This window comes from Marinobacter sp. MBR-105 (assembly GCF_053628895.1).
This window is the reverse complement of record NZ_JBRJHG010000019.1, coordinates 1-55530: the sequence shown is the minus strand read 5'-3', so window position 1 is coordinate 55530 and position 55530 is coordinate 1. Positions and strand designations below refer to the sequence as shown.

General features: G+C 54.7%; 59 protein-coding genes, 1 tRNA gene and 1 pseudogene (1 of these 61 only partly in view). 36 read left to right on the top strand and 25 right to left on the bottom strand.

Going from position 1 to position 55530, the window contains the following annotated elements:
• The 5 genes in view from dapD to map are tightly spaced (at most 40 nt apart) and all read right to left on the bottom strand, a layout consistent with a single transcriptional unit that may run on beyond the window.
• Positions 1-65, bottom strand: partial view of a 2,3,4,5-tetrahydropyridine-2,6-dicarboxylate N-succinyltransferase gene (gene dapD, locus ACSSVV_RS18340; protein WP_014422003.1) — the 5' end (the start) only. Its footprint begins 964 nt before the window's first position; only the first 65 of its 1029 coding nucleotides appear in the window; it begins with the start codon at positions 63-65; the stop codon falls past the left edge of the window.
• Positions 66-105: 40 nt separating this feature from the next.
• Complete coding sequence (locus ACSSVV_RS18335) at positions 106-447, bottom strand: ArsC family reductase (protein WP_011786011.1); 342 nt, start codon at positions 445-447, stop codon at positions 106-108.
• Positions 444-1646: a succinyldiaminopimelate transaminase gene (dapC, locus tag ACSSVV_RS18330; RefSeq protein WP_023010998.1), complete on the bottom strand. Its 1203-nt coding sequence runs from the start codon at positions 1644-1646 to the stop codon at positions 444-446. Before dapC ends, ACSSVV_RS18335 begins: the two co-directional genes overlap by 4 nt.
• Complete coding sequence (locus ACSSVV_RS18325) at positions 1643-4288, bottom strand: [protein-PII] uridylyltransferase (RefSeq protein ID WP_023010999.1); 2646 nt, start codon at positions 4286-4288, stop codon at positions 1643-1645. The genes dapC and ACSSVV_RS18325 overlap by 4 nt, the downstream gene beginning before the upstream one ends.
• The gene (gene map / locus ACSSVV_RS18320) at positions 4289-5059 is read right to left on the bottom strand and encodes a type I methionyl aminopeptidase (RefSeq protein WP_011786008.1); all 771 of its coding nucleotides are present in this window, start codon (positions 5057-5059) and stop codon (positions 4289-4291) included. It lies immediately after the preceding gene.
• A gap of 273 nt (positions 5060-5332) precedes the next feature.
• On the opposite strand from map, the gene rpsB reads away from it, so the two are divergent.
• From rpsB to ACSSVV_RS18240, 16 genes are all read left to right on the top strand, one after another.
• Positions 5333-6085 (top strand): 30S ribosomal protein S2, encoded by a 753-nt coding sequence (rpsB, locus tag ACSSVV_RS18315; protein WP_011786007.1) that lies wholly within the window; start codon positions 5333-5335, stop codon positions 6083-6085.
• A 93-nt stretch (positions 6086-6178) separates the two neighbouring features.
• On the top strand, positions 6179-7048 hold the full coding sequence (tsf, locus tag ACSSVV_RS18310) for a translation elongation factor Ts (protein WP_014421998.1): 870 nt from the start codon (positions 6179-6181) through the stop codon (positions 7046-7048).
• Positions 7049-7229: 181 nt separating this feature from the next.
• Entirely contained in the window at positions 7230-7958 is a 729-nt protein-coding gene (gene pyrH, locus ACSSVV_RS18305) for a UMP kinase (protein ID WP_011786005.1), read from the top strand.
• A gap of 69 nt (positions 7959-8027) precedes the next feature.
• Positions 8028-8585: a ribosome recycling factor gene (gene frr / locus ACSSVV_RS18300; RefSeq protein WP_031210096.1), complete on the top strand. Its 558-nt coding sequence runs from the start codon at positions 8028-8030 to the stop codon at positions 8583-8585.
• A gap of 62 nt (positions 8586-8647) precedes the next feature.
• Positions 8648-9418: a polyprenyl diphosphate synthase gene (uppS, locus tag ACSSVV_RS18295; RefSeq protein WP_454106706.1), complete on the top strand. Its 771-nt coding sequence runs from the start codon at positions 8648-8650 to the stop codon at positions 9416-9418.
• Positions 9419-9437: 19 nt separating this feature from the next.
• Positions 9438-10283 (top strand): phosphatidate cytidylyltransferase, encoded by an 846-nt coding sequence (locus tag ACSSVV_RS18290; RefSeq protein WP_454106717.1) that lies wholly within the window; start codon positions 9438-9440, stop codon positions 10281-10283.
• A complete protein-coding gene (gene ispC, locus ACSSVV_RS18285) occupies positions 10280-11464 on the top strand; it encodes a 1-deoxy-D-xylulose-5-phosphate reductoisomerase (RefSeq protein ID WP_199451982.1) in 1185 nt (394 codons plus the stop codon). Before ACSSVV_RS18290 ends, ispC begins: the two co-directional genes overlap by 4 nt.
• Positions 11465-11513: 49 nt before the next feature.
• A complete protein-coding gene (rseP, locus tag ACSSVV_RS18280) occupies positions 11514-12863 on the top strand; it encodes an RIP metalloprotease RseP (RefSeq protein ID WP_153741588.1) in 1350 nt (449 codons plus the stop codon).
• 45 nt (positions 12864-12908) lie between these two features.
• The gene (gene bamA / locus ACSSVV_RS18275) at positions 12909-15227 is read left to right on the top strand and encodes an outer membrane protein assembly factor BamA (protein ID WP_454106705.1); all 2319 of its coding nucleotides are present in this window, start codon (positions 12909-12911) and stop codon (positions 15225-15227) included.
• 43 nt (positions 15228-15270) lie between these two features.
• Entirely contained in the window at positions 15271-15768 is a 498-nt protein-coding gene (locus tag ACSSVV_RS18270; RefSeq protein ID WP_199451985.1) for an OmpH family outer membrane protein, read from the top strand.
• A 41-nt stretch (positions 15769-15809) separates the two neighbouring features.
• Complete coding sequence (lpxD, locus tag ACSSVV_RS18265; protein ID WP_454106704.1) at positions 15810-16835, top strand: UDP-3-O-(3-hydroxymyristoyl)glucosamine N-acyltransferase; 1026 nt, start codon at positions 15810-15812, stop codon at positions 16833-16835.
• 11 nt (positions 16836-16846) lie between these two features.
• The gene (gene fabZ / locus ACSSVV_RS18260) at positions 16847-17284 is read left to right on the top strand and encodes a 3-hydroxyacyl-ACP dehydratase FabZ (RefSeq protein WP_011785996.1); all 438 of its coding nucleotides are present in this window, start codon (positions 16847-16849) and stop codon (positions 17282-17284) included.
• Positions 17284-18075 (top strand): acyl-ACP--UDP-N-acetylglucosamine O-acyltransferase, encoded by a 792-nt coding sequence (lpxA, locus tag ACSSVV_RS18255; protein ID WP_121208628.1) that lies wholly within the window; start codon positions 17284-17286, stop codon positions 18073-18075. Before fabZ ends, lpxA begins: the two co-directional genes overlap by 1 nt.
• Before the next feature lie 18 nt (positions 18076-18093).
• Positions 18094-19272, top strand: coding sequence for a lipid-A-disaccharide synthase (lpxB, locus tag ACSSVV_RS18250; RefSeq protein WP_014421991.1), 1179 nt, complete (start codon positions 18094-18096; stop codon positions 19270-19272).
• Entirely contained in the window at positions 19272-19955 is a 684-nt protein-coding gene (gene rnhB, locus ACSSVV_RS18245) for a ribonuclease HII (RefSeq protein ID WP_454106703.1), read from the top strand. The genes lpxB and rnhB overlap by 1 nt, the downstream gene beginning before the upstream one ends.
• Before the next feature lie 69 nt (positions 19956-20024).
• A tRNA-Met gene (locus tag ACSSVV_RS18240) sits at positions 20025-20101 on the top strand.
• Positions 20102-20347: 246 nt separating this feature from the next.
• Here the strand turns inward: ACSSVV_RS18240 and ACSSVV_RS18235 are convergent.
• Entirely contained in the window at positions 20348-20554 is a 207-nt protein-coding gene (locus tag ACSSVV_RS18235; RefSeq protein WP_144822322.1) for a helix-turn-helix domain-containing protein, read from the bottom strand.
• Between the two features lie 153 nt (positions 20555-20707).
• Here ACSSVV_RS18235 and ACSSVV_RS18230 point away from each other — a divergent pair, with 153 nt between their 5' ends.
• From ACSSVV_RS18230 to ACSSVV_RS18220, 3 genes are read left to right on the top strand one after another with little or no spacing between them, the layout of a single operon-like run.
• Positions 20708-20953, top strand: coding sequence for a hypothetical protein (locus ACSSVV_RS18230; RefSeq protein WP_094625544.1), 246 nt, complete (start codon positions 20708-20710; stop codon positions 20951-20953).
• Positions 20946-22169: an Arm DNA-binding domain-containing protein gene (locus ACSSVV_RS18225; RefSeq protein WP_454106702.1), complete on the top strand. Its 1224-nt coding sequence runs from the start codon at positions 20946-20948 to the stop codon at positions 22167-22169. The genes ACSSVV_RS18230 and ACSSVV_RS18225 overlap by 8 nt, the downstream gene beginning before the upstream one ends.
• Positions 22156-23109: a TraI domain-containing protein gene (locus ACSSVV_RS18220; protein WP_454106701.1), complete on the top strand. Its 954-nt coding sequence runs from the start codon at positions 22156-22158 to the stop codon at positions 23107-23109. Before ACSSVV_RS18225 ends, ACSSVV_RS18220 begins: the two co-directional genes overlap by 14 nt.
• Before the next feature lie 159 nt (positions 23110-23268).
• Here ACSSVV_RS18220 and ACSSVV_RS18215 read toward each other — a convergent pair whose 3' ends face one another.
• A complete protein-coding gene (locus ACSSVV_RS18215) occupies positions 23269-23427 on the bottom strand; it encodes a hypothetical protein (RefSeq protein ID WP_454106700.1) in 159 nt (52 codons plus the stop codon).
• A gap of 128 nt (positions 23428-23555) precedes the next feature.
• Between ACSSVV_RS18215 and umuD the strand changes: the two genes are divergently transcribed.
• Together umuD and umuC are read left to right on the top strand one after the other, a co-directional pair.
• Positions 23556-23993, top strand: coding sequence for a translesion error-prone DNA polymerase V autoproteolytic subunit (gene umuD, locus ACSSVV_RS18210; protein ID WP_454106699.1), 438 nt, complete (start codon positions 23556-23558; stop codon positions 23991-23993).
• A gap of 2 nt (positions 23994-23995) precedes the next feature.
• Positions 23996-25297, top strand: coding sequence for a translesion error-prone DNA polymerase V subunit UmuC (gene umuC, locus ACSSVV_RS18205; RefSeq protein ID WP_454106698.1), 1302 nt, complete (start codon positions 23996-23998; stop codon positions 25295-25297).
• Between the two features lie 319 nt (positions 25298-25616).
• Here umuC and ACSSVV_RS18200 read toward each other — a convergent pair whose 3' ends face one another.
• The 7 genes from ACSSVV_RS18200 to ACSSVV_RS18170 all read right to left on the bottom strand — a co-directional run bounded on the left by ACSSVV_RS18200 (position 25617) and on the right by ACSSVV_RS18170 (position 31239).
• A complete protein-coding gene (locus tag ACSSVV_RS18200) occupies positions 25617-26240 on the bottom strand; it encodes an SCO family protein (protein ID WP_023010649.1) in 624 nt (207 codons plus the stop codon).
• Entirely contained in the window at positions 26237-27079 is an 843-nt protein-coding gene (locus ACSSVV_RS18195) for a cytochrome c oxidase assembly protein (protein WP_144779533.1), read from the bottom strand. The genes ACSSVV_RS18200 and ACSSVV_RS18195 overlap by 4 nt, the downstream gene beginning before the upstream one ends.
• A gap of 19 nt (positions 27080-27098) precedes the next feature.
• Positions 27099-27737 carry a DsbA family protein gene (locus ACSSVV_RS18190; RefSeq protein WP_011786689.1) on the bottom strand — a complete coding sequence of 213 codons (639 nt, stop codon included), beginning with the start codon at positions 27735-27737 and terminating at the stop codon, positions 27099-27101.
• A gap of 44 nt (positions 27738-27781) precedes the next feature.
• Positions 27782-28783, bottom strand: a complete 1002-nt coding sequence (locus ACSSVV_RS18185; RefSeq protein ID WP_206769037.1) for an arsenic resistance protein — start codon at positions 28781-28783, stop codon at positions 27782-27784.
• Positions 28784-28816: 33 nt separating this feature from the next.
• Positions 28817-29725, bottom strand: a complete 909-nt coding sequence (locus ACSSVV_RS18180) for a cation diffusion facilitator family transporter (protein WP_023011863.1) — start codon at positions 29723-29725, stop codon at positions 28817-28819.
• 97 nt (positions 29726-29822) lie between these two features.
• Entirely contained in the window at positions 29823-30338 is a 516-nt protein-coding gene (gene lspA / locus ACSSVV_RS18175) for a signal peptidase II (RefSeq protein ID WP_023011862.1), read from the bottom strand.
• Between the two features lie 4 nt (positions 30339-30342).
• Entirely contained in the window at positions 30343-31239 is an 897-nt protein-coding gene (locus tag ACSSVV_RS18170; RefSeq protein WP_023011861.1) for a cation transporter, read from the bottom strand.
• A gap of 675 nt (positions 31240-31914) precedes the next feature.
• On the opposite strand from ACSSVV_RS18170, the gene ACSSVV_RS18165 reads away from it, so the two are divergent.
• From ACSSVV_RS18165 to ACSSVV_RS18155, 3 genes are all read left to right on the top strand, one after another.
• Positions 31915-32904, top strand: coding sequence for a porin (locus ACSSVV_RS18165; RefSeq protein ID WP_226595805.1), 990 nt, complete (start codon positions 31915-31917; stop codon positions 32902-32904).
• 387 nt (positions 32905-33291) lie between these two features.
• The gene (locus ACSSVV_RS18160; protein WP_454106697.1) at positions 33292-33993 is read left to right on the top strand and encodes a hypothetical protein; all 702 of its coding nucleotides are present in this window, start codon (positions 33292-33294) and stop codon (positions 33991-33993) included.
• Between the two features lie 41 nt (positions 33994-34034).
• Positions 34035-34649: a tyrosine-type recombinase/integrase gene (locus ACSSVV_RS18155; RefSeq protein ID WP_011786646.1), complete on the top strand. Its 615-nt coding sequence runs from the start codon at positions 34035-34037 to the stop codon at positions 34647-34649.
• A gap of 117 nt (positions 34650-34766) precedes the next feature.
• On the opposite strand, the gene ACSSVV_RS18150 is transcribed toward ACSSVV_RS18155, so the two are convergent.
• The gene (locus ACSSVV_RS18150) at positions 34767-35660 is read right to left on the bottom strand and encodes a LysR family transcriptional regulator (RefSeq protein ID WP_454106696.1); all 894 of its coding nucleotides are present in this window, start codon (positions 35658-35660) and stop codon (positions 34767-34769) included.
• 159 nt (positions 35661-35819) lie between these two features.
• Between ACSSVV_RS18150 and ACSSVV_RS18145 the strand changes: the two genes are divergently transcribed.
• The 8 genes from ACSSVV_RS18145 to ACSSVV_RS18110 all read left to right on the top strand — a co-directional run bounded on the left by ACSSVV_RS18145 (position 35820) and on the right by ACSSVV_RS18110 (position 42358).
• Entirely contained in the window at positions 35820-36578 is a 759-nt protein-coding gene (locus ACSSVV_RS18145) for an SDR family oxidoreductase (RefSeq protein ID WP_454106695.1), read from the top strand.
• Between the two features lie 74 nt (positions 36579-36652).
• Positions 36653-37660, top strand: a complete 1008-nt coding sequence (locus ACSSVV_RS18140; protein WP_454106694.1) for a zinc-dependent alcohol dehydrogenase family protein — start codon at positions 36653-36655, stop codon at positions 37658-37660.
• A 22-nt stretch (positions 37661-37682) separates the two neighbouring features.
• On the top strand, positions 37683-38690 hold the full coding sequence (locus ACSSVV_RS18135) for a zinc-dependent alcohol dehydrogenase family protein (RefSeq protein WP_454106693.1): 1008 nt from the start codon (positions 37683-37685) through the stop codon (positions 38688-38690).
• Between the two features lie 73 nt (positions 38691-38763).
• On the top strand, positions 38764-39396 hold the full coding sequence (locus ACSSVV_RS18130) for a low temperature requirement protein A (RefSeq protein ID WP_454106692.1): 633 nt from the start codon (positions 38764-38766) through the stop codon (positions 39394-39396).
• Positions 39315-39959, top strand: a complete 645-nt coding sequence (locus ACSSVV_RS18125) for a low temperature requirement protein A (protein WP_454106691.1) — start codon at positions 39315-39317, stop codon at positions 39957-39959. The genes ACSSVV_RS18130 and ACSSVV_RS18125 overlap by 82 nt, the downstream gene beginning before the upstream one ends.
• A 283-nt stretch (positions 39960-40242) precedes the next feature.
• The gene (locus ACSSVV_RS18120; RefSeq protein ID WP_454106716.1) at positions 40243-40854 is read left to right on the top strand and encodes a lipid A-modifier LpxR family protein; all 612 of its coding nucleotides are present in this window, start codon (positions 40243-40245) and stop codon (positions 40852-40854) included.
• A 112-nt stretch (positions 40855-40966) separates the two neighbouring features.
• A complete protein-coding gene (trxA, locus tag ACSSVV_RS18115) occupies positions 40967-41290 on the top strand; it encodes a thioredoxin (RefSeq protein WP_224848255.1) in 324 nt (107 codons plus the stop codon).
• A gap of 120 nt (positions 41291-41410) precedes the next feature.
• Complete coding sequence (locus tag ACSSVV_RS18110; RefSeq protein WP_303760310.1) at positions 41411-42358, top strand: LysR family transcriptional regulator; 948 nt, start codon at positions 41411-41413, stop codon at positions 42356-42358.
• Between the two features lie 100 nt (positions 42359-42458).
• Here ACSSVV_RS18110 and ACSSVV_RS18105 read toward each other — a convergent pair whose 3' ends face one another.
• Together ACSSVV_RS18105 and ACSSVV_RS18100 are read right to left on the bottom strand one after the other, a co-directional pair.
• On the bottom strand, positions 42459-43535 hold the full coding sequence (locus tag ACSSVV_RS18105) for an alkene reductase (protein WP_454106690.1): 1077 nt from the start codon (positions 43533-43535) through the stop codon (positions 42459-42461).
• Between the two features lie 98 nt (positions 43536-43633).
• Positions 43634-44668 carry a LysR family transcriptional regulator gene (locus tag ACSSVV_RS18100; RefSeq protein ID WP_454106689.1) on the bottom strand — a complete coding sequence of 345 codons (1035 nt, stop codon included), beginning with the start codon at positions 44666-44668 and terminating at the stop codon, positions 43634-43636.
• 30 nt (positions 44669-44698) lie between these two features.
• Here ACSSVV_RS18100 and ACSSVV_RS18095 point away from each other — a divergent pair, with 30 nt between their 5' ends.
• Positions 44699-45739: a zinc-binding alcohol dehydrogenase family protein gene (locus ACSSVV_RS18095; protein WP_454106688.1), complete on the top strand. Its 1041-nt coding sequence runs from the start codon at positions 44699-44701 to the stop codon at positions 45737-45739.
• Between the two features lie 87 nt (positions 45740-45826).
• Here the strand turns inward: ACSSVV_RS18095 and ACSSVV_RS18090 are convergent, their stop codons facing one another.
• Positions 45827-46687: an alpha/beta hydrolase family protein gene (locus ACSSVV_RS18090; protein WP_454106687.1), complete on the bottom strand. Its 861-nt coding sequence runs from the start codon at positions 46685-46687 to the stop codon at positions 45827-45829.
• A gap of 154 nt (positions 46688-46841) precedes the next feature.
• On the opposite strand from ACSSVV_RS18090, the gene ACSSVV_RS18085 reads away from it, so the two are divergent.
• Positions 46842-47456, top strand: a complete 615-nt coding sequence (locus ACSSVV_RS18085) for a TetR/AcrR family transcriptional regulator (protein WP_454106715.1) — start codon at positions 46842-46844, stop codon at positions 47454-47456.
• Positions 47457-47663: 207 nt separating this feature from the next.
• Here ACSSVV_RS18085 and ACSSVV_RS18080 read toward each other — a convergent pair whose 3' ends face one another.
• The 3 genes from ACSSVV_RS18080 to ACSSVV_RS18070 are packed head-to-tail and all read right to left on the bottom strand — an operon-like array spanning position 47664 to position 50571.
• Positions 47664-48440: a prolyl hydroxylase family protein gene (locus ACSSVV_RS18080; RefSeq protein ID WP_454106686.1), complete on the bottom strand. Its 777-nt coding sequence runs from the start codon at positions 48438-48440 to the stop codon at positions 47664-47666.
• 9 nt (positions 48441-48449) lie between these two features.
• The gene (locus tag ACSSVV_RS18075) at positions 48450-49781 is read right to left on the bottom strand and encodes an aldehyde dehydrogenase family protein (protein WP_454106685.1); all 1332 of its coding nucleotides are present in this window, start codon (positions 49779-49781) and stop codon (positions 48450-48452) included.
• Positions 49782-49788: 7 nt separating this feature from the next.
• Positions 49789-50571 carry a CmcJ/NvfI family oxidoreductase gene (locus ACSSVV_RS18070; protein WP_454106684.1) on the bottom strand — a complete coding sequence of 261 codons (783 nt, stop codon included), beginning with the start codon at positions 50569-50571 and terminating at the stop codon, positions 49789-49791.
• A 97-nt stretch (positions 50572-50668) separates the two neighbouring features.
• Here ACSSVV_RS18070 and ACSSVV_RS18065 point away from each other — a divergent pair, with 97 nt between their 5' ends.
• A complete protein-coding gene (locus tag ACSSVV_RS18065) occupies positions 50669-51559 on the top strand; it encodes a LysR family transcriptional regulator (protein WP_454106683.1) in 891 nt (296 codons plus the stop codon).
• Between the two features lie 379 nt (positions 51560-51938).
• On the opposite strand, the gene fghA is transcribed toward ACSSVV_RS18065, so the two are convergent.
• Positions 51939-52778: an S-formylglutathione hydrolase gene (fghA, locus tag ACSSVV_RS18060; protein WP_008175542.1), complete on the bottom strand. Its 840-nt coding sequence runs from the start codon at positions 52776-52778 to the stop codon at positions 51939-51941.
• A 54-nt stretch (positions 52779-52832) separates the two neighbouring features.
• The gene (locus tag ACSSVV_RS18055; protein WP_008175541.1) at positions 52833-53960 is read right to left on the bottom strand and encodes an S-(hydroxymethyl)glutathione dehydrogenase/class III alcohol dehydrogenase; all 1128 of its coding nucleotides are present in this window, start codon (positions 53958-53960) and stop codon (positions 52833-52835) included.
• Between the two features lie 198 nt (positions 53961-54158).
• Here ACSSVV_RS18055 and ACSSVV_RS18050 point away from each other — a divergent pair, with 198 nt between their 5' ends.
• On the top strand, positions 54159-55028 hold the full coding sequence (locus ACSSVV_RS18050; protein ID WP_454106682.1) for a LysR substrate-binding domain-containing protein: 870 nt from the start codon (positions 54159-54161) through the stop codon (positions 55026-55028).
• Positions 55029-55129: 101 nt separating this feature from the next.
• On the opposite strand, the gene ACSSVV_RS18045 is transcribed toward ACSSVV_RS18050, so the two are convergent.
• Together ACSSVV_RS18045 and ACSSVV_RS18040 are read right to left on the bottom strand one after the other, a co-directional pair.
• Entirely contained in the window at positions 55130-55318 is a 189-nt protein-coding gene (locus ACSSVV_RS18045) for a helix-turn-helix domain-containing protein (protein WP_374321236.1), read from the bottom strand.
• Positions 55319-55345: 27 nt separating this feature from the next.
• Positions 55346-55435 (bottom strand): annotated as a pseudogene (locus ACSSVV_RS18040) (hypothetical protein); the annotation flags it as partial.
• Between the last annotated feature and the right edge of the window lie 95 nt (positions 55436-55530).

Below are 55530 nucleotides of genomic sequence, written 5' to 3'. Positions count from 1 at the left end.
TACACCTCCAGCCATTCGCCCTGGTTGTTCTGGGTGCCGATTCCGATACCGAATGCAAAACTCATCTGGTGGTTGCTCCTGTTGTCATTAAATAGTCAGAAAAATTCAGCCCAGCCACGCAGACCAGTCGTCTGCGTTGAACCCCACGCTTACGCCGTCTCCGCGCTCGACGACAGGGCGTTTGATGATGGAGGGGTTGTCCAGCATGATCTGGTGGGCACTTTGGGCGCTAATGGTATCACGAACCTCGTCGGGAAGTTTTCGCCAGGTGGTCCCGCGTTTGTTCAGGAGCGTTTCCCAGCCAACGGCCTGCTCCCACTGGCTGAGCTTCTCGCTGCTCAGGCCGTCTTTCTTGAAATCATGGAACTCATAGTCCACGCCGTGTTCATCCAGCCACTTCCGGGCCTTTTTGACGGTGTCGCAGTTGCGGATGCCATATAACTTCATTGTTTAAAACCTTTTACGAACTCAACGATACGTTTCGCGGCCTCAACGCATTCCTCCAGGGGAGCCACCAGCGCCATGCGCACGCGGTTTTCACCCGGGTTGTGGCCGTTTACCGTGCGCGACAGATATCGGCCCGGCAATACGTGTACGTTCTGTCGGGCGGACAGCTCCCGGGCGAATGTTTCGTCGTCCATGGGCGTCTCCGGCCAGAGGTAGAAGCCGGCATCCGGGAAGTCGACGTTCATCACTTCACGCAGAATGGGCACGACTGCCTCGAACTTGGCCCGGTAGGCGGCGCGGTTTTCGCGCACATGGTCTTCATCGTTCCAGGCGGCGATACTGGCCAGCTGATTATGTATAGGCATGGCACAGCCATGGTAGGTGCGGTATTTCAGGTAGCCGGCCAGTACCTCGGCGTCGCCGGCCACAAAGCCGGACCGCAGGCCCGGCAGGTTGCTGCGTTTGGACAGGCTGTGGAACACCACACAGCGCTTGAAATCGTGGCGGCCGATGGCGGCGCAGGTTTGCAGCAAGCCTTCCGGCGGGTTGGCTTCGTCCGGGTAGAGCTCTGAATAGCACTCGTCCGAGGCAATCAGGAAATCGTGCCGGTCGGCCAGTTCAATCACTTTTATCAGGGTTTCCCTCGGAATCACCGCTCCACTCGGATTGCCGGGCGAGCACAGGAACAGGATCTGGCAGTTCTCCCAGACCGACTCGGGCACGGCGTCGAAGTCCGGGATGAAGCCATTGCCGCCATCGCAGGGCAGATAAACCGGTGTGGCGCCGGCCAGGAAGGCTGCGCCTTCGTAGATCTGATAGAAAGGATTGGGGCTGACCACGGTGGCGGGTTTGCCAGCATCCACAACCGCCTGAACCAGGGCGAAGATGGCTTCGCGGGTTCCGTTTACGGGCACCACGTGGCGGTTCGGATCCAATGACGCCGGTGCAAGATCAAACCGGTGGGTTGCCCATGCGGCAATCGCGCTACGAAGTTCGTCAGTGCCTTTGGTCGTGGGGTAATTCGCCAGTTTATCCAGATTATCGGCAATAACGTCCTTTACGAAGGCTGGCGATGGGTGCTTGGGCTCACCAATTCCCAGGGAGATGGGCGCCAGATGTTCTGGCACCGAAATGCCGGCCTTCAGTTTGGCCAGTTTCTCGAAGGGATAGGGGTGAAGTCTTTCCAGATTGGGGTTCATTGAATCTCGTCCAGCATTTTACAGAGGTCCTGTTGCAGGGCCTGGCACACGCCCGGGTCGCGCAGGGGTTCGCCCTGTTCGTCGGTGATGAAGAACACGTCTTCAACCCGCTCTCCCAGAGTGGCAATCTTGGCGTTGGTCAGCCGCACACGGTGTTCCAGCAACACCTGGCCAATCCGCGCCAGCAGACCGGGGCGGTCCGGCGTGATCAGTTCCATCACCGTGCGCTGATTGATGGTGTCGTTGGAGAAGGTCACCTCGGTCGGGAACGCAAAGTGTTTCAACTGCCTTGGCGTTCTGCGATGGATGATGTCCGGATAGTCTTCAGGGTCGTCCAGTTCTTCAATCAGTCGCTTGCGTACGCGCTCCTTCCGGGCCGGGTCGATACCCAGCGGCTGCCCCTTGTCATCCAGAACCACATAGGAGCTGATGGAATAGGGGCCTTCGGTGGAATTGATGCGGGCATCCACAATGTTCAGGTTCAGCTGTTCCAGAACAGCGGTGGTGGCGGCAAACAGGGCGACGCGATCTTTCATGTAGATGATGATCTGGGAATAGCCGTCAGTCGGGCCACCCCGGGTGTCCCGGATCAGCACCAGAGGATCCGGGTTGTCGCCGTGGCGAATGATGGCGGCTGTTTGCCAGGCGATATCGACAGTGGAATCCTGCAGGAAGTATTCGTCGTCCACGGTATTCCAGATCTGGTCGATCTGTTCGTCGGTCATATTCTGGGCGTGGAGGATTTCCCTGGCTTCCTCCTGGGTGGCCCGGATCCAGGACTGCCGGTCTACCGGATTGTCAGTGCCGCGGCGCAGCGCCCGTTTGGTTTCTATATAAAGCTGGCGCAACAACGACGCGCGCCAGGTGTTCCACAGTTTGGGATTGGTGGCACTGATATCGCAAACCGTGAGGATGTAGAGATAGTCCAGGTGGGCCAGGCTGGGTACCGCGCGGGCAAAGGCCTGAATGATGTCCGGGTCGGAAATATCCTTGCGCTGGGCAGTCATGGACATCAGCAGGTGGTTTTCCACCAGCCAGGACACCAGCTGGGTGTCCCGCTCACTGAGATGGTGTCGCTCGCAAAAGGCTTCGGCATCGATGGCGCCGAGCTCGGAATGGTCGCCGCCCCGGCCTTTCGCCACGTCGTGGTAGAGGCCGGCAATAAACAAGGTTTCCAGTTTGGGTAGCCGGTGTATCAGGCGCGAGGCCAGCGGGTATTCGGTTCTGGCCTCGGTGCTGTTGAGCCTCACCATGTTGCGGATCACCCGCATGGTGTGGGCGTCTACCGTATAGATATGGAAAAGGTCGTGCTGCATCTGGCCAATGATCTGGCCGAACTCCGGCAGGTAGCGGCCCAGCACGTTGTACTTCTTCATGGCCGACAGGGTCTGGTCCAGGGCATGGGGCGTGCGTAGCAGCTCCATAAACAGCGTGGTGACGGCCAGGTCAGACCGGAACGCGTCATCAATCAGATGCCTATGGGCCCGGAGCGAACGAATCGTGGTGGCCCGGATACCTTTGATCTCCGGGTGTTGCGCCATCAGCACGAAGATTTCCATGATCGCATACGGGGCGTAGGCGAACACCTGATTGTTTACCGCTTCAATGTAAAGGTTGCGAACCTGGAAACGTTTGTTCAGGGGGCGGATTTCATCTTCGCCGCCGCTGCCAATGATGGCTTCGTCATAATACTGCAGGATCACGTCGGCCAGCTCCGCCAGTGCAAGCACAGTGCGGTAGTAATGCTGCATCATCAGCTCTACGCCCAGACGTTTACCTTCGTCCTGGTAACCGAGCATTTGTGCCAGGGCGCGCTGGTGGTCAAATAACAGTCGATTTTCATTGCGGTCGGCCAGCAGTTGAAGACCAAATCGGAGCCGCCAGAGGAAGGTCTCCCCCTGGTACAGAATCTGGTGCTCTTCTTCGGTCAGGATGCTGAAGCGGGTGAGGTCGGCAATATTCTGCAGGCCGAAATGGCGCTTGGTGATCCAACCGATGGTCTGGATATCCCGAAGGGCGCCAGGAGAGCCTTTGACGTTGGGCTCCAGATTGTACTCCGTGTCGCCGTACTTCTTGTGACGTTGCTGCTGCTCTTCACGTTTGGCGAGGAAGTAGTCCCGATCGGAGCTGACGTCGTCCGAATACACCATCTCACTGAGTTCGGCCCGTAAACTATCCGGGCCTGCGATCGTGCGTGTTTCCAGCAGATTGGTCAGAATGGTGATGTCTTCCCGGGCGGCCTGGATGGATTCCGCCAGGCTGCGAACGCTGTGGCCAATATCCAGTTTGAGGTCCCAGAGCAGGGTGACAAACGCTCCCAGGTCTTCCTGCCAGTCCTCTTCTATGCCATTGCGGGTCAGGATCAGCAGGTCAATATCGGAATGAGGGTGCAGCTCGCCCCGGCCATACCCCCCCACGGCCACCAGTGCAATGTCAGCGGAGCGGGAGAACGGGTATCTGTTCCAGATCAGCCGGAGTACCTTATCGATGGTGTTGGCCCTGGCAAGAACCAGGGCGCGGACATCGGCGCCTTGCTGAAATGCCTCGGCATCAGCGTTATAACTTTCCCGCAAGAGTTCGCGTGCGGCAAACACCGGTGAGGTGTCGTTACTGATTCGGGATTCCAGCTCGCTTCGGTCCACTTAGAATGACTCTTCCGATCGGCGGGTCAGCACCTCATAGCCATCCGCAGTTACCAGAATGGTGTGCTCCCACTGTGCCGACAGTTTGTGATCCTTGGTGACCACCGTCCAGCCATCTGCCAGTAGCTTGGTCTGGTATTTGCCTTGGTTGATCATCGGCTCGATGGTAAAGGTCATGCCTTCTTTAAGTTCCATGCCGGTGCCGGGCTTGCCGTAGTGCATTACCTGAGGCTCCTCATGAAACACTTTGCCAATGCCGTGGCCGCAATAGTCTCTGACAACGGAGTAACGGTGTTTCTCGGCATACTGCTGTATTACGTGGCCAATATCACCCAGGCGAGTTCCGGGTTTCACCAGTTCAATGCCTTTATATAGGCACTCCTGGGTGATCTGGATCAGACGTTCGGTGCCGGGCTTGGGTTTACCCACAATCCACATCTTGCTGGTGTCGCCGTGGTAACTGTCTTTGATGACAGTGACATCAATATTGATGATGTCGCCTTCCTTCAGCACCTTCTTCTCGGACGGGATGCCGTGACAGATTACGTGGTTGACGGATGTGCAGATAGACTTGGGGAAGCCCTTGTAGTTCAGGGGCGCGGGAATTGCCTGCTGTGTGTTGACGATATAGTCGTGCGCAATACGATCCAGCTCTTCCGTGGTGATGCCGGGTTTGACATGTTCGTCGAGCATTTCCAGAACTTCGGCAGCCAGGCGACCGGCCACGCGCATCTTTTCAATCTCTTCGGGGGTCTTGATAGTTACCTGCATCGGGCTTCCTGTTGATTTGTATCAAACCGGCATTTTAAGGGGCGGCGACATAAGGTACAAGGCGGGGAGCAGGCTATGCTGGCCATAGTCCGGGGCTAAAAATAATGGCGTTTGGCCTGGCAGATATGGTATAAACGCGCCCGCCGGAAACGAATCCGGCAAATTCACACACGTGTCAGCACGTTGTCCCAGGGTGCCGGCTCCTGTTTAAAGGAGGCTGGTTGGGGCAATCGGACGCGTGGAGGACTAACCCGAAGCTAAAAGGTAAATATCATGGCTCAGGTAAATATGCGTGACCTGCTCAAGGCAGGTGCTCACTTCGGTCACCAGACTCGCTACTGGAACCCGAAAATGTCGAAGTTCATCTTCGGCGCCCGTAACAAGATTCATATCATCAACCTGGAGCAGACTGTTCCGGCCATGAATGAAGCGCTGAACTTCATTCAGTCTCTGGCTGAGAACAAGAACAAGATCCTGTTTGTTGGTACCAAGCGCGCGGCTTCCAAGATCATCAAGGAAGAAGCTCAGCGTTCCGGTCAGCCTTACGTTAACCACCGCTGGTTGGGTGGTATGCTGACCAACTACAAGACCATCCGTCAGTCTATCCGTCGCTACCGTGATCTGGAAGCCCAGAGCCAGGACGGTACTTTCGACAAGCTGACCAAGAAAGAAGCCCTTGAGCGTACCCGTGAGATGGATAAGCTCGAGCGCTCCATCGGTGGTATCAAGGATATGGGTGGCCTGCCGGATGCCCTGTTCGTTATCGACGTAGACCACGAGCGTATCGCCATCAAGGAAGCCAATAAGCTGGGTATTCCTGTTATCGGTGTTGTTGATACCAACAGCGATCCCGATGGTGTTGATTACGTGATCCCGGGTAACGATGACGCCATCCGTGCTATCCAGATCTACGTGAAAGCCGTTGCCGATACCTGTCTGGAAGCTTCCCAGTCTGCCGGCGCTGGCGCTGACGAGTTTGTTGAAGTCAGCGAAGATGCTGCAGGCGCTGCTCCGGCCGCCGAGTAACATCCAGGCTTAACGTTTGAGTTGTAAGGTATGCCCGCCTGTTTATGCGGGTATACCTCCCCACCGAATTCGGAAAAGACAAGAGGATTGAACATGGCTGCAATTACCGCTGCAATGGTCAAAGAGCTGCGTGAGCGTACTGGCCTTGGCATGATGGAGTGCAAAAAAGCACTGGTTGAAGCTGAAGGCAATGTTGAAACTGCGATTGAAGAGCTGCGCAAGTCTTCCGGTCTGAAAGCCGCCAAGAAGGCCGGCCGTACTGCCGCTGAAGGCGTGTCTCTGGTCAAGGTGTCTGACGACAACACCGTGGCCTTCATTCTGGAAGTGAACTCCGAAACTGACTTCGTTGCTCGCGACGACAACTTCATGAACTTTGCCAACGACGTTCTGAATGTTGCCTTCGAGAAGGGCGAAACTGACGTTGCCAAGCTGATGGAAGGCGACCTGGAAGCCAAGCGTGAGGCGCTGGTTCAGAAGATCGGTGAAAACATCACCGTTCGTCGCATCATCAAGGTTGAAGGCCCGGTTGTGGGTGGTTACGTGCACAGCAACAACAAGATCGCTTCCGTTGTTGCCCTGACTGCAGGTAACGAAGAGCTGGCTCGCGACATCGCCATGCACGTTGCTGCTGTTAACCCGCGCGTTGGCAAGCCTGACGACATGCCGGCTGAAGAGCTGGAAAAAGAGAAAGAGATCATCAAGGCCCAGCCGGATATGGAAGGCAAGCCTGCTGAGATCGTTGAGAAGATGATGGGTGGCCGCATCAAGAAGTTCCTGGCTGAAAACAGCCTGGTTGAGCAGCCGTTCGTCAAAAACCCGGACCAGAAAGTGGGTGACCTGATCAAGTCGGCCGGTGGCGACCTGGTTGGTTTCATTCGCCTGGAAGTGGGTGAAGGCATCGAGAAAGAAGAAGTGGATTTTGCTGCTGAAGTGGCTGCTGCCGCTGGCACAGGCAAGGCCTGATTCCTCTTCGAGGCACTGCCGTGCAACATGGCAGTGCCACCTGAGTCTGCCACGTCAGCCGGGTTCGCCCGGCTTTCGTGGCGGGCTTGTATCTGAGATACCCCTTTTTTTGAGGAGTATGTCAGATACAAGCCTGCAACGGGTTTGCGCCGGATAGCCAACAGACGAGAAGGGGACCACCATGCCGACATCTTCGAAAAACCAGCCCAGATACAAGCGTGTTCTGCTCAAGCTCAGTGGCGAAGCCCTGATGGGAGAGCACGATTTCGGTATTGATCCCAAAGTTCTTGATCGTATGGCCCTGGAAATCGGTGCCCTTATTGGCATTGGTGTTCAAGTGGGGCTGGTCATTGGCGGTGGCAACCTGTTTCGCGGAGCAGCCCTCAATGCGGCAGGCCTTGATCGCGTGACCGGAGACCACATGGGGATGCTGGCCACGGTCATGAACGGCCTGGCCATGCGTGATGCGCTGGAGCGTTCGAACATCCGTACCCGCGTGATGTCTGCTATCCCCATGAGCGGTATTGTCGAGCATTATGACCGTCGCCGTGCGGTGCGGGATCTCAAGGAAGGTGATGTGGTTATCTTCAGTGCGGGTACCGGCAACCCGTTCTTCACCACGGACTCCGCGGCCTGTCTGCGTGGCATTGAAATTGAAGCTGACGCTGTTCTGAAGGCAACCAAGGTGGATGGCGTTTACTCGGCCGATCCCCATCTTGATCCTACCGCAGTAAAATACGACCACCTGACCTATGATGAGGTTCTGGACAAGAAGCTGGGCGTGATGGATCTCACGGCCATCTGCCTGGCGCGGGATCACGGCATGCCGCTGCGGGTCTTCGACATGAACCGCCCCGGTGTGCTGACGCGCATTGTGACCGGGGAACGGGAAGGCACACTGATTGAATGAATAAGGCTGCCGGCGCCTGAAGTGCCGGCTTCCTGCATGGAACCAGACGAACGAATTGAGGAAGCTGACGTGATTAACGACATCAAAGCTGAAGCCGAAAAGAAAATGAAAAAGAGCCTGGAAGCTCTGCACTCGGCTTTCAATAAAATCCGTACCGGACGTGCCCATCCGGCGATCCTGGACAGCGTAATGGTGAACTACTACGGTCAGGAAACACCGCTGAAGCAGGTGGCCAGCGTGAACGTGGAAGATAACCGGACGTTGACCGTTGCGCCCTGGGAAAAGAATCTGGTGCCCACGATTGAAAAGGCGATCATGACGTCTGACCTTGGCCTGAATCCGGCCACCAGTGGCGACATCATCCGCGTGCCCATGCCGATGCTGACCGAAGAGACCCGTAAAGAAATGGTCAAGCAGGCAAAGGCGGATGCGGAGCATGGTCGGGTGTCTATTCGTAACGCTCGTCGCGATGCCAACCACATGATCAAAGAGCTGGTTAAGGAAAAGGAAATCAGCGAAGACGATCAGCACCGTGGCGAAGATGAAATTCAGAAGCTCACCGACAAATACATCGCGGAAGTCGAGAAGATGTTGAAGTCGAAGGAAGAGGACCTGATGGCGGTTTAATCCCCAGGGTTCGTTCAGGAGCAGGATCAGCGGCGGGGTCGTCCCGCCGCACAGAGGATTTCATGACGGCAAAAGTTACCGCAGAAATTCCGGTGGCAGCAGATAACTGCCCCCGGCATGTCGCCATTATCATGGATGGCAATAACCGCTGGGCGAAAGCGCACCGGCTGAGGGGAGTGGCGGGCCACAAGGCCGGGGTGGATGCGGTCAAGGCGGTGGTGGAAACCTGTGCCCGAGAGGGCGTGGAAGTGTTGACCCTGTTTGCCTTTTCCAGCGAGAACTGGCGCCGGCCCAAGGATGAAGTATCGGCGCTGATGCGTCTGTTCCTGATCGCGCTGGAGCGGGAAGTCCGAAAACTGCACCGCAACAACATTCGGCTGCGGATTATCGGCGACCGCTCAGCCTTCAACCCGGCGCTCCAGGAGCACATGGAGAAAGCCGAGGCGCTGACCCGTGACAATACCCGAATGACGCTGGTGATTGCGGCCAATTACGGTGGCCACTGGGATATCACCCAGGCGACCCGCAAGGTAGCGGAGCAGGTGCGGATGGGTCAGTTGGAACCATCTGATATCACCGATGACCTGATCCAGGAACACCTGAGCATCGGTGATCTGCCCATGCCGGATCTTCTTATCCGGACGGCGGGTGAACAACGCATCAGCAATTTCCTGTTGTGGCACCTGGCCTACACAGAATTCTACTTTTCCGACGTTTTCTGGCCGGATTTCAAGGGCGAGCAAATGCTCAAGGCGCTTGATGCCTATGCCCATCGTCAGCGCCGTTTCGGTCAGACCGACGACCAGATTGCTAATCGCGCTGCACAACAATAACGACCAAGCGACCAATACCGTGCTTAAAACCCGAATCATTACCGCACTCATCCTGGCACCGATTGCGATCGGTGGCATTTTCTTCCTTCCGCCCCTGGGCTTCGCTCTTTTTACCGGCGTTATCATCACGTTGGGCGCCTGGGAATGGGCCAATATGTCTGGTATCGAAAACCAGCCTGGGCGTGTCGGGTACGCACTGGTTATGGCGGCACTTCTCTATGCCTTGCGTGACGTACCAGCACTGTTGGTGCTTTGGCTGGCGATTGCCTGGTGGTTGGTCTGTTTCTGGCTGGTCAGGCGGTACCCGGCCGGCTCCGAGCGCTGGGGCGCTATCCCGGTCAGGGCACTGATGGGCTTCATGGTACTGGTGCCGGCGTGGGTGGGCCTGAATCACCTTCGCAATGGTGGCTTCCAGTTTGGCGACGTGGCCAATAACCTGGTGGTTATTCTGTATATTTTTCTGGTGGTGTGGGTGGCGGATATCGGCGCCTATTTTGCCGGCCGCGCCTTTGGTAAAGCCAAGCTGGCGCCTCGCGTCAGTCCCGGCAAATCCTGGGCTGGCGTATGGGGAGGATTGGCTGCAGTGGCCTTACTCGCCATTGTGGCCAGCCTCCTGGCCAACGCAGGTGTCGCGGAAGCCATGCTGCTGGTGGTGGCAAGTCTGGTGACCGGTTTTGTCTCGGTTCTTGGCGATTTACTTGAAAGCATGCTGAAGCGCTTTCGAGGCATCAAGGACAGCAGTCAGCTGCTGCCCGGGCATGGCGGCATTATGGATCGTATCGACAGCCTCACCGCGGCCATTCCGGTATTTGCCCTGATGATTACTCTGTTGGGCTGGTTGACCGCCGGCCAGGTCGTGGCATGACGAAACGCTCGATTACGGTTCTCGGCGCAACGGGCTCCATTGGCTTGAGTACCCTGGATGTTATTCGCAGGCATCCAGACCGTTTTTCAGTGTATGCCCTGACCGCAGGAACCCGGGCGGATGAATTGGCAACCCTGTGCCGTGAATTTCGACCGGCCGTTGCGGTGATGGCCGATGCAGAAGCTGCTGAACGCCTGAAGGCGCTGTTGGCGGATATGCCCGAGACCCGCGTGCTGGCGGGAGAAGCGGGGCTCTGTGAGGTGGCGGCTTCGGCGGAGTCGGACACCGTGATGGCTGCCATTGTCGGCGCTGCCGGCCTGGCGCCAACGCTGGCCGCAGTCCGGGCCGGCAAACGCGTTCTTCTCGCCAACAAAGAAGCGTTGGTGATGTCCGGCAAACTGTTTATGGATGCGGTTGAGCGCCACGGGGCCGAGCTGCTGCCTATTGATTCTGAACATAATGCCATTTTTCAGTGTATGCCGGCAGACAAGGTGCGAGACCCTTGCGGCGCGGGTATTACCCGTATCCTTCTGACCGCCTCCGGTGGACCTTTCCGGGAGTATGCGGCTGAGGACTTACGGGCGGTGACGCCGGCCCAGGCCTGCGCCCACCCTAACTGGTCAATGGGTCAGAAGATTTCTGTGGACTCTGCAACCCTGATGAACAAAGGCCTGGAGTTGATTGAAGCCTGCTGGCTGTTCAATACCTCGCCGGCAAACGTGCAGGTTCATGTCCACCCCGAAAGCATCATTCACTCCATGGTTGAATATGCCGACGGCTCGGTGCTTGCCCAGTTGGGAAGCCCGGATATGCGCACCCCCATTGCCAATGGTCTGGCCTGGCCTGAGCGTATTGAGGCTGGTGTCGCGCCCCTGGATTTATTCGCCATTGGCCGTTTTCACTTTGAACGCCCGGATTTGCAGCGTTTCCCCTGTTTGCGCCTTGCGGCCGAAGCCTTTGCTGCAGGCGGTACAGCGCCTGCGGTACTCAATGCCGCGAACGAGGTTGCAGTGGCGGCGTTTCTGGAAGGCCGGCTGTGCTTTGCCGATATCCCCGTTATTATAGAGCGAACCCTGACGGCCACAGACGTTGTGCCGGCGGACAGCTTTGACACTATTTTCGCGAAAGATGCCGAGGCTCGCCGCCGGGCCAGGGAACAGATCAGCCTGCTGGCTGTCTGACGTCCCTGGGCCTGACAGGCCGCTCATTCAGCCATAAACCGGAACGTCTATGCAGATCATTCAAACCGTACTGGCACTGGCGCTTACCCTCGGAATCCTGGTAACGCTGCACGAATACGGCCATTTCTGGGTGGCACGCCGATTCGGTGTGAAGGTGCTTCGTTTTTCCGTGGGGTTCGGCAAGCCTCTGTTTTCGTGGTATGACCGTCACGGAACCGAATATGCGGTAGCGGCCATCCCCCTGGGGGGGTACGTGAAAATGCTGGATGAGCGGGAAGGGCCGGTACCGGAAGAGCTGCGTGAGCAGGCGTTTACCTCGAAACCTCCGTCCCAGCGCATCGCCATTGCGGCTGCCGGGCCTATTGCCAATTTTCTGTTCGCGATTCTCGCTTACTGGGTGTTGAGTGTTGTTGGCGTTACCACCGTCGCTCCAGTGGTTGGCGAGGTGGCTCAGGGCAGCGTTGCCGAACGGGCAGGGCTGGAAAGCGGGATGGAAATCCATGCCGTTGACGGCCATAGGGTGACCTCCTGGCGAGACGTGAACATGCGGCTGCTCGAAAGGGCGGGAGAGCACGGTCAGGTTTCGCTGGAGATTTCCCGGGATGGTTCCAGGGGCATTGTAGCGGGTCCATTGGACGGTTGGCGTCTGAGTGATGATACTCCGAACCCGCTGGCGGAATTCGGGATATCCCCCTGGCGTCCGGATGTCCCCGCGGTGCTGGGTGAGGTGACTGCCGATGGCCGGGCAAATGCGGCCGGGCTGAAAGGCGGTGACCGCATATTGGCTGTTGATGGCGAGCCGGTACCGGACTGGTTCGCTCTGGTGGAGCATATTCGGAACGCCCCGGAACAGACTCTGGAACTGACCATCGAGCGCTCTGGCGATGAATTGAATGTTCCGGTAACACCTGCTTCGAGAACGCTTGAGGATGGTCAGGTCGTTGGTTTCGTAGGTGCCGGCGTAAGCGCAGTGAACTGGCCTGACGAACTGTTGCGGGAGGTCCGCTACGGGCCTTTGGCGGCGATACCGAATGCTGTGAATGAAACCTGGGCCGACACACGCCTGACCCTGGTGGCGATTAAAAAAATGGTCACCGGGCTGCTGTCTCCGACCAATCTCAGTGGACCGATTACCATTGCCCGGGTTGCCGAGGCGAGTGTCAGCTCGGGGTTCGAAGACTTTGTGCGCTTTCTGGCATATCTGAGTGTCAGTCTTGGCGTGCTTAACCTGCTCCCCGTTCCGGTTCTGGATGGTGGGCACATTGTGTACTACACCATCGAAGCCATTCGCCGGAAGCCACTTTCCGAGCAGGCCCAGGCCTTTGGATTACGAATCGGTATGGCTTTGATACTGACTTTAATGGTGTTTGCTCTTTACAACGACCTGATGCGGTTGTGAGAATTGCGGGCTCCTTACCGCACATTAACCAGGCGAAATAACTGAATGAGACGTTCCCTTCTAGCTGTAGCCGTTGGCCTAGCAATTACCGCAACCGGTATAAAGCCAGCGCTGGCGGATGAATTCACGGTTGCGGATATCGAGGTAGAGGGCCTTCAGCGGGTTTCAGCGGGTTCTGTGTTTTCGGCTTTTCCGGTGAACATCGGCGAGCGTATGGACGAGACCCGGTTGGCCGACGCCATCAAGGATCTGTTCCGGACCGGATTGTTTACGGATATTCAGGCCAGTCGTGATGAGGGTGTGCTGATTCTGTCGGTGCGTGAACGCCCGTCGATTTCCTCCATTGAGATCGAGGGTAACAAGAATATCGAAACCGAGATGCTGATGGATGCCCTGGCCGGTGCGGGCCTGGAGGAAGGTCAGGTATTTCGGCGTGCTACCCTGGAGAAACTGGAACTGGAGATCCTTCGCTCCTACATCGCTCAGGGTCGCTACAACGCAAGGGTAAAAGCCACAGCGGAAGAGTTGCCCAGGAACCGTGTTGCCATTCGCCTGGATATTAATGAGGGTTCTGTCGCCGCCATTCAGCACATCAATATCGTTGGAAACGAAGATTTGAGCGATGAAGAACTCATTGGTCTGTTCGAGTTGCGCACCAGTAGCTGGTGGAACTCACTGACCAACAAAGACAAATACGCCCGTGAGCGCCTGAGCGGGGACCTGGAGTCCCTGCGCTCGTTTTATCTAGATCGCGGCTATCTGGATTTCAACGTTGAATCCAGTCAGGTGTCCATCTCGCCGGACAAGCAGGAAGTCTTTATTGCCATTTCCGTTAATGAAGGCCCCCAATACACCATCTCGGACATTCGCTTGCGGGGTGAACTGATAGTCGGTGAGGAAGAGCTCCGCAAGTTCATTCCGGTAAAAGAAGGGGATGTATTCTCCCGTGCACAAATGACGGCGATCTCCGAAGCGCTTTCGTTCCGGCTCGGTCGCGAAGGCTATGCGTTCGCCAACGTCAACGCGGTGCCGGAGCCGGGTGAAGACAATACAGCTGCGGTTACCTTCTTCGTGGAGCCCGGCAAGCGGGCCTATGTACGCCGGGTGAACTTCGACGGCAACGTGTCCACTAAGGACGAGGTGCTGCGCCAGGAGATGACCCAGATGGAGGGCGGGGTAGCCTCGTCCGACCGCATTGAGTTCTCCAAGACCCGTCTTGAGCGCCTGGGTTTCTTCCAGACTGTGGATGTTGAAACGGTCCCGGTACCCGGCACCGATGACCTGGTCGATGTGAACTACAGCGTGCAGGAACAACCAACGGGCAGCTTGTCCGCATCGGTGGGTTTCTCGCAAAACTCGGGCGTGATTCTGGGCGCGTCTGTGTCCGAGAATAATTTCTTCGGTACCGGCAAGCGTGTCTCGTTTGGTGTGAACTTCAGTGATTCGGTAAAGAGCGCCAACGTTTCCTACCTGGATCCATACTACACGGTGGATGGGGTAAGCCGGGGCTTCAGTTTATTTGCCCGTGAAACCGATTACGAGGAAGAGGATATTTCCTCCTACCTGCTGGATGAGTACGGGGGCCGGTTAACGTTCGGGTACCCGACAGACTCCATCACTCGTTTGAATTTCGGTGCTGGCGTTACTCAGTCGAAGATCAAGCCCGGAGTATTCTCTGCCCAGGAAGTAAGAGACTTCATCGTTGATGAAGGTGATTCGTTTACCAACTACTTCCTCTTTGGCAGTTGGCGACGCAGCACACTCAACCGCGGGGTACTGCCAACCAACGGCTACAGTCATTCCCTGTCACTGGATGTCGCTGTGCCAGGCAGTGACCTGACCTTCTATAAAGCGACCCACAGGACGGATTTCTATTTCCCGCTGACAGATTCCGCCAACTGGGTCTTCAGAGCGCGATCGGAGATTGGCTATGGAGACGGCTACGGTGACCGCAGTCAGATGCCGTTCTTCGAGCATTTCTATTCCGGGGGCTATGGCTCTGTAAGGGGATATGAAGCAAACTCTCTGGGTAACAAGGCGGAGCGTGCGGCAGGCGATTTCTCGGATCCCGATCCGTTCGGTGGTAACGTTCTGACAGAAGGTGGGTTGGAGCTGATCTTCCCGACGCCCTTTGCGGGAGACTCTCGCTCAATGCGCACGTCTTTCTTTGTCGATGCCGGACAGGTGTTTGATACCGAGAGAGGTTTTGATCCCGAGTTAGGCGAGGTGCGGACTTCGGCTGGTGTCAGTTTCCAGTGGATCACTGCGGTAGGCCCGCTGGCTTTCAGTCTGGCCAAGCCGCTGAACGATAAATCCGGTGACGACACCCAGGTCTTCCAGTTCTCACTGGGGCAGACGTTCTGACCGGGCTATAAAAAAAGAAAGAATGAAACAAAGGAGAAGATTGATGACCCGTTTGATGACTATCCTTGCAGTCGCTCTCATGGCCTTATCGGCCCAGGTAGCGGCGGAGACCCGTATTGGTGTGGTAGATCTGCGCCAGGCTCTGTTTTCCTCCAATGATGCCCAGGCATTCAGCGAAAAGCTGCAGCAGGATTTTGCCGGCGACGAAGCCCAGGTGCGTGAAGCTCAGGAAGCCGCTCGCAAGTTGAAGGATCGGCTGGAGAAGGACGGCGCCATGATGAACGAGAGCGAGCGTAATCAGCTGGCCGCCGAGTTTCAGGAAAAGGTAAAGGAATTCAATTTCCTGAAACAGCGTCTCGACGCAACCGTTAACCAGCGCAAGCAGCAGTTTCTGGAAGGCGCACGGCCAGAGGTAGACGCGGCTGTGAAGGAGCTTCTGGAGGAAAATGACCTTGATCTGATTCTGCCCAGCGAAGCGGTGGTTTACGTCAAGCCGGAGATGAACCTCACCACACAGCTGCTCGAAAAACTGAACCAGTGATGTAGAAAGGGGCTCCCCGGCCCCTGTGTTTGGAGAAAACGATGACACAGAAGTCCTATCGGCTGCAGGAGATTGCCGAGGCATTGGGAGCGAGCCTCCGGGGAGACCCCGATATCCTTATTACCGGGCTTGCCACCTTGCAGGCAGCCGTCCCGGGCCAGATCAGTTTTCTGGCAAATCCCTCCTACGCCAAATACCTGAAAGATACCCGGGCGTCAGCGGTGATTGTGTCTGCGGCTGCGGCGGATGAAGTTCCGACCAATGTCCTGTTACTGGACAATCCCTACCTGGGCTATGCTCACCTCAGTCATTGGTTTGATCCGGCTCCCAAGGCTTCCCCGGGCATTCATCCAACTGCCGTGGTTGATGAGTCTGCCAGTATTCCTGAATCTGCATCCATAGGCCCGCACGTTGTGATTGAGGCCGGGGTTTGTATTGGGGAGCGGGTGGCTGTCGGCGCTGGTGGTTTTGTCGGTGCGAGAGCGAGTATCGGGGACGACAGTATCCTTCGACCCCGGGTCACGCTTGCACATGATGTGGTAGTCGGTAAGCGCTGTCACATTCTCAGTGGTGCGGTGGTTGGTTCCGACGGCTTCGGCTTTGCCAACGAAAAAGGCGTCTGGCACCGCATCGCGCAGCTTGGTGCCGTGGTGCTGGGCGATGACGTGGAGGTTGGCGCCAATACCACCATAGACCGTGGCGCCCTGGACGACACCACAATAGGCAACGGCGTAAAGCTGGACAACCTGATTCAGATTGCCCACAACGTACAGATTGGTGATCACAGCGCAATGGCGGCCAAAGTCGGAATTGCAGGTAGCACCCGGATTGGCAATCATTGCGTGTTTGGTGGCGCCTCTGGCGTGGCTGGTCACCTTGAAATAGCCGACCAGGTTCACCTCACCGGCATGACCCTGGTAACCGGTGATATTCGTGAATCGGGGGTCTACTCCTCCGGCACCAGTGCGGATACCAATCGCCAATGGCGGAAAAATGCCGTCCGTTTTCGTCAACTGGATGCTCTGGCGCGACGGATCAAAGAACTGGAAAAGAAATTAGAGGGCTGAGGCCGATCAAGATGATGCACATCGATGAAATTCTGGAGTACCTGCCGCACCGTTACCCCTTTTTGCTGGTGGATCGGGTGACTGAGGTCGAAAAAGGGAAGTCGATCAAGGGGTACAAGAATGTATCGTTCAATGAGCCCTTTTTTACCGGTCACTTTCCGGACAATCCGATTATGCCGGGTGTCCTGATTATTGAAGCCATGGCGCAACTGTCGGGGATTCTTGGTTTTGTGACTGTGGAACGGAAACCGTCGGACGGCGTGGTACAATATCTGGCTGGATCCAGTAAAGCGCGTTTCAAGCGCCCCGTTTTGCCGGGTGATCGCTTGGATATGGAGTCTGAGTTTATCTCTGGCAAGCGCGGTATCTGGAAGTTTGATTGCCGTGCCCTCGTAGATGGCGAGGTAGTGTGCGTGGCAGAAATACTTACCGCTGAGAGAGAAGTTTGATGGCGACAAATGACTGGTCGGGTGTCCATCCTCAAGCGATTGTGGACCCGTCAGCCAAACTGGCGGATAACGTGACGGTTGGCCCCTGGAGCTATATTGGTCCGGGGGTGGAGATTGGTGAAGGTACCGAGATTCTCTCTCACGTGGTCATCAAGGGGCCGACGGTGATTGGCCGCAACAACCGAATCTTCCAGTTCTCCAGCATCGGCGAAGAATGCCAGGACAAGAAATACGCTGGTGAGCCGACCACGCTGGTCATTGGTGATGACAATGTTATCCGCGAGAATTGCACTATTCATCGTGGCACCATTCAGGACCGGGGTGAGACCAGGATCGGTAATGGTAATTTGCTGATGGCTTATGTGCACGTGGCCCACGACTGTATTGTCGGCGACCATACCATTCTGGCCAACTGTGCCACGCTGGCAGGGCATGTATCGGTAGGAGATCATGCCATTCTGGGCGGCGGTACCATGGTGCATCAGTTCTGCCATATCGGGCCCCACAGCATGGCTGCCGGGGGCAGTATCGTGCTCAAGGATATTCCCGCCTATGTCATGGCCAGCGGCCAGTCTGCCCAACCTCATGGAATGAATGTGGAAGGGCTGAAGCGTCGTGGTTTTGCCAAGGATACGCTCCTGAGTCTCCGCAGAGCCTACAAGGTGGTCTACCGCCAGGGTCTGACGACCGAGCAGGCCATCGAAGAGCTTGAGCGCAACTTTGCCGATGTCCCTGAGGTTCTCCCGCTGATTGACTCGCTCAAGGGAGCGGATCGCGGCATCATCCGTTAAGCCAGCCGGAGGCCGCTGGTGACACAGCTAAAGGCCAATTCGGCCACATTCTCAGGGCGAACCATCGCCATCATTGCCGGCGAGGCATCGGGAGATATTCTCGGTGCCGGACTGATTCGTGCGCTAAGAAAGCGTTACCCGAAGGCTCGTTTTGTCGGAATCGGCGGTGATGAAATGATTGCTGAAGGATTTCATTCGCTGGTGCCAATGGAACGGCTTTCCGTGATGGGGCTGGTGGAAGTGCTTGGCCGGATCCGTGAGCTGTTCAGTATCCGTGCGCGCTTGCTGGATTATCTGTTTACTACCCCTCCGGATGTTGTGATTGGAATCGATTCACCGGATTTTACGTTGGCCATCGAACGTCGGTGCCGGGAAGCAGGCATCCCCTCGGTACACTACGTAAGTCCTTCGGTTTGGGCCTGGCGCCAGAAGCGTATCTTCAAGATTGCCAAGTCTGTGGACCTTATGCTGACGTTGTTCCCCTTTGAGGCCCGGTTTTATGAGGAGCATCATGTGCCCGTGTCGTTTGTGGGGCACCCCCTGGCTGACAGGATAGCGCTGGAACCGGATACTCTGGCTGCGCGTGAGAGCCTCGGTCTTGAGGTGGATAAACCTGTGCTGGCGGTGTTGCCGGGTAGTCGGGGTGGTGAGGTTGAGCGCCTCGGCACTCTGTTTCTCGAAGCGTCCCGTTGGCTCCAGGCACGTCGCCCGGATCTGCAGCTGGTTATTCCCTGCGTCAATCGGGATCGTGAGCGGCAGGTGCGTGAGCTGGTTGAATCCCTGGAGGTGAGCTTGCCGGTCACGCTGGTTCGTGGTCGGTCGAGGGAGGTGATGGCTGCTAGCGATGTGGTGCTGCTGGCGTCGGGTACCGCGACACTGGAGGCGATGTTACTGAAAAAACCGATGGTGGTAGGTTACCGGCTCAGCGATTTCAGTTACAAGATACTGTCCAGATTGGTCAAGGTTCCCTGGGTGGCGCTTCCTAATTTGCTGGCCCAGGAGCAACTGGTGCCCGAATTGTTACAGGACGACGCAACGCCGGAGAAGTTGGGGGCGGCGGTTCTGGAAAGGCTGGAAAACGAACAGGAGCGCGACAGGCTGCATCAGGCGTTTCTGGAGTTGCACCAGGCGCTGCGCCAGGGCGCCGACGAACGTGCGGCGGCAGCGGTGTCTGAGCTGCTGGAGTCCCGAAGCTGATGGCGGCCAAGGCATTTCCTCCTTTTGAAAGTTCCTATCGCGGCTCGCTGCTGGCCGGTGTGGATGAAGTGGGGCGCGGCCCGCTCATCGGAGCGGTTGTAACGGCCGCTGTGATTCTTGATCCAGCGCGGCCTATCCCCGGGCTGGCGGATTCCAAAAAGCTTACCGAAAAGAAACGCCTGCGATTATATGATGATATTCTGGAAAACGCGGCTGCCTGGAGCCTGGGCCGATGCGAGGCCAGTGAAATCGACGAGCTGAATATCTATCAGGCGACAATGCTGGCCATGAAGCGTGCCGTTGAAGGGCTCTCGATAGCCCCGGAGTACGTCCTTGTGGACGGGAACCGTTGCCCGAAGTGGCAGTGGCCATCCGAGCCCGTGATCAAAGGTGATGGTCGGGTTGAGGCGATCAGTGCTGCCTCTATCCTGGCAAAGGTGACGCGAGATCGCGAGATGGAGGCGTTGGATGTCCGGTTTCCGGGTTTTGGGCTCGCCCAGCACAAAGGGTACCCCACGCCTGTGCATCTCGAGGCGCTCAATCGCCTTGGGGTGACCCCGGAGCATCGCCGATCCTTTCGGCCGGTAAAGATGGCGCTGGATGCCGTCGGGGTTTATGGAGGTTCGTCCGCGCCTGTTCAGGAGTTGAACTATCCTGCCGATTTGTTTGAAAATATCGATTGACAGGGTGCGGGGTCGGCGGTAGTATACGCGCCACGTTGACAGGGGCAACCCAGTTAACAAACAGTTTGATGCGGGGTGGAGCAGTCTGGTAGCTCGTCGGGCTCATAACCCGAAGGTCGTAGGTTCGAATCCTGCCCCCGCTACCATAAAAAAGAAAGGCAGATCAGTTAGTTACTGATCTGCCTTTTTTGCGTTTGGGGCCGCCAAACTTCCCTGTGACGAATATGTGACATATCTGTGCCAATCTTTGTGACGCCCCATTTGGATGGTTCGGTGAGATTGACCGTAAGTCTTTTGCTGTCACAGGTTGGGTAACCTCGCTGCGTATAGCCTGGTCAACCCTCATTTGGCAACCTCTTCTCTGCATTACCCCAGTTGCCTTTAATTGTTGCTCACTGGTCTTCCTGAAACTCCAGCAGATCGCTGACCTCGCATTTGAATAATTTGCAGAGTCTGTCGAGCGCATCAAGATCGATCCGTTGAGCGGTCTCTTTATACAGCAGAGTCACCGTGTTGCGGTTCAGGCCGGTCTCTCGCGCCACATCTACGATTTTCATTTTGTGCTCGCCCATGATGCGGGCCAGGTGGCATCGAATCATCTCTAAATTATCCTTAATGAAAAAATGTCATCCAGAATGGCAAAAAGCTCTTGCAAATGTCCTTTTGTTGTCTAAAATGTCATTCGGGATGACATTCTGATATAGGGAATGTCTTTTGTTGATTTAGAATATCGCAGCGGAAGGAATATTTCGATGGAAAACTCTTACACCTATCTGACCACTGAAGAGCTGGCTGGTCGAATCAAATATGACTGCCGGACCATTCGCCAGTGTCTGAAAGACACGGTTCTCCTTGAGGGCAAGCACTACATCAAGCCGTTCGGCCGCCGCAAGATTCTTTTTCTTTGGGAGGAGGTCGAAAAGGAAATGTTAGACGGTGCCAGGGAGCATGAGCATTTGGCTATTCCCATGGCGAGCGGGGTGGTTTGTCATGGGTAAGGTCAGGACAAGGAAAGAAACCGGAAAGCTGTATTTGGACTTTATGTACGCAGGTCACCGTTGTCGGGAGCAAACGGCCTTGATGGACACGCCTCAAAACCGAAAGCGTGTAAACGCACTTTTGCAGAAAGTTGAGGCCATGATTCTCTTGGGTGACTTCAACTATGCGGAGTATTTTCCTGATAGTCGTAATCTCAAGAAGATCCAGGCCAGCCAAGCAAATTCTGGGGCAACTAATACCTCAGAAAATGGCAGGGCGTCTGATACTCCTCTGTTCGCAGACTTCGCTGACCAGTGGTTCCTCGAATCCAAAATCCAGTGGCGGAACTCCCACACTCGTAATGTGGAATCCATTCTGGCTAGCTCTCTGAAGCCAGCCTTCAAAAATAAACGGGTAGGCGAGATTTCCAAGCCAGACATTTTGGCTGCACGTAACAAGATGGCTCGGCGGAAGGGAAGGGGGCCGAGTGGGTTGATGGCGCCCAAAACCATCAACAGCCACATGACCATTCTGCGGATGATTCTGACGGAGGCGGCTGAACGGTTTGACTTCACCAATCCCTACCTGAACATCAAACCGCTCAAGCAGCAGAAGGTACACATCGAGCCCTTCTCCCTGAACGAGGTAGAAAAGATCCTCGAAACGGTCAGGGAAGATTACCGCAACTACTACCTGGTGCGTTTCTACACCGGCATGCGCACAGGGGAAGTTGACGGCCTCAAGTGGGAGCATGTGGATTTCGAAAAACGGGAAATCCTGGTACGAGAAACCCTCATCCATGGCCAGACCGAGTACACCAAAACGGATGGCTCTCAGCGGGAAATTCCCATGTTTGGCCCGGTGTACGATGCGCTGAAGGCCCAGTACGAGGCTACTGGCAAACTCAGCAAGTTCGTGTTCTGTAACCGGCTGGGAGAGCCACTGGACCATAACAATGTGACCAAGCGTGTCTGGTACCCGCTGCTGGAGCATCTCAAGTTAAAGAAGCGTCGTCCCTACCAGACGCGGCACACGGCGGCGACGTTGCTCCTCGCCTCCGGGGAGAATCCGGAATGGGTTGCCAGAACTCTCGGCCATTCCTCCACCGAAATGCTGTTCAAAGTGTATTCCCGCTATATCCCGAACCTGACTCGCATGGATGGCAGCGCCTTTGAGCGCCTGATTCAGAGTCGGGTCATCGAAAACGATAAGGAGGTAGGTGATGAAACTGAATGATCTACGCCCGTTGATGCAGGAAACTTTTAAAGGCACCTACCGACTGACGGGGCGTGTTGCCTGTTTTGATGATGAAGGCATTCCGTATCTGAAACTTCGTTTGAGCAGCTGTGCCAGCGACATCGTGGTGCTGGCGGTAATTGGTTCTATATTGATTCCAGAGCACTTGGGCCACATGGATCTGGTCGTGGTCAAAGGGCAGGTGTGTGTGGGTGCGGAGGAAAGTGAGATCCTGCTGACCGATATCCGCCGCCCGTTGCAGGCAGACGTTGCCAGCTTGCCTGCATTGCAGACTTTGCCACGGACGTTCTGTCCGAGACCGGAGGCACTGGATCAGCTGGTGGCTGCGGTTCGGTCTTTGCAGTCAGCTCCGTTACAGATGTTCATTAAGCGAGTATTGGAGCGCCGTGACAGGCTGGAAGTCTTTCTGAAAGCTCCGGCGAGCAGGAATTACCATCATAACGAGCCTGGCGGGCTGCTGGCTCACTCCTTGGACGTGGCGAAGAACGTAGTGGTCATGACGAAGACCAATGAACCAGACATGCCACGAGAGCTTCAGGAGCTCGGTTTCGTCGCTGGTTTGTTGCACGATATTGGCAAGACCTACACCTATGATACGTGGGGTAAGCCGACAGCAACCGCAAGGTTGTGCGACCACGCCGACATGACTTTGGAGGCCTGCGCCTACGGCCTGGCTTATCTTGACAAGGTAGACCCTGATGCGGCTCTTGCACTCCGGCACATTTGGACCTGTGCCTCGCCCGGCGCTCGCTACGGTGTCAGCCCTGCGATGACGCTTGCCCGTTATGTTCGGGACGCCGATGCCCAGAGTGCCATGGCTGATAATCAGCGGAAGGCCTATCGAAAGCACCAGCCAATCGGTTTTGGGCGGCTTGGAAATAACGTGTATTGGCGGCCATCGATAGAAGCTCATGGATGAGGCGGATGAAAACGACAGTGAGGGGTGTGAGCACGTTGCGGCCACACCCCTTTTTATTCGATGCTGTGTGAGGACGGCAGCCACCGGTTTGAACATATGGAGGAAGCGTTGAAACTGATTCAGGAACATGTGGAGGGTTAAAGCTCCGGCATGATGAATCTAAACGCAAGGAGACTGGTTTTCATTAGGCTTGGATGCACTTGGATGCGTCAGGGTGCGACCAATCACATAACCGGCTGCCACACCCACCAGCGCTGTCACTGGCCCGATCAGGCCGCCCACCAAGCCGCCAATAAACATCAGTATTACGCTTTTCATACAGACTCCTCCCGCCTTCCTGGCAGCTGCACTATTCCGAGTATAGGGCATTGTGCCCAATGATGGGTTGACCCGCTGATATTGTCTCGCCAAAATACTGTATATTCAACCAGTATCCGGTGTAAAGCATGTCCTGCATTCTGCTTGGTGACTACGAATCCGTCTCACGCCTGAACATCCCGATGTTTCTGGAGCGGGTCTCGGCTGGCTTCCCATCGCCGGCGGAAGACTACGTTGAGAAAACCATTGATTTGAACGAGCTCTGTATTAAGCACCCTGCTGCCACTTTCTTCGTTAGGGTTCAGGGTGAGTCCATGACTGAGGCTGGCATCTATCCCGGCGATGTCCTGGTGGTAGACCGGTCGCTGAGGGCCGGGCACGGCGACACAATCATCGCCAGCCTCGAAAGCGAGATGACGGTGAAGCAATTGCACCTGACTCCACCACCCGTACGCCTCCTTCCGCGCAATTCCGCCTACCAGCCCATTACGGTTGAGGGTGACATGGTGATGGAAGTGTTTGGGGTGGTGACCAACGTCATCCGGTCAATGAAGCGGGGACGGTAGCGATGGCATCGGTTGGCCGGTGTCAGGCCGTATTTGCTCTGGTGGACTGCAATAATTTCTACTCCTCCTGCGAGAAACTCTTCCGTCCGGATCTGCGCAATACGCCGGTTGTGGTACTTTCCAACAACGACGGCTGCGTGGTCGCCCGCTCAAAAGAAGCCAAGGCGCTGGGGATCAAGATGGGCGTGCCGGTCCATCACATCAAAACGGAAATTAACCGGTACGGCATCCAGGTGTTCTCCTCCAACTACACCCTCTATGGCGACATGAGTCGACGGGTTATGACCACACTCGAAGCCCTGGCCCCACGGGTGGACGTGTACTCGATTGACGAAGCCTTTCTGGACCTCACCGGCATTGACCGGGTGGTGTCCTTCGAGGACTTTGGCCGAGAAGTCAGGAATACCGTGTATCAGAACGTCGGCTTGCCCGTCTGTGTGGGCATTGCCCCTACGCGAACACTGGCCAAGCTAGCTAACTTTGCCGCGAAGAAGTATCCGGCGACGGGGGGCGTGGTAGACCTCACAGACCCCGCCCGGCAACGGCGACTGATGGCTCGGGTGCCGGTTGAGGAGGTTTGGGGTGTCGGGCGAAAACTCAGTGCCAGGCTTCAGGCCATGGGCATTGTTACGGCGTTACAGTTAGCGGATACCCATCTGGCGACGCTCAGAAAACAGTTCTCTGTCGTCTTGGAACGCACCGCCCGGGAGCTCAATGGTGTGCCCTGTGTGCCGTGGGAGGATGTGCCGGCCCCAAAGAAGCAAATCATGTGTTCCCGATCGTTTGGTCGGCCCCTTCAGAAACTGAGCGACCTGGAGGAAGCCGTTGCGCACTTTGCGACCCGCGCCACCGAAAAACTACGGGGAGGCCAGCAGTATGCCGGGGAGCTAATGGTGTTCATCCGAACCAACCCGTTCAAAGCCACTGCACCACAGTATTCACGCAGTGCCAGTGTGAAGCTCATCCAGCCCAGCCAAGATTCCCGGGTTCTTGTGCAGCAGGCCCAGAACCTGCTTCGACCAATGTATCGGGAAGGGTTTGATTATGCCAAGGCCGGCGTCATGCTGGGAGAGTTGGTGGAAGTAGCGGGGGTTCAAGAGGATCTTTTCCAAGCCGCTGCCGAGCAGGCACCAGACAACGGCAGATCGGAACGCTTGATGGCGGTGATGGATACCATTAACCGGAGATCCAGGGCTACGGTCTACATGGCCAGAGAGGCCGGGCCTGCTGCCTATGCGATGCGTCGGGAGCATTTGTCGCCGGCGTATACGACGTGCTGGAATGATTTGCCTGAGGTTCGTTAGTAAACAAAAGCGAACATTCGAGTCAGGCCTTCCTTCTCCCCCCCGAAGGTTCCAAGCTCGTCATTGGCCTTTGATTCATCATGGTTGATGGAGCAACTTTCAGGTGCCAACTAATTCCGGTATAGAGTTAGCGATAATGGGCTAAGCCGATGTTTACCCCGATTGACCTGCCCCCAGCTTTCCAAAGGCCAAAAAAACTGGATATGTGAAGCCCGGCAAAAGATGAACATAAGCATCCGACAATCAAATCTTGAGTCACGGGCTGCTGCCGTATTCCGCAGCAGCTAAGCATTACTTTCCAATGGCAAGCTTCGTTAACTCAGGCATCCTCCTGAATAAGAGCAGCGAGGTCATGCCGAATTTCTTCCCCGCTCAAATCGGGCCGCATTAAAAGGCGAGGGTTACCTTCGCGATCAAATACATAAATCGCGCTGCTGTGTGACACCGCATAATTTCCATCAGCGTCAGGTTCGTCATAACCGAAGGTTGTCCTATATCGTTTTGCCAGTTCACGAAGCTGGGGTTCTTTTCCAGTGAGCCCTACAATATTGTCACCGAAGAAATCCACGTATTTTGCGAGGCGCTCGGGCGTGTCACGTTTCGGATCGACACTCACGAACAAAGTGAGTACTTCATCCTGAAGCTCGGGGTCCAGGCCACTGGTTACCTGATTGAGTTTTTGCAGGGCGGTCGGGCAAACATCGGGGCACGAGGTGAACCCGAAAAACAGCATTCTCACGCGGCCACTGTAATCATCGCCAGATACAGACTTGCCCTGGCTATTGATCAGGTCGAATTCCAGCTCAGGCATCAAGCCACTGATGTTTTTACCGTTCCAGTCTTCCTCGTCATTGCCAAAGCAACCAGTCAGCAATAGGGATGCTATCAGCGTTAAGGTCGCCGATATGATGTTGGTGCGCTGTCGCCAGAAGCGAGTTCTCATGACGCTGTTTCCTCAAGTTGTTTGGATTGGTTGGTATATTTTCCGTCCTGATGCATGGCTCGCCGGAGCATCAGAAGAATGCCAAGAATGCTCATCATGGCCGGAGGAATATAGGTCAGCATGCCGCCCAGAAGCTGGTCGACTTCTGGATCCAGCGGCCAGGCCCTGCCACAGACTTCGTAAACGTCATAGACCATGTCACGTGAGAACACGATCCACGCCCCAAGAAACATCTGAAGCACACCCGCGGCAGCCAGAACCAACATGCGTCTGCCATACCCCAACGATGAGGTGATCGCCGGCGGTCTTGGGTCAAAGATCAACCACCAGAAGAGAAGACCATCCAGCAACATGCTCCAGTTCATGACCCAGTACAGCTCCCGGCTGAGCATGGCGTCGAAATGGATCGATGGCCACAGCCAGAAATAAATGAGCCCAACAAATAGGAAAAGGGCGATAAAGGGCTGTTGCAGAACCTGATAAACCCAACCCAGAGGCCGTAGCGCGCGCCTCCAGCCCGGGCGGATTTTTTCAAACCAGAACCGCATGACCGGTAAAGGGTTGGACAGGGCGATAAGGATAGGCCCGATGTGATGAAGAATCAGATGCTGGCCCCGATGGACGAAGAACATGTATTGCGCGTAGTAATCGAAGCGCGTCTGCATCACCGCATAACAGATCAGCACCCCCAGGGTGAACGCAAAAATCCGTAGCGAGCCAGGCCGATCCTGATCCGGCATCCGAATTAGCCCGACGCCATAGAACCCCATCACGAGCATGTAGCTCAGCACGGTCAGCGGCGAGAAATCGTAGGGTAGAAGGTAGTCAAGCAGTGACATAGCGTTGCCGGTTTTGTTGTTATTCCAGTGACTCTACCTTGGATGTCACCAGGTCGTACAGTTCCTGAGGCCCCAGGCGGCTCAAGATGTCTCCGTTAACGTAGAATGTTGGGGTTCCGGAAATTCCAACCGCCTTAACGTCCGCAGCATCCTGTTGAATAATGCCGTCAATCTCGGGTGAGTTCATACCGGCCCGGGCGGCTTCTACGTCAAGCCCGGCTGACGCCGCCGCATCCCATGCTGCGGTGACCTTTGGATCATCGTGCCATTTCGGCTGTGCTTCCATAACAGCGTCAAGCACCGGTTCATAGATTCCCTGTTCACGGGCGGTTTCCAGAATTCTGACGGCCTCTTCCGAGCCTTTGTGAAACAATACGTAGCGCAGTACCAGACGCACGTTGTCCGGGTAGGCAGCCTGAATCTGTTTCACATAGGGATGCATGGCGCGACAACCTTCGCAGGATGGGTCGAAGAACTCGACAATGGTTACCGGCGCGTCCTCAGGGCCAATAACGGGAGAGTAATCCCTCACCAGTGGCGTTTTTTCAACAACGGCGGGTTCATTAGTGCCCTGGGAGCGATCGTAAATAACAAAAGCACCAGCAAAGACAACCAGACAAAAAAGAAGGAGACTGATGACCAGGGTTCGGGTTTGCACGGGAGATCTTCCTATTTTAAATGAGTTTACGGGTTTCAGATTATTCAGGTGTCCGGTAGCAGCCGACTAGGCACCCACCGCAGATAAAGCATCATTCCAAACAGTTCCAACAAAGACTGGACGACAATCACCACGACGGCCACAGCCCAGGCCTCTGGCATTGACAGTGCCAAAGGTAAAACCACGAAGGAGTTGCGTGTTCCTAGGCTGAAGATGACGGTGCGACCGGTTTCTACCGGTAATCGAAAGACCCGGCGCAGAGCCTTTCCAACCAGAGCCGCAGCTAGAAGATAGGCCGGAAACAGAATCATCAAGGGCCAGATAAGTGAGCCGGTACTGTCGATCTGGCTGACCTGTGTCATTGAGATGATGAACAGTACGACTGTCAGCAGAGGGACCGGCATCAGACCCATGAAGCGAATGAACCCGATGGCTTTTCTGGAGTTTTCGGCCCATTTTTCAGTCAGAAATGCCAGGATAAGCGGGACAATAATCAGCCCGCCAAAGGCCGGCAGGAGGTGCCGCCCAAGCTCAAGATTCACGTCGAACTGATTACCCATGAAAAGCCAGAGGTAAAGTGGAAGAAGACCCAGTTGAGCAATCAGCAGAACCGGTGTTGCCGCAATGGCTCGGGTGCTGTCCCCCTTGCCTAGGTGAGTGAAGGTGACAAACCAGTCGGTACAGGGCATCAGCAATACCAGAAGCACTCCCAACTTCAGCGCGTCATTGTCCGGCAGCGCCAATATCAGCAAGGCAGTGATCGCCGGCATGACCAGAAAATTTCCGGTGAGCAAGGCACCCATGAACCGACGGTCCCGGAACATATCAGACAGGTGGGTCAACGGTGTTTGAGTAAATGTGGCGTAGAGCAGAACTCCGAGCAACCCCCAGATTAAGTAATCCGGCACACTGTCACCGAGGGACGATGTCCAATCCACAGACAGTCCGAAAACAACAGCGATGAGGTAGGCCCAGACCTGGTGGCGTTCAATTACGTCTCGCATGGCGTGCTCGTAACCGAGTGGAATGTCGGCCATTCGCAGCATATCTGCCACACGGTACCCTTTTCAGCAGCCCTGCTAGCCATGGCCATAAGTATGGGCATCTTTGTGACTGTGATCAGGATGTTCAAACTCCAATGTTGAATGAGTGATGCCGAACTCGTTTTCCAAAGCTCGTTTTATCCCACCCTTGACTTTTTCAAGTTCATTCCAGGCACTTATTTCGACCACCACATGGGCGTCGAGGGAGGCATCATGCTCACCCATCTGCCAGAAATGTACGTGGTGAAGGTCTAAAACGCCTTCTACGTTTGATAAAGCCTCGATGACAGAATCTGTGTCGATATCCAATGGACTACCCAGCATGAGTGTCCGGATGGTTCCGCCGATTTCCGTTAGACCCAGGTAGAGAATATAGCTTGCGATACCAATTGTGATCGCGGGATCAACCCAACGCATGTCGTACAGGAGAATCAGGGCGCCGCCTACAACGACTGCAATTGACGCAAACGCATCAGACAAGTTGTGTAGAAACAGCGCACGGATGTTGACGCTGTCCTTTTGCATGGAGTAAGTAAGCAGCGCGGTCAAACCATCCACTACCAATGCGATAATGCCAAGCCAAACTACCCACCACCCCTTGATTTCCGGGGGATCTATGAATCGCATGCCACCTTCGTAGATCAAATATGCCCCGATCATTATCAAAGTGGTGTAATTTATGAGTGCCGCAACAACCTCAATTCTCCCGTAGCCAAAGGTCATCTTCGAGTCGGCCGGGCGGCGTGCAATCTTCCGCGCCGCAAATGCGATAAATAGTGACGCCATATCCGAAAAGTTGTGTATAGCGTCGGCTATCAGCGCCAAGCTGCCAGCGAAGATCCCTCCAGCGATCTGAGCCAAGGTTAGGATACCGTTCGCCCAGATAGCTACTGCAACTCTCTTATCCTTAGTATCCGGTGACATGTGAGCATGCTCGTGGCCCATTGTTTTCTCCTTGGTCGTTGCTGTTCAATTAAACGTAGTCGCAACACTCGCTAAGCCTGGCTCAGAGGGCTTAGCGAGTGTTGCGACCGCGCGAAAACTAGCCATTCTGGCGATTTTCCATGTTATTCCCGGCACCTTTCTCGGCTGTGAAGCTCGTGACCAAAATCATGGCCACGCCCAGGACGATGAACACGTCGGCAAGGTTGAACGCCGGCCAGTGCCGGGATTGCCAATGAAAATCCAGGTAATCGACAACATAGCCTCGAAAAACTCGGTCGATGACATTTCCAAATGCACCGCCAAGTACCATCGAATAGGCTAGTGCTTCGGTTCGCTTATGGCTGTCCCGAATCAATTTGACCAGAACAGCCGAGACGACAATGGCTATCGCAATAAAAAAATATCGCTGCCAGCCACCGCCATCGGCAAAGAGACTGAAGGCAGCGCCTTTATTCCATACGTGCACCCAATTAAAGAAAGGGGTGATCTCAACCGATTGTCCGTAAGCCATGGATTGCTGGACGAGCCATTTAATAAGTTGGTCGGCCAGAGCTATAAGTGCCGAAAAGCCGAGAAAAGTGAGCGTAAAAAAGCGAGAACGGTCTTCAGACATCGAATTATCCTTTTAGCGCAAGGATGCGCTTGGCACCAATGAGTACAATGCCTCCCACAATACCGCCAATAACCAGATCCGGGTAGTTGGAGCCGGTCCAGGCAACAAGAAGGGCTGCAAGGATAACTCCCAGATTGATAACCACATCATTGGCCGAAAATATCCAGCTGGCTTTCATGTGAGCACCGCCGTCACGGTGTTTGGCGATCAGGAGCAGGCAACTGATGTTGGCAATAAGGGCCACAGATGCGACGGCCATCATCATTGACGACTGGGGATCACTGCCAAACAGAAAGCGCCTGCCAACTTCAACCAGTACCCCAGCGGCAAGGATAAGCTGGAGTATGCCAGCCACATGCGCCGCTCTGACCTGCATTTTGATGCCGTGCCCAACGGCGTAAAGCGCGAGACCGTAGACGGCGGCATCGGCAAGCATGTCTAGCGAGTCTGCAATCAGGCCAGCGGACTGGGCGATCAGGCCCATCGTCATCTCGACCAGAAACATCAGTGCGTTGATTGCCAGCAGTATCCATAAAGTGCCGGACTCTTCGCTTTCGTTGGCCTTAGAAGATTCAGCCGCTCTGACGGATTCAGCGCTGGCGTCTTCTGTCCTCTGCAAGGAAGCGCCCAGACCCAGGGTTTCCAGTTTGCTGGTAATAGGTCCGACTTCGCCTTGATGGATAATTTCCAGCTTTCGATTCGATAGGTCGAATGAGAGTGACTGAATGTTGTCAAAACCCGTGAGCGCCATTCGAATCATTCGCTCTTCTGAGGGGCAATCCATTTTCGGCACGCTGTAGGTGCTGAGCTGGCTGTCTGTTTCGGCGGTGACGGGGCTCTGAAGCTCATTGTTAACGACAGAATCTTCGCTGCCACACTGTCCATCGCAGGGTTTGCTCATTTTCGCGGCTCCGGTTCTCACACAAGTTCCGTTATTTAAAACCCTGTAGTCACTACAGGGTCAACGTTAAGTTGTTAGTTTTTGACGACACTGGTGAACCCACCGCGATTCGACGACTTGCGGTATGACCCTGTAGTAACTAAAGAGTTGAACTGGAGTACATTAAAAGGAGTTTGAGCAACGATGAGGCAGGGCAACAAGAGCGTACTAATCCTTGGTAGCTACGGAGCTGCAGGGGCGGCTATTGCAACACTCTTGGGCAACGGATCGACAGCGACATTGTCTTGGCAGGCCGGTCGCTGGAAAAAGGGCGTGAACGGGCGGAACAATTAGATCGCCCGGGGAATACCGGGCAGAGCTGGCATCAAATTAACAAGGTGGTGTCCGGTTTAGCGGGGGCCACCACAGGGAGCGAACAGAAGAATTTAGTGAATGACCTGGCGTCAGACGGAAAGCGCTTCCGTGCCCACGACGCGATGTACGAAGACAGCCGCTTATATTCAAGTTCAATTCAGTGTCAAAGGATATAATAAAAGGTTTTGGTTTTAGGTTGTTGAAATACAAAGAAAAAATTTAAAAATGTAACAACTCTGCAATAAGTGCAAAGCACCATCTACTCAGCATTTGAAAGACTTCAAGTGTCATTTTGAATCTATCTAATCTGAAGAGGTGTCCATGAAAAAGTGTCTATCAATGTTGGTGTTTGGTGGGGTTGCAGTAACTTCAATGAATGCACTAGCGGGGGAAGGTCCTATCCTGTACGGCAAAGCCAATGTTTCGTATGAAAACCAGGACGACGGTAATAGCGATACCTGGAAGCTCCAGAGTAATGCGTCCCGTCTGGGGGTAAAAGGGGCGCTCAATACCGACCTCGAAGGCTTGGAGGCGATCTACAAGGCAGAATTTGAAATATCGATTGATGATGGAGATAAGGATGGCCAGACTTTCTCGCAGCGTAATATTTACGGTGGCTTCAAGCAGGCGAACCTCGGTGCACTGATTGCGGGAAAATTTGACACACCTTTAAAGTCAGCGCAGGGCAAGGTTGACCAGTTCAACGACTTACAGGCGGATATAAAAAATATCATGGCTGGTGAAAATCGGACCAGCAACATTGTTCAATACAGTTCTCCACGTCTGTTTGATGCTGTGGGCGTTAGTGTTGCCGTCATCCCGGGTGAAGAGCAGTCAGCTGGGGCAGAGAACGACGGACCTGCGGATGCAGTTTCCAGCTCTTTTACGTTTGAGAATGATCGTTTTTACGGAAGTATTGCCTACGATTCTGATATCGAAGATTCACTGGAAGCCGATTCAAGTGGCGATAGTCGTCTTAATATCCTGCGAACCGTAGGGAAGGTCCGATTAAGCAACTTCGAGATCGGCGCAGTTTACCAGTTGGCAGAAGAAAGCGATGGCCCTGGAGAAGATACGTCTTATCTGGTTGGTGGTGCCGTTAATCTTGAGCGTTGGAAGATCAAGGCACAGTACGGACTGACCGAAGCCGAGACAACAAACGAGGAGCTAACCCTGCTGGCCTTGGGGCTCGATTATAAACTGGCGAGCAAGAGTAAGGTCTATGCGTATGTGTCTCAGGTGGAGGCGGACTTGGCCGACTCTGAGGACTCCACATTTGGTGTGGGCTTCGAGCATAAGTTTTCCATGTAGAGTCGAGCGTGATCGCTGAATACAGGGGGACCGACGTATCTGAAATCTTTTCCGGATTTCAAGCTCATTTAAGGTTCGTGTGAGAGTCTACTTGTTAGTTAACTAAGGTTATTTAATGGCGGGAATGCTTCATTCTCGCCTTTTTTTTGACCTTTAGTTCGTTGTTCTAGCTGGTTTTAAGATTTGCGCCACGATCCGTACGAATCGGATATCACAAACAATTAAGAAAGAAACTGGAGGGGAATACGTTGAAACGCAACATTCTGGCCACTGCGATTGCAGGGATGACAACACTGTCGGGAAGTTGGGCCGCGACGGCAGCGGAGGTTGAATTCCACGGTGATATGGATAACCGCTTTCAGGCCTACACCAATCAAAGAGACTGGTTTGCTGGTGGTAACTACAGGTGGCGGTACGCTGAAAGATGACGAGCCGACCGAGAGCTTCGGCGAGGTCAAATATCGCTTCTGGGCGAAGGCAACTTCCGACGACAAGAAAGTTACCGGTGTATTCGCGACGGAGATTGGTGGCATCCGCTACGGTGAGGGGTCGGGTGGCGACTATTCCGGTGATGGTGTGAACATCGAAACACGGTGGGCTTATGTGGATTTCTTGGTGCCCAACACGCTAGACCAGCGCGTCTCGCTGGGCTTGCAGCCAGTGTCAGTGAACCGACATGTCTGGACTGAAACCGCCACAGCCGCTGTTTGGAAAGGCTCACTGGGCTCTGGATTTGACTATCAGTTGTTATGGGGGCGAGGTGACTCTTCCAATGAGAGCGGCGTCGACTCAGAACAGGACGAAGGCTGGGATGGCGCGGACAACTTCGCGATCAACCTGAACAAGCGTTACTCACCGAACCTGAGCGCGGGCCTATTCTATCTCTATCAGATGAATGATCAAATTGCTGAGGGAGTAGGTACGGTAAATAGCAGGGAGTATGAACTGAAGAGTATCGCTGATAACTCCAAATATTCCGTTTCCAGCTTTGGGGTGGAGATGGATTATGGTCAAGAGACGTCGCTAGGCCGCATGTTCGTGAAGGGTACGGTGATTGGCCAGGTTGGCCAGCAGAGAACAATCTTTTGAGCCATACTTAAAGGCCCTTACCCTCCGAAGAGGGCCACGTCATGACGTTTCCTACCAGCAAAGTTCCCTGGAACAAAGGGAAGCTCGTCGGCCAGAAGCTGCCGCTCAAACTCGAACAAATATGGGCTATCCGTATTCGGTTAGAGATAGCAAAGAACATCCGCGAGCTGGCGATGTTCAACATGGCAATTGACTGCAAACTCCGATCCTGCGATCTGGTAAAGCTATTGGTTCGAGATATTTCCAGAAACGGTGAGGTTCTGGACCGGGCGCAAGTCATCCAGCAGAAGACCAGTCAGCCTGTTCAGTTTGAGATAACCAAAAAGACGCGCGAATCGGTCGAAGCATGGATCGAGTTGCGTGGACTCTCAGGGATGGATTATTTGTGGCCGAGCCGGATGCGAAAGTTCGACCATATCACTACTCACCAATACGCCCGTCTTGTCAAAAAGTGGATTACGAGCATTGGACTTGACCCTTCCGTCTACGCTACCCATTCAATGAGACGTAGCAAAGCGACATTGATTTACAAGAAGACCAAAAATCTTCGAGCCGTTCAGTTGCTGTTGGGGCACACGAATATGTCGAGCACCGTGCGGTACCTTGGTGTCGAGGTCGAGGATGCTCTGGAGATAGCTGAGAGTATTGAGATATAGGTGCGTAACTTGTGTCCTTGGTCCCTTTGGATGCCTCAGACGCTGCAAGCCCCGGTCGATGATCACCCTCGGGTTACAGGCTCCTCCCGTCGCTTTATGAATATTACTTTTGTGCCATTAGCGGACACTAAATCTTGTCACCAAGTGATCAAAAACCAATCGAACACGTTGTGGTACTGGACCACGTTGAGGGCGATAAATAAATAAATCCCAAGGCACAGGCTCGGCCTCTTCTAACACTCTCACAAGTTTCTCTTGGCGTAATAAGTCTTGGGCCAAAAAGTCAGGAATTTGAGCAAACCCCAGTCCATTTTGTACACCCATTAATTCAGCTTCGGCGTCGGCACTTCGAAAACGTGTTATGGATGGCATCCACTGTCTGTCCATGGAAAAAACCCATGGCCAAAGCTTTCCCGTATTGCGATCTACTAACCCTGTAACCGGCAAGTGGTTTAGATCTTCAATAGACGCAGGCCTTCCCACTCTATCTATTAAGTCAGGCGAAGCCACGACATACAGATTAATTTTGGCGAGCTGGCGGGCAATAAATCGACTATCCCTCATGAAGCCGATACGAATCCCAATATCTATTTTTTCGTCAACTACATCCACGCGCTCGTCACTGAGTGTCAGGTCTATATCCAGTTGAGGGTGTACTGTTGAGAGTTCCATTAATGCTGGCATCAAGCATTTATGACCAAAACCAACAGGCGCTGCGATACGAACCCGCCCTTGTAATTCATTACCCGAGTCAGGGGCACTTGTTTGAAACAATTCATCTACAGCGCGCAGGCGTTCTTTTGCGATCACAGCAAATTTTTCTCCAACCAGGGTCACTTGTATGTGTCGCGTATTTCGATGAAATAAAAGCTCCCCTTGCAATCGCTCTAACTCCTTCACTGCTCGCGTCACTGCCTGAGGAGAAATTCCCAGACGGTTAGCCGCTTCTTTAAAGCTGCGAGACTCTGCAGCAGTACAAAATATCCGGAGCATTTCCAATCTGTTAAGCATCACAGTCACACTCAGGTTTGGTATGAATACACAAATATTATTCCAAAATCTGGAATTGTCAAATCAAAACGTTTCCATTTATTGGTTTTTGAAGGTTAGGGATAATTTGCTTGTTAGTTAGACAGAGTCATTCATTCAACTGATTTGAGGGTATTAACTATGAGTAGTGTTTCAGCAAACAACATCAGCGGTAAGGTCGTTGTGATCACTGGTGGTAGCAGCGGTTTAGGCGAGACCACGGCAAGACATTTAGCCAGTCTTGGCGCATCTGTTGTTTTAGGTGCCCGACGCATCGACAAGCTTGAAGCTATTGCTGCTGACATACGTACAGCGGGCGGAAACGTTGCGGTTCAAGCGACAGATGTGACTAGCCAGGACGAAGTGAAGGCCCTTGTAAATCTTGCACAAGAGCGCTTCGGTAAAGTTGATGTGGTTATCAATAATGCAGGGTTAATGGCGATTGCACCGTTAGCTGAGACTCGAGTTGACGAATGGGATCGCATGATTGACATCAACGTTAAAGGTCTGCTGTATGGAGTGGCCGCAGCGCTTCCGATCTTTCAGGAACAGGGATCCGGCCACTTTATCAATATTTCGTCCGTAGCGGGTATCAAAGTATTCAGTCCCGGCGGCACGGTTTATAGCGGAACCAAATTCGCTGTTCGCGCAATTGCCGAAGGCTTGCGCCATGAAGTTGGGGGTAAAATTCGTTCAACAATCATTTCACCAGGTGCAGTCGAATCTGAATTAAAACATGGAAGTTCAGATGCTCAGGGTGCAGCCTTTGTAAAAGATTTTTATCAGCAAAATGAAATTCCATCTGAATCTGTTGCTCGTGCTATCGCATACGCAATTGAGCAGCCTGCGGATGTGGATATCAACGAGATTGTTCTGCGCCCAACTGTTCAAGAGTTTTAATTCGTTTAATAAAAGACCTATTAACCAGCGGGTGATTTAACCACCCGCTGAATATTCAGATTGTGAGGTTATTGATGACTGCGTTAAACGGACAAATGCGTGCTTTGATATTAGATAGCTATGAAGAAGGTACAGTATTCCGGGATGCCCTGATTAACTTACCTTCTCCATCAGCAGGTCAGGTGCAAGTAAAAATATTTGCGAGTGGCGTCAATCCTATTGATTACAAGATCCGCCAAGGTATCGCGCCTTATGCCATGCCGGAATTACCCGCAGTACTTGGCACTGATTTGGCTGGAGAAGTTGTTGCTATCGGCGACGGCGTCACCGACTTTGCAGTAGGCGATGCAGTTTATGGTCTGACTGGCGGAGTGCGAGGATTGCAAGGCTCATTGGCTGAATATGCCAACGTAGATGCTGAGTTACTTGCTCCCAAACCGAAAAATTTGTCCATGCGTGAAGCTGCGGCTTTACCTCTGGTTGCACTTACCGCTTGGGAAGGTTTGGTTGACAAGGCGAATGTTAAAGCGGGCCAGAAAATCCTTATCCAGGGTGGAGCTGGCGGAGTTGGGCATGTAGCTGTGCAAATTGCTAAGGCCTTAGGTGCCGACGTTTATGCCACTGCATCGACTGGAAAACAACAACTGCTCAAGGCGCTTGGTGCCACGCCGATTGATTATCACACTGCAAGCCCTGCTGACTACGTGGACGCATACACCCAAGGCAAAGGATTCGATATCATTTACGACACTGTCGGTGGCTCTGTACTCGATGCCTCATTAGGTATCATTGCACATTACGGACATATTTTAAGCTGTGCTGCATTCAGCCCACATAACCTCGCACCGTCGTCATTACGCTCTGCAACATTGTCAGCGATTTTTGTGTTACACCCAATGCTCAGCGGAGAGGGGCGCAAACATCATGGTGACATTCTGCGGCAAATTACGGCTCTCGTTGAAGCTGGACAAATTAAGCCATTACTCGATCCGTTACGCTTTTCCCTTGACACGGCAATGGATGCACATAATGCCGTAGAGTTGGGGTCCATGGGTAAAGTCGTTATTGATGTAATTGCTTAAAAAGACATTGTTGAGGATGCATATGAGCCCAGGAAAACTAATTCGAACTGTTCGTTTCCATGAATTAGGTGGTCCCGAGGTGTTAACTATTGACTCGCTGGCGAGTCCAGGTTTGCAGGCCACTGATGTTCGTATTGCGGTCAAAGCTGTTGGGCTCAATCGTGCTGATGCCATGTTTAGGCGAGGCAACTATATAGAAAAGGCTGACCTCCCTTCGCGAATCGGCTATGAAGCATCCGGGATAGTTATTGAAGTCGGGGAAGAGGTAAATCATTTACGCCTTGGGGGAGAGGTTTGTATTGTCCCTCAGATGGGGCTTTCTCAGAATGGCTGCTATGCAGAAGAGATTGTCGTACCAAGTGAATATGTGGCACCCAAACCAGCAGGGCTAACCTTTGCTGAAGGCGCAGCAGCCTGGATGCAGTACCTGACAGCTTATGGCGCTTTGGTCGAAATTGCTAACGTGCAAAAAGGCGATGCAGTACTGATAACCGCCGCATCGAGCAGTGTTGGATTGGCTGCGATTCAAATTGTGAATTCTCTAGGGGGTATCCCTATCGCTACAACTCTAACAGGAGCTAAAAAGGCTGCTGTGCTCAAGGCTGGCGCGGCCCATGTGATTGCAACCCAAGAAGAACCGCTGCTGGATAGCTTGATAAGCATCTTGGGAGCAAACAATTTAAAAGTCGCATTTGATGCTGTCGGTGGGCCGCAGATAGCTGAAATTGCTGAAGCAATGAGCCCTGAAGGAACAATAATAGTACACGGAGCATTAAGTCCCGAAACAACCCCTTTTCCCTTAAAAATAGCACTTCGTAAAAGTCTGACAGTTAGGGGGTATGTGTTTACTGAAGTTATAAAAGACATCGAGCGTTTTCGCAGAGCAAAGCAATTTATCCACTCGGGTTTATCCGAAGGAACACTCAAGCCTGTCATTGATCGAAGCTTTAAATTTGAAGAGATAGTGGCAGCGCATCACTATCTGGAGTCAAATCAGCAGATTGGCAAAATAGTGGTCGAACTTAATTAACAGTTCGTAGCTTCCGCTTGTCTCTGGCCGGCGCATAATTCACCGCCAGAACAATAAGAAAAAGGGGTGGTGTATGGTAGTTAGCGATCTTCTCTGGCGGCGACCGCGCCATTACATGGATGTCGATGAAACCCACGACCGCGTGCACTGGGTGGAACTTTTCTTCGATCTGGTCCATGTAGTGACAATTTTCATTCTGGGGAATTACTTGTCCCATCATCTGGGGTGGCAAGGATTCTGGGTGTTTACGGGACTGTTCCTGGCGATTTTCTATGCCTGGGCAGACAGTTCGGTCTATAACTCGCTGTATATCTCCACGGACATGCCGCATCGCGTGGCGATGGCACTTAAGATTGTCACGATGATGACCGTCGCGGCAGCGATTCCCGACGTGGGCGGTGAAGGCTGGACGTATTTCGCGCTGGGCTATGCGTTGAATCGGGCGCTGACGGCCTATCTCTACTGGCGAGCGCGCTGTACCGACAACGCGGTCGATACGCTGGCGCAGGAACAGGGGCGGAATTTTTTCGTGTTGGCCGGAGTGTTCGCACTGTCGGCTTTTTTGCCACACCGGTCGCCTACTGGGTCTTTGCCGCCGGCGTGGCAGCAATCCAGCTACAGTACATGCTGCCGCGCGTGGGCACGCTCCGCTTCGAACGCTTTGTGCCTCAACTCGGACACATCTCGGAGCGCTTCGGCCTTCTGATGTTGATCTTGCTGGGTGAAGGCTTCTTTAAGCTGGTGGTCACGCTGGCCGACAAGGGCGTCTACAGCGTCAGCGCGGGTACGCTGTTCAATGTGACCATGGGCGGTTTGTCACTCTTCGCGCTGGCCTGGGCTTATTTCGACTGCGCCGGCAATGAAAAACCGAAGAGCCGCACCAGTGCCGTGCTGCTGAGATACTGGTTTGCTCACATCGTGATTTTGTGGAGTGCGGTGACGATTGGCGTTGCGCTGGCCGGAGAAGTCTACGTCGGCCTGTGGGAGCCTTATCCGCCCGGCTACGCCGCGCTTGGCTCGGTCGGCCTTGCGGTGTTTTTAGCTTCGCTATGGGCGCTGCGTCGAACCGTGGCTGATGCCACCGACAAATACCATAGCGCCGGTCTGAGGCTGTTCGGCATTGTCATGGCGCTGGTTGTGCTAGCCGTTCATCCCCTCGTACCGTCGATTGTCAGCAACGGGCTTTGGGGCCTGGCGCTGTTCTCGCAAATTGGTGTGCCGATTTTTCTAGCGGTAAGAGATGCGCGCCGGTCTGATAAAATGCTGTGATGGAACATGGCTACGCCCATGCAATTTGACAGATAGCCGCCAGGGATTTGATGGGTTCTTCTTATGCTCATTAAGCCGTAGAACCACATTCTTTTCGGAAGCATTCATCAAGCCGGCCTTTTTGTTTTCGTGATCAGTGATTGTCCGTTGGCGCTGTCCACGCCGGCGCTTCGTCCTCAGTTCGCCGTGCGTCCTCCCGCATGGCGTGCCCCAGTGACTCTTCGAGCTTCACGAACAACTCCCCGTAGCGCCGGCCGGTGGCACCTCGGGATGGACCACCTCGCTGACCGTTGGTGCCATGGGCTTAGACCTGTTTGAGCACAGTCAGAATGCGATTCACAAGGCCACCGGCAGTGACAAGCCCGAAGGCTGGGATCACCAGATCTCCGAAGGGGGCGAGCCTACCTTGCGGTACTCCGCGGCCTACCACCAGTACCTGGATGGCAGTGAGCCGGGCAGCAAGTTCAAGGTGACCTACTTTGGGAGCGTCGGATACCTCACTGAATTTGGCGCCGCCCTGGTGTTCCGGGGAGGGCTGATTTCGTCGCCGGATAACCGCTTCAACCCGGAATTGATGGCCTACGGTGAGCGGGCGCCCAGCGTCTCCGCGGTCGGCGGTCGGGAGAACTACTTCTGGGGTGGCCTGTCGGTTAAGGCCAGGGCCTACAACGCTTTCCTGCAGGGTCAGTTCCGGGATTCTGATCACGAACTCAGTGCCAATGATCTGAATGTGCTGCTAGCGGAAGTCTGGGCCGGTTACACCTACACGCTCTGGGACAACATGGAGCTGAGCTACGTGTTGCGTGTGCAGAGCTCCGAAATCAAGAACGGTACCGGTGATCGCACCCTGGTCTGGGGCGGACTGGTGCTGAGCAAACGCTTTGGCAGTCACTGACAACCGGTGTACATCACCCTGGGAAATACCATGTATACCGCTGAGCAATTGGTTTTCAGCAAGAGCAGGGCGCATGGTTGGACTCAGGCATTACTGGAAACGGAGAAACGATATGAGCAACATCGTTGAAGTAAACGACAGCAACTTTGATGCGGCCGTTGGTCGTAACGACAAGCCGGTCCTGGTCGATTTCTGGGCACCCTGGTGCGGCCCCTGCAAGACTGTTGGCCCCATGCTTGAAGAAATCGCCGACGAACTGGGCGATGACCTGGTAGTGGCCAAGGTCAACGTGGATGACAGCCCGGAAACGGCGGCTCGCATGGGAATCCGCAGCATTCCGACCCTGGCGCTGTTCCGCGAGGGCGGCGTGGTGGCCCGGCAGACCGGTGCCGGCACCTTGGGCCAGTTGCGGGCCTTCGTCAAAGGCAACCTGTAACTCACCGGCTCGAATCAACACCCTCCTGCTATGAGAGGGTGTTTTTGTGTGCCGGTTGTGCTGCCCGCCAATGCTGGTCAGACTTATCCGGGTCCATTGCCGTCATTCAGGTACCCCACGATGAAAACCCAGGAGCTGCAACTCCTCTATATTTTCGACGCCATCATGACCGAGCGCTCGGTGACCCGAGCCGCCGAGCGTCTGGCCATGACCCAGCCGGCGGTATCCAACGCAATTTCCCGGATGCGCCAGATCTGGAGCGACCCGCTGTTTGTCCGCAAAGGTCGTAACATCGAGCCAACGTCTTATGCCTTGAGCCTCTGGGACCAGGTAGGCGGGCCCATGTACGCGCTAACCAACGCGGTTTCAGCCACTCAGTTCGACCCCGCCAATTCCAAACGGAAATTTCGCATCGCCGCTAACGACGTGATCGTTGAGATGGTCTGGCGCCAGTTAATCGAATTGCTGGAGCGGGAGGCGCCCGGTGTCGATCTGCACGCGGTCCCGTACACGCCCGATGGCACCTACGACGATCTGCGCGAAGCCCACGTGGACCTGGCGGTTGGCGTTCTGAACCAGCACGACCACAGCCTGCGGAGCACCTGGTTGTTTGAGGGTGGCTACGTGCTGGCGATGCGCGAAGGACATCCGCTGGCGGGTAAGCCGATCACCATGGAGGAATTCCTGGAGGCCCGGCATTTGCTGGTGTCCATGTCGGGCGACGCCCATGGTTTCGTGGACAGCTACCTGGACCAGAAGGGACAAAGCCGCCGGATTGCCGCCACCGTCAATCATTTCTCCATCGTGCCGCAGGTGCTTCGGGAGACAAACCTGATTGCGGCGGTGCCGGAGCTCATCAGTCAGGACTGCGGTTTTGTGAACGGGCTCTGGATGGGAGAGCTGCCCTTTGAAGTTGATCCCACCAGCATGTATCTGGTCTGGCACGCCCGCCATGACCGGGATCCCGGCATTATCTGGATTCGGGACCACCTCGAGCGCCTGCTGCGGGATCGCTGGCACGAAATCATGACCACCTCGCCCTGCGGGCGGCACCTGAAAGCGGTCTAACCGGCCAGAGAAGTCGCCGCCATGGATCCCGCACTTTCAAAGGCCATGTGTTCTGCGCAACGAAAAAGGGGGCTAACAGCCCCCCTCTCGACATTATGCTTCAGCTAATTCTTTCAAGGTAAGGGTAGTCAATATACCCTTCCGCACCCTGGGAGTAGAAAGTCGCCGGATCTGCTTCGTTGAGCTCGGCGCCAAGCTTCAGGCGCTCCGGGAGGTCCGGGTTGGCAATGAAGGGCACGCCAAAGGCGACAGCGTCGGCCAGTCCGGATTCGATGGCTTGTTCTGCTTCTTCACCGGTGTAGCCCATGTTGAGGATCAACTTGCCCTTGAAGTGTTCGCGGACCGGAGTAATGACGTCCGCTTGCTGTTCCCCGAAAAAGTCGCTGCGCATCAAATGAACAAAGGCCAGGCCGTAGTCGTTCAGGCGCTTGGCGAGCCAGGTAACCAGACCGACCGGATCACTGTCCTTCATGCTCTGGAAGCTGTTGAGGGGGCTCAGTCGAACACCGACGTTCTCGGAACCGAACACTCCGGATACGGCTTCAGTCACCTCCAGCAGAAGTCGGGCGCGATTTTCGATCGGGCCACCGTAGGGGCCTTCTCGATGGTTGGAGCTATCACGCAGGAACTGGTCCAGCAGATAGCCGTTGGCGCCATGAACCTCAACACCGTCAAAGCCGGCGCGCTTGGCATTCTCGGCGGCGGTGCGGAAACCGTCGATGATGGCCGGGATTTCGCTGTCGGCCAGTGCGCGGGGAACCGTGTAGGACTTCTTACCTTCCGGTGTGTGCACTTCATCGCTCGTGATGGCAATGGCGCTGGGCGCTACCGGATCCTTGCCATTGTTTAACACCGGGTGGCAGGCGCGGCCACCGTGAAAGATTTGCAGATAAATCTTACCACCTTTGGCGTGTACCGCATCAGTGACTTTCTTCCAGCCTTCAACTTGCGCCTCGGAATAGATACCGGGCTCGCGCCAAAAGGCCGAATTGCCTTCGATGGCCATGGTCGCCTCAGTGATGATCAGGCCGGCAGAGGCACGCTGGGCGTAATATTCAACCATCATATCCGTGGGAACGTGATCAGCGTCGGCACGGACGCGGGTGAGGGGGGCCATGAAGACCCGATTGGCCAATTCACTGGCGCCCATTTTCAGGGGAGTAAAAAGTGTGTTCATAGCATCCTCGGGAAATTTTTTGTACAAGGGCTGGTACTATATCCGCCCGTTGGCCGGGCGGACTAATTCGGACGAGATATATCAATCATCATCCTGACTTATACGACAGGCTGTTCATCTTTTCCTCCGGACAAGCGATCCGGAGGAAAAAAGCCGCCGGCAATCATTGCATTCATCAGTTCGCCTACTTTTGCACGCAGGTCATCCCTCAACAACCTCATTGCCGGCGTTATTGACTGTCGGGTAGGACAAATCAGCCACAGCTCGGATACCGGCGGCGCATAGCCTGGCATGATGGTGGTGACACGGCCTGCAAGCAGATCATCCGACATATCAAGACACGATTTTATCGCAAGACCGCGACCAGCAACGCACCACCGGCGAACCAGATCGCCATCGTTTGAGGCGCGATCGCCCGTCATTTTGACTCGATATTCCTCGTCTCCGCGTTTGAACGTCCAGAGGTCAAATGGGATGTCCTGCAACTGATAGAACAGCCCGTTGTGGTTCTCAAGGTCATCAGGATGAATGGGGCGACCATGACGCGACAGGTAATCAGGAGATGCGCAAAGCAGGCGCGGCACATCGCAAATTTTGAAGCCATACAGGTTGGTGTCACTGGGCGCGCCGTAGCGAAGCGCCATGTCGACCGAATCCCGGTAAAAGTCCACGTTGGTGTCAGTAATCTGAACTCTGAGGTTCAAACCTGGATGCGTTGCCATCAATTCGTCGATCCAGGGCACAACGCGGTTACGACCAAGATCGGATGAAACCGAAAGCCGGATTTCGCCTGTTACAGAGTCAACTTCAGATCGAAGGTTCTGTTGCGCCTGGCTCAACAAGTCAATCGCTTGCTTGCAGTAAGGCAAGTATTTCTCGCCGGCGGCAGACAACCGCAACCTTCGCGTGGAGCGTACGAATAACTCTACACCCAGCTCCTGTTCTACGCGCTTTACTGCGGCGCTGGCTGTGGCAGCTCGCATATCAAGACTGGTGGCGGCAGCGGTAATGTTGCGGAATTCAGCGACCCTCAAAACCACGATCAGATCATCAAGACTCATTTTCAAAAATTCTTTGAATATGTTTAACAAATTTTCCCGTTTACCCGAGTGTAAACGGCGACCATACTGCACGCTACTCGAAAATCATTGCGGAGACAGATAATGAAAGCTGTTGGATATCGGGAATCTCTTCCTATCGAAAACCCTGATGCGCTGCAAAATGTTGAGATGGAACGTCCCGTCGCAAAAGGCCGGGACCTGTTGGTCAGAGTCAAAGCCATCGCCGTGAACCCCGTTGACTTCAAGGTACGCCAGCAGGCAGAGCCCGAACCAGGCCAGATCAAAGTACTTGGATGGGATGCCGTTGGAGAGGTAGTGGCAATAGGCGAGGGCGCTTCACTCTTCAAAGAAGGTGACACCGTATTTTATGCCGGTGACGTTACCCGTCAGGGCAGCAACGCTGAATACCAGGTTGTCGATGAGCGTCTGGTTGGTCGGAAGCCTGCCAGCCTGTCCGACGCCGATGCTGCGGCGTTGCCCCTGACCACGATAACAGCATGGGAAATGCTGTTTGACCACCTGCAACTTGAGCGACAGTTGGCTGGGTCCATCACTCCAAGCGACGATGTGGTACTTGTGATTGGCGCCGCAGGAGGCGTGGGTTCGATTCTCGTTCAATTGATCAAACAGCTGACAGGCGCAAAAGTACTCGCTACGGCATCTCGCCCGGAATCGAAGGCCTGGGTTGAATCATTGGGTGCGGATTTTGTTCTGAATCACCGTGAACCCTTGCAGCCCCAGATCGAAACACTGGTGTCTGCCGGCAAAATTGGTTCTGTAACCCATGTGGCCAGTCTTAACGCCACAGATCAATACTTCGACGATTATTTGGCGGTGCTTAGGCCGTTTGGAAAGATTGCCATGATCGACGATCCTGCAAGTCTGGACGTAATGAAGATCAAGCCGAAGAGTCTGTCATTACACATTGAATTCATGTTCGCCCGCTCAATGCACCAGGCGGATGATATGCAGGTTCAGCACGACTTGTTGAATGAGGTCTCACGGCTTGTAGATCAAGGCTTCATCCGCACAACTGCAGGTAAGTACCTCGGAGCGATCAACGCCGAGAATCTACGTGCCGCACACGCCGAACTGGAATCAGGAACCGCCGTTGGCAAGATTGTGCTGGAGGGTTTTGCCTGACGGGTTCTACCCCGTTACTGCGGGCATTCCTAAACAAACCTATGCTCCGGAATTCAAAGCTGACGCGGTAGAGTGGAGGTATCAGGTTCAGCCGTTGGACTCCAAGCCTTCCATGATATGCGGCCAGCAGGCTTTGCATCGGCTGCGTAGCAGGTCGCTGTGGCCGATTTCTTTCAGGCCAAAACTGCCTGGTTCCAAAAAATGTTTTTTTATCTGGGCGTTGGGCAGCAGGCGCAGAAAGTCTTCCACGTTTGCAGGCACGGCAATGTGGTCATCTGTTGCGGTTAGCGACAGCACGGGGGCTTTTATATCCGCATAGTGATGCTGCCTTATTTCCTCTCCAAAACTGTTTTCTACGTACCCTGGCGAACGGCACCACTGTCGCCATTGCCTGGCGACACCGGCGGGAAGATCCTCACCGAAACCGATGAATTTGGTCGGCCAGTATCCTTTGACTGCAACGGAGAGCGGTTGCCAACCGTGGAACAGTAGTTTGGCGGCCAGCTTTGTTTTGAGTTTCAAGTTATCGAAATGGCCTGACGATGCTGCAATCAGAACGTAGCTGTCTATTTGAGCGAAGTTGGGCATTAAACCGATCAACTGCGCACCGGCGCTATGGCCAACAAGGCTTACCGGCAGGCGTGGTGCAAGAGCGACGAGTTTTTCTAGCGCTGCCGGCAGGTCCAGCGTACCCCAATCGACCAGGTCGCTAGAGATCTCTGCTAGAGGAATACCGTTGCGAGAATCCCCAATGCCTCTATTGGAAAACGTCAGCACGGCGAAGCCTTGCTCGCTCAGCCAGGTAGCAAAACTGAAATAGACCTGATGTCGAAACCCGGTGGCAGGGGCGATGAGAACGGCACCGCGAGCAACGTCTGTTGCTGGTCTGAAAAAATGCCCGGTGAGCCGATAGCCGTCGTCACAGGTTATTATGGTTTTTTCCATCATTTACCCAATTAGTAAGCCGCTGTTGCCAAAACAATTCGGCAGTTGTGAAATAAAAGAACAATATTCTGTAAAAGAAGATTATTCTGGTTTTGCCGAAGCTGTCAAACGGTAGAATGAAGGTCACGGCTAGTTCAAACAGGCTAATATCGATTTGATGAACCCATTCCATATTTTAGAAAACAAGTTTCCGGGCCGCAGAGCTGCGCTGAAAAGGGACATCCTGGAACAGGCGCTCTATTGTTTTATTGAGCTTGGGGTGGAGGCCACCACGATCGAAGCCATCAAAGCCCGCTGCGAAACGAGTGTAGGGGCGATCTATCACCACTTTGGCAACAAGGAGGGTATTTTAAGCGCACTCTTTTTTGCAGCTCAGGATGATCAGCGACAACATATGGACCGGGAGTTAGCCAACACCAACAGCCTTCGCGAGGCTGTGTATTCAGTTATCTGTAGTTATCTCGACTGGGTTGTCGCCAATCCCGAATGGGCAAGGTTCCTGTATCAGGCGCGATCAGCAGTCGCCAAAGGGCCATTTCAGGAGGAGCTGAAAGATAGGAATGCGAAAGGCTTCCGGGAACTCAAAGCAAAGTTGCTTGGCTTCGGTAACGAAAGTAACAGCATTGTTCAGCCGTTCGAGATCGTAATCTCTCTGATCGTCGGCCCGTCGGAAAATTACTGCAAAGCCTGGCTGGCTGGCCGGGTACAGACTTCGCCTCGGGATTATCGGGAAGAATTCGCGGAATCCGCATGGCGATCGCTTCAGAGGTGATCCAGCTGAAAATATTTGCCTCGCGTTGTTCCTGGATCATATTCCGCCACAATGGGTGATCATGCAAAGCCATAATGAATTGCTCTTCTGGATACGTACAATTTGGAAGCCTGCGCTAAACTTTCGCAGACATCCATATGTTGGCCACTGCGTGATTCCGATGTTTGACTGGCATCTCGCATTCGTTGGTGACCACCACGCCCGCGGCTAGCGTTCAAACAGCAGGTCGGTACGGATGATGTATTTAGTGCCCGAAGTGATCTCCGTTGAACTGTGCAAGCAGTGCAGGGGGTGATGGCCGTGGGGAAAGCACAGAACGCCGCCTGCCGGCGTTCGTACATCGATCTCGCGTACGTTGTCGCTTCGCCTTGCCGGTTTGGTAGGGTCGTCTGCATCGACGAGAAAGCGGGTTTCACCACCCTCGAAGTCGTCGCTGAGAAAAATCAGGAACGTCATCTGGCTGAACCGGTCCGGGAAGGCATCCGCAATCAGTCGGCCATCAGCAACACTGGAGCCGGGCCAGGCACCGTCGATGTGAAACTTGAAGAAATCTCCTTCACGGTAACGATAAAAACGGAAGCGCCGATTGATGCCCAGAGGCTGCTTGTTGCTGAAGAGGTCCAGGTTGTCGGCCACGGCATCGCGCACCCGCTGCCAGATCAGGCGATCGGTCGCTTCATCCACAACCCAAGTCACGTTGTCGTTGTGTCGAACTTCACGAGGCAGTGAGACCGCCGCGTCTTTCAAGTAACCCAGGTTTTCGGTCAGTTCGATGAGGCGGTCACACTCTTCGCGACTAAAGACATTGAGCAACTGATAGGCACCGGGCACTTCCGGAATTTCCCGCCGTGACACCGCCGAGGTCTCACGGCTCTCGTCCAGTTCCGCTGGGTTCGGCACGCTATTTGCCCAAGTCGGTAGCGACGGGTTTTCTGCGCCCGGCTCGCGGGCAACGACGAAAAATGATTCCTGATGCTGTTTCATAGTCACCTCTTAAAAGTTCATGACTCGTACTTGAGCGAATTGGCGATGGCCTGCGGCCGAGCCATGAAAGCCAAAGCCACTCTGTTTGGCGCCAACCCAGGGGCTGCCGCCGGCCCCGCCATTGACTGACACCATGCCGGCCTCCAGCTGGTCAGCTACGGCTGCGGCGCCCCGGCCGCCAAAGACCACCGCTCCCAGGCCGTAGATGGAGTCGTTGGCACGGGCGATGGCGTCTTCGATGGCATCAAATTCAGCCATGGCAACGACCGGTCCAAAGGTCTCTTCGCGCTCAAGGAGCATGTCGGGGGTCATGCCATCGACAACCGTGGGTTGAATAAATGGCGCTGGGTAGTCGGCCTTGCCGAGCAGAAAGCGTGCGCCTTTTGTCTCCGCATCCTTGAGATGACGCAGCACAAGCTGATGCTGGGTAGTGTTGGCGATCGGGCCTATGTTGACGCCCTGTTGATCCCATGGGCCGACCTGGTAAGCCGATGCAACCGCTACCACCTGGCGTTTGAATTCCTCGGCAACGGTACGGTCGACATACACTCGCTCGGTTGCCGTGCACATTTGCCCGGCATTCTCGAACGAGCTGGCAACGGCAAATCGCGCAGCAGCCGACAGATTGGCGTCTTTCATGACAATCAGGGGATCATTGCCACCGAGTTCCATGACCAGGCGTTTAACGCCTTCGGCAGCGTCCGCCATGATGCTGCGACCGGTGGCCATCGATCCGGTAAAAGCGACCATATTGATGTCAGATTTCACCAGCGCCTGACCGACGTCTCCGTGGCCGTGGGCAATTTGAATCAGGTGCTCGGGCAGATGACCCTGTAGTGCGCGAACGAACAGATCGGCAACCAGCGGCGTGTGTTCTGAGGGTTTCAGAATGACGCTGTTGCCCGCCATCAGGGCAGGGATCAGCAAGTTGTTGGCCATTGCTAATGGGTAATTCCAGGGTGAAATGACAGCAACAACCCCAAGCGGCCGATACTGGATACGGCTGCGGCCTTCGCCTTGTTCGGTTTGCAGGGCAGCGGCGGCCTCCTCAATGACATAGGGGGCATTCGTTACAGTACCGGCGACCTCATAGGTCGCCCGGCGTGCGTCCTTACCCATTTCCAGGCTGATCAGGCGGGCGAGTTGATTCTGAGCAGGCGCCAGAGCATGGTAGGCACCCCTCAGGCGGGTTGCACGCTCTTCCAGCGATAACCGGCCCCAGTTTGCCTGCGCGATCCGACTCCGCCCCACAATGTCTGCCAGCTCGGACCGGGAGGTGATTGGCACCTGTCCGACCGGCTCCTGATTCAACGGATTCAATGACACAAGAAATTCGCTCATGGCTTCCTCAACTAAAGGCGATGACTCGCACTTCCAGGCTGTTTCTGTTGCGGGCGTTGTCCGGTGTGTTCACGGGGTCGGCCGCGGTGTGTGGGGTGCCAAATATGCCCGCGGGGGAACGTGAATCGAAGACTTTCAGCAGCAGGGCCTCGCCGGGTTCCATGTCTGACAGGTAGTACCAGCGATGATCCGGGTTGTAGGAGATCCCGGCTATCTCACCGATGCGATCGGGGTACACCAGTTTGATGCGATGAAAGTCATCCGCAGCCACGGTGTTGATGTCCAGAACAGCCAATGGGGATTCCTCGACACGGTGGCCGACAGGCATCCACAGGTTCACCAACCGGTAAGGGCGGTCGCGAAGCTCTGGTCGTTGCTCGGTCTCTTCCAACATGCGGTGGAGCGCAGACTTCTCGGTGTAGTCGTTGTGAACAGTCTTCACTGGCGCCCGGTTATGGATGGTTTGGTCCTGACGACTGGTTGACCGATAAGTGTGATCAAAGATCAGCACTTCGCTGGCCTTGAGCTGATCACGGAGGTACTCGATCACCTGCGGATACAAATGTTCGCGAATGGCGTCGTCATTCTGGTAGTTGTCAAAATCAAAGGCGACCCGGACCGCCTCGAAGCCCTGGTCGTCCAGGTTGAAGTCGTTGGCCTGGTTGCGAATGTCTGTGACGTCAATGTGTCGGGTGTCGACGGATTGAGTGAGCTCGGAGGCACCTGGACCCTTGTATCGTTGGTCGTATTCGAGGCCGCCAACGGGCTGGACGTAGTTGATGCTGAACATGGCTCCTCCTTGCGGGTACGGTTGCTGGATTCTTGGTTTGCCAGCTTAGGGAGTAGCCGATAGGATTTGAAACAAGGATTTGATGTAAGAGATACAAGTGAACGCTTTAAACCGGGTAGACCTTAAACAGTTACGAACGCTGCAGTGCCTGCTTCGCGAAGGCAACCTGTCCCGTGTGGCGGATCAACTCGGGGTGACCCAGCAGGCGGTCAGTGACCAGCTGAAAAAGCTCCGCTCCACCTTCAATGATCGCCTGTTTATCCGCAGCGGCAATGGCGTTACTCCGACGGCGTATGCCCGAACGTTGGGGCCGAAGCTGGATCTTATCCTGAATGCCGTTGGCGAGTTGCTGGAGCAGGATGAGTTCAATCCCGCAACAACGACGCGGACCATTACCATCAGCTCCACCGATCTGGAGCAGAAAACCATCCTGCCTTTTCTGATGCAGCGCCTGAGAAGGGAAGCGCCGGGTCTGAGGCTGGCGGTGAAAAAACTTGAGCTGGATGAGATGGCAAGTGACCTGCTTGATGGCACCGTGGATCTGGTGTTGACCAATCCGAAGTTTGCGCCACCGAGTTATCCGTCGTTAACCCTGTATTCGGAGCGCTATGTCTGTGTGGCAGGGAAGGCCAATGAGGCAGTTCGCAGCACTATGTCGGTTGCCGAGATCGCTGACATGCCCCAGGTAGTGGTGTCGCCTTCGCGGGGAGACTTTACCGGTGCCGTCCATCGCTGGTTTGAAGACCAGGGGCACCCACGGCAAGCCATGCTCTCGGTACCAACTTTCACGGCGGCCAAAGCAACGATTTCTGAGACTGACCTTGTCGGCTTCATCCCGTCGCGATTGCTGCCCGACGACTCGTTGCGGCCGATTGAGCTGAATGCCGAGATCCCCGGATTCGACGTGATCGCCGTGTGGCACCAGCGCTCATCGCAGGACCCTCTGAATATTTGGATTAGGGATTTACTGGTTCAGGTTTCACGCTGATCTGGAGTAGCGCGATCTCCTGAACTCGAAGTCCGAGCTTGAGGCTGATCTAAATCAGCGCCGTATTCTTTTCCGGGTAACGATGCTCTTTAATCTCACCCAAGAGGTGGGCGAACTGTTCGGGCGTGAGCACGCGCGCCTGGGCGGTCTTGCTCATCGGGAAAGCTCCTACTAAGCCACTCGGATGCGAGGAGAGTAAAGGTAAAATCCGTAATAATATTATTTAAACTGATATTAAACTGCGCATAATGTATATTCAGAGGTCTGTTTTTAAAGGGGTTTTCGGGTCACACCCTGTGCGAAATATCGATCCCAAAAGTCGACAGTAGCTCTCGTTTATGGCGGTAGTAGGTTTCGCGGGACATGAGGTGTAAATTTATCAGCCGATTAGATACTTCGCATGGAAGCGAAGGTGCTCCTCAATAAAACTGGCGATGAAGTAGTAGCTGTGGTCGTACCCTTCATACCGGTTCAGTTCCAGCGGATAGCCACTTTGTTTGGCAGCGGCTTCCAGCATTTCCGGCTTCAACTGCTCGGTCAGGAAGTTGTCCGCTTCGCCTTGGTCCACCAACGCCGGCACAAACTTGCTTGCCTTTTGCATCAGCAAGCTGGCGTCGTACTCGGCCCAGCTGGCGGTGTCTTTACCGAGGTAAGCGCCAAAGGCCTTCTTACCCCACGGGCAATTGACCGGGTTACTGATCGGGCTGAACGCCGAGACGGACTGGAAACGCTCCGGGTTGCGCAGTGCCAGCACCAACGCACCATGCCCGCCCATCGAGTGGCCAAAGATGGAACGCTGATCGCTCACCGGGAACATATCTTCAATCAGTGCCGGTAATTCGTTGAGCACGTAATCGTACATCCGGTAATGCTTGCTCCAGGGTTCCTGAGTCGCATTTACATAGAACCCGGCGCCCTTACCCAAGTCGTAGCCTTCATCATCGGCGACATCGTCCCCGCGCGGGCTGGTGTCCGGGGCAACAATGGCGACACCCAGTTCGGCAGCCATGCGATGCGCACCGGCTTTTTGCATGAAGTTTTCATCGGTACAGGTCAGCCCGGACAACCAATACAGCGCTGGCACCTTTTTGCCATTGGAGGCCTGCGGCGGCAGGTAGATAGCAAACCGCATCGAACAGTTCAACGTCTCGGAGTGATGACTGTACTGCTTGTGCCAACCACCAAAACTTTTATTACTGCTCAGATTTTCAATAGTCATTGCAACCTCTCAACAAAACGGTCGCCCGCCTGACTGGCAGGCGACCAGATTTCATTACTTGTCGTAGTGAATAACGGTACGGATGCTCTTGCCTTCGTGCATCAGATCAAACGCCTTGTTGATATCTTCCAGCCCCATGGTGTGGGTGATGAAATCGTTCAACTTGAATTCACCTTGCATGTACCGCTCAACGATGCCCGGCAGCTCGGAACGGCCCTTCACGCCACCAAAGGCAGAGCCTTTCCAGACCCGACCGGTCACCAGCTGGAACGGACGCGTGGAAATTTCCTGGCCGGCGCCCGCAACACCGATAACCACCGACTCACCCCAGCCTTTGTGGCAGCATTCCAGTGCTGAACGCATTACATCTACGTTGCCGATGCACTCGAAGGAATAATCCACACCGCCGTCGGTCAGTTCTACGATCACTTCCTGAATCGGCTTGTCGTAATCTTTCGGGTTGATGCAGTCGGTCGCGCCCAACTGGCGGGCCAGCTCAAATTTGCTCTCGTTGATGTCGATAGCAATGATGCGGCTGGCTTTAGCCATGGTGGCACCAATCACCGCCGACAGGCCGATGCCGCCCATACCGAAGATGGCCACGGTAGCGCCCTCTTCTACTTTGGCGGTGTTCATCACCGCACCCATGCCGGTGGTTACGCCACAACCGAGCAAGCACACTTCTTCCAATGGCGCTTCTTTGTTCACTTTTGCCAGAGAAATCTCGGGCAGTACGGTGTACTCGGAGAAGGTTGAGCAACCCATGTAGTGATAGATCGGCTCGCCGTTTAACGAGAAACGAGTGGTGCCGTCTGGCATCAGGCCCTTGCCCTGGGTTTCACGAATCTTCCCGCACAGGTTGGTTTTACCAGAGGTGCAGAATTTACATTCGCCGCACTCAGGGGTGTACAGCGGAATAACGTGGTCACCCACTTTCAGGCTTGTAACGCCTTCGCCTACCGACTCAACAATACCGCCGCCTTCGTGGCCGAGAATGGTCGGGAAAATGCCTTCGGGATCTTCGCCAGACAAGGTAAACGCATCGGTATGACACACACCGCTAGCGATCACCCGGATACGTACTTCGCCAGCTTGAGGCGGCATCACATCCACTTCTTCAATGGACAGAGGTTGTTTCGGGCCCCAGGCGATAGCGGCTTTAGATTTGATGGTCTGAGTCATGTTGTGTGCTCCAGATTTTGTCGGGCTTCGGCAGGTTCTTCTGCCATGTTGATGGGATCATTGTATTATTGTTCTTAAGATAGATAATTGGCCAATTAAGCAAATTACCTTTACTGTATAGTAACAATGAGCCGTATTTTGTTTGCTGGCGGCATTTTGTATCTAAGCTCACCCAAGTCGTAACGCAAGGAACTGAACATGTTTATTTGGGAAGGGGTCAGTGAGTTTGTGGCGGTCGCGGAAGCCGAAAGTTTTACCGCTGCGGCGAAACGATTGGGCATTTCCACAGCTCAGGTGAGCCGGCAGGTCAGCGCACTGGAATCCCGGCTTTCGACCAAACTGCTGTATCGCACCACCCGCAAGGTTTCGGTGACGGAAGCCGGCCAAACCTACTACCAGTATTGCCGCCAGGTACTCGATGGTCTGGAAGAGGCCGAGCGGGCCATGACCAACCTGCAACTTATCCCCAAGGGAAAATTACGGCTGACCGCACCGGTGACCTATGGCGAGAAGGTGATCGCCCCCTTGGTGAACGATTTCATCCTGCGCTACCCGGAGTTGGAGGTGCAGCTGAATCTGACCAACCAGAAGCTGGATCTGGTCGGTGGCGGTTACGATTTGGCGATTCGGCTGGGAAAACTGGAAGATTCATCCATGATGGCCAAGCGGTTGTCGTCACGAACCTTATACGTGTGCGCCTCGCCGGAATACTTATCCACCCATGGTGTGCCGCATTCGCTTTCGGAACTGGACCGGCACAATTGTTTGCAAGGCAATCTGGATTACTGGCGCTTTCAGGACCGAGGTAAGCCCTACAACGTTCGCGTTAAAGGCAACATGAAGTGCGACAGCGGTTGGGCGTTGCTGGACGCGGCCCTGAAAGGCATCGGGATCGTGCAACTTCCCGATTATTACGTTCAGCCGTCATTGGCCTGTGGAAAACTTATGAACTTGCTGGAACATTATCAAGAAGCCGACGATGGAATCTGGGCGATTTATCCACATAACCGGCATTTATCCCCAAAAGTGCGGATGCTGCTGGATTTCCTGGACGAATCGTTAAATTAAATTCTGTGGGGCAGTAGTTTTGTCAGTTTGTCCAAATGCGCCGTTTGGCCTGCGTCAGTTTCGCGGCGGTCTCCAGCCGTACATATACCAAACGCCTCTGGTCATCCGCCGCGTCGCAACTCCCTGACACCCCGACCCAGCTTGCGGCGCAACAGGGCCCGCAGGGTCACCCCATCCGAGTACCCGACCTGTGCGGCCACCTGGTCGACGCTCGCGTTTCCGGTGCGCAAGAGATGCACGGCATGCTCCACGCGCAGGTCTTGGAAATACGACAGCGGTGTCTTGCCCAAAACGCTTTGCAGCCGCCGCGCTAAGGTGCGCTCGCTTGTGCCCGCAGCGCTGGCGGCCTCGGCCAGCGAGAACCCCTTCGCGAGCTGACTTCTGGCCCAGCACTCGAAGCGCTCCACCACCGGGTCGGCATGCGCAAGGTGGTCGGGAATCACGAACTCGGCTTGCGAACTGCGTGTCTCGACCAGCAGATAGCGTGCCACCAGGGCAGCCA

Excerpts from the sequence above, each read along its gene's own strand:
- ACSSVV_RS18335 (WP_011786011.1), bottom strand. The coding sequence starts at position 447 with ATGAAGTTATATGGCATCCGCAACTGCGACACCGTCAAAAAGGCCCGG.
- dapC (WP_023010998.1), bottom strand. The coding sequence starts at position 1,646 with ATGAACCCCAATCTGGAAAGACTTCACCCCTATCCCTTCGAGAAACTG.
- map (WP_011786008.1), bottom strand. The coding sequence starts at position 5,059 with ATGCAGGTAACTATCAAGACCCCCGAAGAGATTGAAAAGATGCGCGTG.
- rpsB (WP_011786007.1), top strand. The coding sequence starts at position 5,333 with ATGGCTCAGGTAAATATGCGTGACCTGCTCAAGGCAGGTGCTCACTTC.
- tsf (WP_014421998.1), top strand. The coding sequence starts at position 6,179 with ATGGCTGCAATTACCGCTGCAATGGTCAAAGAGCTGCGTGAGCGTACT.
- pyrH (WP_011786005.1), top strand. The coding sequence starts at position 7,230 with ATGCCGACATCTTCGAAAAACCAGCCCAGATACAAGCGTGTTCTGCTC.
- uppS (WP_454106706.1), top strand. The coding sequence starts at position 8,648 with ATGACGGCAAAAGTTACCGCAGAAATTCCGGTGGCAGCAGATAACTGC.
- ispC (WP_199451982.1), top strand. The coding sequence starts at position 10,280 with ATGACGAAACGCTCGATTACGGTTCTCGGCGCAACGGGCTCCATTGGC.
- rseP (WP_153741588.1), top strand. The coding sequence starts at position 11,514 with ATGCAGATCATTCAAACCGTACTGGCACTGGCGCTTACCCTCGGAATC.
- bamA (WP_454106705.1), top strand. The coding sequence starts at position 12,909 with ATGAGACGTTCCCTTCTAGCTGTAGCCGTTGGCCTAGCAATTACCGCA.
- ACSSVV_RS18270 (WP_199451985.1), top strand. The coding sequence starts at position 15,271 with ATGACCCGTTTGATGACTATCCTTGCAGTCGCTCTCATGGCCTTATCG.
- lpxD (WP_454106704.1), top strand. The coding sequence starts at position 15,810 with ATGACACAGAAGTCCTATCGGCTGCAGGAGATTGCCGAGGCATTGGGA.
- fabZ (WP_011785996.1), top strand. The coding sequence starts at position 16,847 with ATGATGCACATCGATGAAATTCTGGAGTACCTGCCGCACCGTTACCCC.
- lpxA (WP_121208628.1), top strand. The coding sequence starts at position 17,284 with ATGGCGACAAATGACTGGTCGGGTGTCCATCCTCAAGCGATTGTGGAC.
- rnhB (WP_454106703.1), top strand. The coding sequence starts at position 19,272 with ATGGCGGCCAAGGCATTTCCTCCTTTTGAAAGTTCCTATCGCGGCTCG.
- ACSSVV_RS18235 (WP_144822322.1), bottom strand. The coding sequence starts at position 20,554 with ATGATTCGATGCCACCTGGCCCGCATCATGGGCGAGCACAAAATGAAA.
- ACSSVV_RS18230 (WP_094625544.1), top strand. The coding sequence starts at position 20,708 with ATGGAAAACTCTTACACCTATCTGACCACTGAAGAGCTGGCTGGTCGA.
- ACSSVV_RS18225 (WP_454106702.1), top strand. The coding sequence starts at position 20,946 with ATGGGTAAGGTCAGGACAAGGAAAGAAACCGGAAAGCTGTATTTGGAC.
- ACSSVV_RS18220 (WP_454106701.1), top strand. The coding sequence starts at position 22,156 with ATGAAACTGAATGATCTACGCCCGTTGATGCAGGAAACTTTTAAAGGC.
- ACSSVV_RS18215 (WP_454106700.1), bottom strand. The coding sequence starts at position 23,427 with ATGAAAAGCGTAATACTGATGTTTATTGGCGGCTTGGTGGGCGGCCTG.
- umuD (WP_454106699.1), top strand. The coding sequence starts at position 23,556 with ATGTCCTGCATTCTGCTTGGTGACTACGAATCCGTCTCACGCCTGAAC.
- umuC (WP_454106698.1), top strand. The coding sequence starts at position 23,996 with ATGGCATCGGTTGGCCGGTGTCAGGCCGTATTTGCTCTGGTGGACTGC.
- ACSSVV_RS18200 (WP_023010649.1), bottom strand. The coding sequence starts at position 26,240 with ATGAGAACTCGCTTCTGGCGACAGCGCACCAACATCATATCGGCGACC.
- ACSSVV_RS18195 (WP_144779533.1), bottom strand. The coding sequence starts at position 27,079 with ATGTCACTGCTTGACTACCTTCTACCCTACGATTTCTCGCCGCTGACC.
- ACSSVV_RS18185 (WP_206769037.1), bottom strand. The coding sequence starts at position 28,783 with ATGCTGCGAATGGCCGACATTCCACTCGGTTACGAGCACGCCATGCGA.
- ACSSVV_RS18180 (WP_023011863.1), bottom strand. The coding sequence starts at position 29,725 with ATGGGCCACGAGCATGCTCACATGTCACCGGATACTAAGGATAAGAGA.
- lspA (WP_023011862.1), bottom strand. The coding sequence starts at position 30,338 with ATGTCTGAAGACCGTTCTCGCTTTTTTACGCTCACTTTTCTCGGCTTT.
- ACSSVV_RS18170 (WP_023011861.1), bottom strand. The coding sequence starts at position 31,239 with ATGAGCAAACCCTGCGATGGACAGTGTGGCAGCGAAGATTCTGTCGTT.
- ACSSVV_RS18165 (WP_226595805.1), top strand. The coding sequence starts at position 31,915 with ATGAAAAAGTGTCTATCAATGTTGGTGTTTGGTGGGGTTGCAGTAACT.
- ACSSVV_RS18155 (WP_011786646.1), top strand. The coding sequence starts at position 34,035 with ATGACGTTTCCTACCAGCAAAGTTCCCTGGAACAAAGGGAAGCTCGTC.
- ACSSVV_RS18150 (WP_454106696.1), bottom strand. The coding sequence starts at position 35,660 with ATGCTTAACAGATTGGAAATGCTCCGGATATTTTGTACTGCTGCAGAG.
- ACSSVV_RS18145 (WP_454106695.1), top strand. The coding sequence starts at position 35,820 with ATGAGTAGTGTTTCAGCAAACAACATCAGCGGTAAGGTCGTTGTGATC.
- ACSSVV_RS18140 (WP_454106694.1), top strand. The coding sequence starts at position 36,653 with ATGACTGCGTTAAACGGACAAATGCGTGCTTTGATATTAGATAGCTAT.
- ACSSVV_RS18135 (WP_454106693.1), top strand. The coding sequence starts at position 37,683 with ATGAGCCCAGGAAAACTAATTCGAACTGTTCGTTTCCATGAATTAGGT.
- ACSSVV_RS18130 (WP_454106692.1), top strand. The coding sequence starts at position 38,764 with ATGGTAGTTAGCGATCTTCTCTGGCGGCGACCGCGCCATTACATGGAT.
- ACSSVV_RS18125 (WP_454106691.1), top strand. The coding sequence starts at position 39,315 with ATGCTGCCGCGCGTGGGCACGCTCCGCTTCGAACGCTTTGTGCCTCAA.
- trxA (WP_224848255.1), top strand. The coding sequence starts at position 40,967 with ATGAGCAACATCGTTGAAGTAAACGACAGCAACTTTGATGCGGCCGTT.
- ACSSVV_RS18110 (WP_303760310.1), top strand. The coding sequence starts at position 41,411 with ATGAAAACCCAGGAGCTGCAACTCCTCTATATTTTCGACGCCATCATG.
- ACSSVV_RS18105 (WP_454106690.1), bottom strand. The coding sequence starts at position 43,535 with ATGAACACACTTTTTACTCCCCTGAAAATGGGCGCCAGTGAATTGGCC.
- ACSSVV_RS18095 (WP_454106688.1), top strand. The coding sequence starts at position 44,699 with ATGAAAGCTGTTGGATATCGGGAATCTCTTCCTATCGAAAACCCTGAT.
- ACSSVV_RS18090 (WP_454106687.1), bottom strand. The coding sequence starts at position 46,687 with ATGATGGAAAAAACCATAATAACCTGTGACGACGGCTATCGGCTCACC.
- ACSSVV_RS18085 (WP_454106715.1), top strand. The coding sequence starts at position 46,842 with ATGAACCCATTCCATATTTTAGAAAACAAGTTTCCGGGCCGCAGAGCT.
- ACSSVV_RS18080 (WP_454106686.1), bottom strand. The coding sequence starts at position 48,440 with ATGAAACAGCATCAGGAATCATTTTTCGTCGTTGCCCGCGAGCCGGGC.
- ACSSVV_RS18075 (WP_454106685.1), bottom strand. The coding sequence starts at position 49,781 with ATGAGCGAATTTCTTGTGTCATTGAATCCGTTGAATCAGGAGCCGGTC.
- ACSSVV_RS18070 (WP_454106684.1), bottom strand. The coding sequence starts at position 50,571 with ATGTTCAGCATCAACTACGTCCAGCCCGTTGGCGGCCTCGAATACGAC.
- fghA (WP_008175542.1), bottom strand. The coding sequence starts at position 52,778 with ATGACTATTGAAAATCTGAGCAGTAATAAAAGTTTTGGTGGTTGGCAC.
- ACSSVV_RS18055 (WP_008175541.1), bottom strand. The coding sequence starts at position 53,960 with ATGACTCAGACCATCAAATCTAAAGCCGCTATCGCCTGGGGCCCGAAA.
- ACSSVV_RS18050 (WP_454106682.1), top strand. The coding sequence starts at position 54,159 with ATGTTTATTTGGGAAGGGGTCAGTGAGTTTGTGGCGGTCGCGGAAGCC.